The organism is Nonomuraea sp. NPDC048901 (assembly GCF_040649695.1).
GTDB lineage: Bacteria > Actinomycetota > Actinomycetes > Streptosporangiales > Streptosporangiaceae > Nonomuraea.
Window position 1 is genome coordinate 115,344 of the sequence record NZ_JBEZFW010000022.1, and the last position, 56,114, is coordinate 171,457.

The window sequence follows — 56,114 nt, forward strand, 5'->3', positions numbered from 1 at the left end:
TCGCCGACCGAGGTCTTCCCGACTCCGGTCGAGAACTGGAACGTCCGGCTGATCGGCCTCGACGAGAAGCACTCGGTGGCGCTGCAGCTGGAGTCCAACGGAAAGAACAGCGTCAGCCTCAACCGGCTGCAGCTGGCCACGATGCTGCCGTTCCCGACGGTGGTCGCGGTCGTGGCCTACGACGACTCGACGGAGCAGGTCGGCCAGTACGCGCCGTACACGCTCAAGGTCAACGGCGTCGTCCAGCCCGGCGGAAAGTGACCGCGTGATCTGAGAGCGCCCGCCGCGTCTCGCGGCGGGCGCTTTCGCGTTTCCCCTGCGGGTTAGGATCGCCGAACATGGTTCGGTCCTTGGTCCGGTGGAGATGAGGATGTGCTCATGACGACTCGACAGCATGCCATCGGTGACCTGCTGCGGCGCTCGGCCGCGCGGTTCCCCGCCAAGACCGCGATCGTGTACGGCCAGGAGCGGTGGACCTACGCCGAGCTGGACCGGGCGGTGAACCGCATGGCCAACGCGCTGGCCGCCCGGGGTGTGGGCACGGGCGACAGGTTCGCCCTGTTCAGCCATAACAACGACGTCTTCGTGGTGGCGTACTTCGCGCTGGCCCGGCTGGGCGCGATCTCCGTGCCGATCAACTTCATGCTGGGCGCCGATGAGGTCTCCTACATCCTGCGGCACGCGGGGGCGACAGGCCTGCTGGTGGAGGAGGCGCTGCTGCCCGTGGCCGAGCGGGCCGTCTCCGACGGGGTCGCGGTGCGCGGGGTGATCGGGCATGCCGAAGGGTGGGAGCCGGTCACAGACTGGCTGGCGCACGGCGACGACACCGAGCCGCGGGTGGAGATCGCCGACGACGACCCGATCCAGCTCATGTACACCAGCGGCACCGAATCCAGGCCCAAGGGCGCCACTCTGTCCAGCCGCGGTCTGATCGCCCAGTACACCTCGTGCGTGATCGACGGCGAGATGAGCCCCGCCGACGTGGAGGTGCACGCGCTGCCGCTCTACCACTGCGCGCAGCTGCACTGTTTCCTCACGCCCGGCCTCTATCTCGGCGCCACCAACGTGATCCTGCCCGGCGCCGATCCGGCGGCGATCCTGGCGGCGATCGAGGCGGAGGGCGCCACCAAGCTGTTCTGCCCGCCGACCGTCTGGATCGGCCTGCTGCGCCACCCCGACTTCGACCGCCGCGACCTGTCGTCGCTGCGCAAGGGCTACTACGGCGCGTCGATCATGCCGGTCGAGGTGCTGAAGGAGATCGCCGCGCGGCTGCCGGGGGTGCGGCTGTTCAACTTCTACGGCCAGACCGAGATGGCGCCCGTGGCCACCATCCTGGGCCCGGACGAACAGCTGACCAGGCTCGGCTCGGCGGGCCGGCCCGCCCTGAACGTCGAGACCAGGATCGTCGACGACAACGATGAGCCGGTGCCGCCCGGTGTGGTCGGCGAGATCGTGCACCGCGGCCCGCACGCCATGCTCGGCTACTGGAACGACCCGGACAAGACCGCCGAGGCGTTCCGCGGCGGCTGGTTCCACAGCGGCGACCTGGGCGTACTGGACGCCGACGGCTATCTGTCGGTCGTGGACCGCAAGAAGGACATGATCAAGTCCGGCGGCGAGAACGTGGCCAGCCGGGAGGTCGAGGAGGCGATCTACCAGCACCCGGCCGTCGCGGAGGCGGCGGTGTTCGGGGTGCCCGACGCTCGGTGGATCGAGGCGGTGACGGCCGCCGTCGTGCTGCGCGAGGGCGCCGGCCTGACCGCCGACGAGCTGATCTCCTTCCTGCGGGTACGGCTGGCCGCCTTCAAGACGCCGAAGACGGTGGTGTTCGTGGAGTCGCTGCCCAAGAACGCCAGCGGCAAGGTGCTGAAGAGGGAGCTTCGCGGGCTGTGGTGACAGTGCCCGGCTTGACTATTCGCCGAGCCGGTCGGCGGCGATCTGGCGGATGACCACGCGCTGGATCTTGCCGGTGGCGGTCTTGGGGAGCTCTTCCAGCACCAGCACCTCGCGCGGCCGTTTGAAGGAGGCCAGCCCGTCGCGGCAGAAGGCGATGAGCTCCGCCGCGTCCACCGTCTTCCCAGCGGCGGGCACCACGCAGGCGACCGGCTTCTCCAGCCCGTTCGCGTCGGTGAAGGCGACGACCGCGGCCTCGCCGACCGACTCGTGCTGCAGCAGCCGGGACTCGACCTCCATCGGCGACACCCAGATGCCACTCGCCTTGATCATGTCGTTGGAGCGGCCGAGGCACTGGTAGACGCCGTCGGCGTCGCGTACGTAGGTGTCGCCGGTGCGTAACCACTCCCCCTGGAACACCTGGCGGGTGGTGTCGGTCCGGCACCAGTAGCCGGTGGCGATGGAGTCGCCGCGTACGTACAGGTGGCCCGGCTGTCCGTCGGCCACCGGACTGCCGGAGTCGTCGAGCAGCTTGCATTCGTAGCCGGGGACGACGGTGCCCGAAGTGCCTGGCCTGACCTGGCCCGGACGGTTGGAGATGAAGATGTGCAGGGCCTCGGTCGAGCCGATGCCGTCGATGATGTCGACGCCGAACCTCTCGGTGAAACGCCGGTAGATCTCCGCCGGCAACGCCTCTCCCGCCGAGGCCGCCAGTCGTACCGAGGAGAAGGTGTCGTCGGGCGCGTCGGAGGCGAGCAGGCCCGCGTAGAACGTCGGCCCGGCGAAGAACAGCGTCGGCCGCTCGGCCACCACCCGCGCCACCACCCCCGGCGGCGTGGGTCTGAAGGGGTCGAGCACTGTCGTCGCGCCCACCGACAGCGGGAAGAACAGCGAGTTGCCGATGCCGTAGGCGAAGAACAGCCGGGCGACCGAGAAGCACCGGTCCTCCGGCGTGATGCCCAGGACCTGCCGGCCGTAGGTCTCGCAGACGTCCCTGATGGCGCCGTGCCGGTGCATGGCCGCCTTCGGCGCGCCGGTCGTGCCCGAAGTGTAGAGCCACAGCGCGGGGGAATCCGTCCAGGTCTGGTACGGCTCGCCCACCGTACGGCCGGCGTCCACCACGTCCGCCAGCGAGCACACCGGGACGCCGACGTCCGCGTCGGACGCCGGGACGACGTCGGCCGCCCGCTGGCCCACGTTGCCGGTCAGGACGAGCAGGGCGACCTCGGGCGCGTTGGCCAGCGCCACCCTGACCGCCGGCTCGTACTCGGGCGTCGCCACCACCACGCGGGCCCGCGAGTCGCGGATCAGGGCGCCGAGTTCCACGCCGTTGTACATGGTGGACAGCGGCACCGCGACGCCGCCCATGCGCATGACGGCCAGGATGGTGACGAGCGTCTCGGGCCGGTCGGACATGACGAGCGCCACGCGTTCCTCGGGCCGGACACCGACCACCCGCAGCCCGGAGGAGAGCTCACCGACACGGGCCGCGAGCTGGGCGTATGTGAGTGTGCCGGCCGAGCCGGCCACCGCGGTGTGCGCACCGCGACCGGCTTCGACCTGACGATCCACGAGATAGAGACTGGCGTTGAACGACTCCGATGACATGGTCGTCCTTACAGGGAGGGAGACACGCCGTACGAGAATCTTCTATACAGAATTGATGCATCGTCAACTACTTGTAGCATTGAATCAGACTCCCACCCCGAAAGGAGCATAAATGGCCAGGCTGCCCCGCCACCATCAGTCGAGCGCGAGGTCGATGCTGCTGACGGTGCTGGGCGAGCACGTGCTGCCTTCCGATGAGCCGGCGTGGACGTCGGCGCTGCTGCACGTGATGGGCGGGCTCGGGGTGGAGGAGAAGTCGGCCAGGCAGGCGCTGGCGCGGATGGCCGCCGACGGGTGGATCGTGTCGGCGCGGTCCGGGCGGCGGGTGCGGTGGTCGCTGACGCGGCGCGGCCGCGAACTGCTGACGGAGGGGGCCGAGCGGATCTACGCGTTCGGCCGCGACCGCGAGCCGTGGGACGGCCGCTGGGTGGTGCTGATCGCGAGCGTGCCGGAGTCCAGGCGCGAGCTACGCCACCGGCTGCGTACCGGTCTGACGTGGGCGGGCTTCGGCAGTCCCGTGCCCGGGGTGTGGGTCAGCCCGCACACCACCCGCGAGGCCGAGGCCAAGCAGGTGGTCGAGGGGCTGGGGCTGGACGCGGCGGTGTTCTCCTTCAACGGGCCCTACGCGGGGATCGGCTCCGAGCGGACGCTGGTGGAGCAGGCCTGGCATCTGGGGGAACTGGCGGCGCACTATCAGGAGTTCATCCAGGAGTTCGCCGGCATGCGGCCCGAGCCGGGCGATCCGGTGCTGCTGGCGCAGGTCCGGCTCGTACACGAGTGGCGGCGCTTCCCGATGCTCGACCCGCGCCTGCCCCTGGAGCTGTCGCCGCCGAACTGGATCGGGGTGCGCGCGGCCAACGTCTTCAATGACCTGCACGGCACCTGGCTGGCGGGCGCGCGGCGGCAGTGGGACGAGCTGCGGAACATGTGACACTTCCCTTGCGGGGCATCACGCCAGTGTCGACTCTTGGCAGACCAGCGACGCTCTCAACGCTCTGGAGTCCATCCGTACAGCGCGAACGGCTCCTTCTCCAGCACCCTGGCGATGGCCGCGGCCGGGTAGCCGATGGTGTCGTCGGGCAGCCGGCCGAGCGGCCGCCAGGCGAGCGCGGCGCACTTGTGCGGCTCGGCGTTGTAGGGCTCGCCGGTCCACTTCCTGGCGACGAAGAACAAACCGACGCGATCGGGGGCGCGGTGCATGACGTGGGCGAACTCCAGGTCCTCCGGCCGGATGGTGACGCCGACCTCCTCGCGGGCCTCCCTGACGGCCGCGCCGACCACCGACTCACCGGGCTCCAGGTGCCCCGAGGGCAGGTGCCATCGGCCGTCGCCGTAGCCGGTGCCGGCCCGTTTGCCGAGGAGCACCGTGCCGTCACGGACGAGCATCACGTGCACGTCGACGATGGCCCGGAACCGCTCGGGACGCGGCTCCCCGACGGCCTCACCGGCAGCGTCCGGACGGGGGCTCCCAACGGTTTTCGCATCCGCCTCACCGGCGGCCGCCACGGTTTTCGCATCCGCCTCCTCAACGGCCTTCGGGACCGTCTCGCCGGGGCCTGACGGTGGCTTGCCGGTGTCCTCGGGGCGGCGGTCGAGGGCCTGGGCCCATTTGACGGCGACCGCGGCCACCTGGATCAGCTCGGTGCGCAGCGCCTCGGGCTCCGATTCGGCGAACGCCTCCAGAACCTCCTCGCGCAGGATGTGCCGCCAGGTCAGCTCCCCGCGCCGGGCCGCCTCCTCCGTCTCCAGCCGCGCCCGGTCGGCCTCGGCCACCGCGCCCTCGGCCCCAGTGCCGTCGGGTACGGTCTGCATGCCCCACTTGGCGTCCTGCGCCGCCCGCTCGGCCGTCACGTCGCCGAGCACCCTGGCCAGCGACCCCGGCACACCCGCGTCGCCATCGTGCGCCGCCCCGTCGTCATCCCTCGTCATGGACGACGAGTCTGCCCGATCCCTCTGACAGAACCCACCGACGACACCACGGGGCGGCGGTCACACCGGGCGGTCGTCCTCCTCCTCGGCCGACAGGTCCACCCCCGGCAGGAGCCGCCGCCAGCTCGCCCCGGAATCCTGCTCCAGTACGGCCAGCAGATCGCAGAACGCCTTGAACGTCGCCCGGGGCATCCGGTAGTACCACTCCCCCACCCGCCCGAAGCAGTGGTGCATGAAGGCCACCAGCGCGTCGTCGTCCACGAGGTACCGACCGTCCTCGCCGGAGGCGTAGACGAACCGGATCTTGGCCAGCGCCACGTACAGCTCCTCCGCCGTCAGCGCCGCCAGCCGGAGCACCGGCCCACCGTTGTTCACCGGCCCGGCGTGATCCATCAGCCCGGGCTCGGCGAAGGCGCGCGCGCCCAGCCGCCGGCGCAGCGGCACATGACTGAAAAGCCCGCTGTGCCCGTCCATGAGGAACTCGGGAGTGCCGCCGAACACGAACCCCAGATGCGGCACTCCCCCGATGACGATGCTCAGGATCTGCTCGTAGTTGGCGTCGCGAGCCTGCGGAGAGGCGAGCCTGAACAGGTTGACCAGCTCGTCCAGGAAGACGAACACCCCGGCGTACCCGGCCAGCCGGACGAACCGGCTCATCAGCGCGAGATGATCGAGCACGGTCGAGTCGCCGATGATCGACCGCACGCCGAGCGCCGATCTGGCCTCCGCCGCGGTCGGGTACTCCGCGCGCAGCCAGCGCAGCGCGGCCGACTTGAGATGCTCGTCGCCCGTGTCGTGGCCGCGCCAGTACGCCCCGACGACCTCGGCGAAGTCGTGGCCGCCCGGACGCGCCTCCAGATGGGCCAGGCGTTCCCTGATCGCCTCGCCGGGGTCGGTGCCCGCCTGGCGGGCCTCGTCGAGCACGGTGGACAGGAAGCGTTCGACGACGGCGGCCAGCGCGCCGCCGGTGGGCCTGGCGCGGGTGGCCATGCTGCGGGCCAGCTCGGTGTAGAGGGCGCGGGCCTGGCCCTCCTCCGAGTGCAGCCGATAGTCGGCGGTGATGTCGGCGTGCAGGGTGACCAACCGCTTGTCCAACGCCACGGAGCGCGCCAGGTGCAGCAGGAACGTCTTGCCCGCCCCGTGCTCGCCGATGACGAGCCGGACGGCCGAGCCGCCCACCACGACCCGTTCGATGTCGCCGGTCAGAACCGCCAGCTCGGCGGTACGACCGGCCTGGATGTGGCGCTGCCCGATCAGCGGGACCACCCCTGCCCGCAGCGCCTTGAGGAGGGCGTCGCGTTCGCGGGCCCGAACGGTCACTTCAGCATCTCCCCCAGCAGTAGCCGGTCGATCAGGATCGGGTCGTCGCCGTCGAGCAGCGGATCGCCCGCGCTCTCGTAGGCGGCCTCGTTGACACGGTCCATCGCGCCCTCCGGCAGCAGTTTCCAGGCGTCCGCGAGCATCTCGAACTGACCCCGGGTGAGTTGCGGCTGATCGACGGCGGCCAGGGCGCGGACCAGGCCGGAGTGGCGGCTGTCCAGCCCCGCGACCGGGGGCACCGGAGGAGGCGGGGCGGCTGTGAGGAGCGGCTCATCACCGGCGAGCAGTGAATCGAGCAGCGTCCCCACCCTGGCCGTCTCGACCAGCCGGGCGACGGCGCGCCCGTTGGACACCGTCGGGGCGCTGAGGACGGGCACACCGAAGACGGGCACTCCCGGAACGAGCTGCCGTACAGGCATGTGGAACCCGGACGGGTAAGGCATGTCGGGGCCGGACAGATAGGGCATGTCGCCGCGTGGCGGAGGCACCTGCTGGGCGGGCGCGTGCGGGAAGTACGCCAGCTGGATCGGCGCATGCCGCACCGCGACGTACGGGGAGCCCCCCGCACGCCCGGCGGGCTCGGGATCCCGATCCAGTCCCAGCAGCCAGTGGATCCTGGTGAGCAGTTCGGCCTCGTCCGGCGTGAGGTGCCCGTTGGCGCCGGTCACGTCCCTCAGGAACTCCGCCACATAGCCACGCTCGGACCGGTCGATCTCCTGGACGCGAGCGGCCAGACCAGCCAGCGGCACATCCGCCGCGAGCACCCATTCCATATGCGCACGCAACCGGACCCGCTCACCGGGCGTGAGACTCAGCGCCCGCTCGAGATGCTCGCTCAGCCGACGATACGCGGCCTGACGTGCCTGGTCCCTCGCATGATCCGGCGGATTCAGCGCGTCCTCGCCCGGTGCTCTCGCGACGGCGGCCAGGTGCAGCAGTACGGTGGCCGCCCGGTACACCTCGGACGCCGCCGCCGTCGGGCCGTCCGGCGCCGCGAACAAGGCCATCACCCCCGCGCCCGGCACCGGACCCCCCAGACGCGGGTCCGGCTCGATCCCCACCCCGGCCCGCCCGAGGATCTGGGCCAGCGCGATGACGTCCTTCCTGGCGGGCTCGGGCGTGGACAGCAGGGCGACGAACTCCTCGGCGGGCACGAGCGCGGTCTCCCGCCCCGCGAGCCGGCCCAGCGCCCACCGCACCGCCCGCCCGGCACCGCCGGAGCCCAGGTCGAGCAATTCCGCGGGCAGCAGCGCCTGGGCCCGTACGCTCTGCTTCGCGCCGGGCAGCCGGCCCAGGAAGCGGCTGTACGCCTCCAGCTCGGAGCAGCACTCCTCGGCCAGCGCGAACAGCTGCCGGGTGGGCGCGGCGAGCGTCAGCACATCGGGTACGCCGGGCAGCACCGGCGGGGCCCCGGCGAACCCGGAGCTCGCGGGCCGATACTCGAAGGCCAGCTCCTTGGATCCGGGCCGGACGACAAGCCCTTCGCCGTGACGTGCCGCGTACCGCCGCTGGAACAGCGCCCCGAACTCCGCCGGGCACCGCGTCGCCGGCGCGCCCGGCCGGTAGGCCGGGTGGCCGCGCAGCCAGGCCAGCGCCCAGTCGGCGGGCACCGGTTCGCCCCGCGCGGCCAGCTCCCCCAGCCGGGCCCGCATCGCGAACGCCGCGCCGGTCACCTCGGGCTCGCACAGAGCGGCCAGCAGCTCCGCGAACGGCCCCGCGTGCCGCTGGAAGGCGTCGTGCCGGGAATAGACGCCGAGCAGGCGGCGCACCTCCTCGTGGATGACCGGCAACTCCTCCTGCGCCGTGGAGCGGTCCAGGTGCAGGTCGTGTAGCACGCGACGTTCGAGGCCGTAGAAATAGAGGAAAACGTAGCCGAGGGGTGTCCGCGAATAGCATCGCCCGTCGGCGAGCCAGCTCAGATAGGCGGCCCGCGAGGGCGGTGGGAGGGCGGCGTAGCTGGGCCAGCGGTCGAGCCCCTGACCGTCCCAGTCCGGCTGCGTCATGTCCACCGGCAGTTCAGGGTCGATCAGCGACGGCTCCACCGACATTCCGGACGCGGACGGCAGCTCGGAGCCCACGTAGAGCAGGCCGCCGATGATGTTCAGGCCGGCGAGATGGATGGCACTGCCGGCGGGCAGCCACGGCCCCTCCGGCGACGCGGGTGAGGCGGCTTTGGCCTGGCCGGATGACGCATGGCGGCCACGCGCGCGGTACACCACCGGCCCTCCTCCACCTCACCACGAAATAGACAGGGATTGCACCCTAACGCCCCCGCCATTGCCCGACATATCGCTCCAGGCCCTCGTTACAATCTTGAATCCCGGCCCCGCCGGCCATTTAGCGGACCGGCCGAAAAACCTTTTCTAACCGCCCTGATGACCGGGGTCCGCGGCCATTGGTAATGGAGCTTCCACGACCAGGCGCTTCCCCCGCCGAAACGGCTTACACGCCCGCAGCCGGAGGGGCCGCCGACGGTCCCGACGCCCCACCGAATCGCCGCTGACGCTCCCGACACGCGCCGAGGGGCGGCGCCGGCTCCTGCCGACCGGCCGCCTTTTATAGTGGCCGGGTGACCGACGACCAGCACGGGCTGGCGATGAGCGGCGCGGGCGGTGCCGCCGCCCGCCACTACGACCGGGCGATCGACGAGCTGCTGCACTTTCGCGCGGAGGTCGACGTCGAGGCCGCCGCCGCCCTGGCCGAGGCGCCCGACTTCCCGATGGGCCAGGTCCTGACCGCCTACCTCGGGCTGCTGACCACGGAGGTGGAGGACGCGCGCACCGCCAGGCAGCGCTTCGCCGCCTGGCGCGGCCGTAGCGACGCCGCCGCGCTCCTGCCCCGCGAACGCGCGCACGTCGAGGCCGTCCAGGCGCTGCTCGACGGCGACTTCCTGACCTGCGGCAGGCTCCTCGGCGCGATCACCGAGCAGTACCCCCGTGACGCCCTGGCGCTGGCGGCGGGGCACCAGGTCGACTTCTTCACCGGCGACGCCCGCTCGCTGCGCGACAGGATCGGCGGCGCGCTCAACGCCTGGCACGAGGACGACCGGCACTACGGCCACGTGCTCGGGATGTACGCGTTCGGGCTGGAGGAGGCCGGGCACTACGACCGGTCGGAGGATGTGGGGCTGCGGGCGGTCGAGCTGAACGCGCGCGACGTCTGGGGCATCCACGCGGTCGTGCACACCTACGAGATGCAGGGCCGGTTCGGCGACGGCATCCGCTACCTCGACGCCCGGCTCGGCGACTGGTCGACCGGCACGTTCTTCAACGTGCACACCTGGTGGCACTACGCCCTCTACGCGCTGGAGGCCGGCGACACCGGCCGGGCACTGGCCATCTACGACGCGGCGCTGGCCGACGGTCAGGGCTCGATGGAACTGCTCGACGCCGCCGCGCTGCTGTGGCGGCTGCTTCTGGAGGGCTCCGGCCAGCACGAACGCTGGCGGGCGCTGGCCGACGCGTGGCCCGCCAAGGTGGCCGAGCCGTTCTACGCCTTCAACGACATGCACGCCGTCATGTCGTACGTGGGCGCGGGCCGGGACGCGCAGGCCGAGAGACTCATCGCGAGCCGGGAGACCTACCTGTCCGAACCCCACCCGAACATCACCAACCACGCCATGACCGCCCGCGTCGGCCTGCCGGTCTGCCGGTCGCTGGTCGCCTTCGGCCGGGGCGACTACGACGCGGTCGTGGACCTGCTCTATCCGATCAGGCATCGGATCAACGAGTTCGGCGGCAGCCACGCGCAGCGGGACGCCGTACAGAAGACGCTCCTGGAGGCGGCGCTGCGCGGCGGGCGCCGGGATCTGGCGCGGGTGCTGGTCAGCGAGCGGATCAGCGTGCGGCCGTGCAGCCCGTTCAACTGGCTCAAGCAGGGCGCCCTCGCCGAGGCGCTCGGCGACCGCGCGGCGGCCGCGACGGCCCGCCTCCGAGCCGGCGAACTGACCCGCCGCACCTGACCCCTCGGGACGGCCCGCCTCCGCGCCCACCAGCCGGACCGGACCCATCGGGAGCAGCCGCTGTCCGCTCCGTCCGCAACTGTCGGTGCCGCCCAGTAGGGTCTGCATCATGGATCGGCAACTCACCCTGATGGCCGTGCACGCCCACCCCGACGACGAATGCCTGAGCACTGGCGGCGTCTTCGCTCGTTATGCCGACGAGGGCATCCGCACGGTCCTGGTCACCTGCACCAACGGCGAGCAGGGCGACGGGCCCGGCGGCGTCAAGCCCGGCGACCCCGGCCACGTCGCCGAAGAGGTGGCCGAGCGGCGGCTGGCGGAGCTGCGCGAGTCGGTGGAGCACCTGGGCATCGACCACCTGGAGCTGCTCGGCTACCGCGACTCCGGCATGGACGGGTGGGACACCAACGCTCACCCCGACGCCTTCGCCAACGTGCCCGTCGACCTGGCCGCCGGCCGGCTCGGCGAGCTGATAAAGCAATACCGCCCGCAGGTCGTGGTCACCTATGACGAGACCGGCGGCAGCGGCTACAACCACCCCGACCACGTCCAGGCCCATCGCATCACGGTCGCGGCCGTCGAGGCGACCGGTGTCGCCGACAAGCTCTACTACACGGCCCTCCCCCGCTCCGCGATGAAGCGCATGTTCGAGCTCGTCCGCAGCAGCGGCATCGACCTGGGCGACTTCGAGCCCTCCGACGACTTCGGCACCCCCGACGAGCTCGTGACCGCCGTCGTCGACGTCGCCCCCTACGTCGAGCGCAAGCTCAAGGCGCTGCGGTCGCACGCGAGCCAGGGCGACAACATCTTCCTGTTCCAGATGCCCGAAGAGGCCCAGCAGGCGGCGTTCTCCGCTGAGGCGTTCACCCGGATCGTCAATCGCGTGGCGGCGGCACCGGACCAGGAGGACGACCTGTTCGCGGGGCTGCGCTGACCTGAGCTGACATGGAAAGCCCAGGCCGACCTCTAGAGCCGACCTCTGGGAAGGTGCGCGGGGCCTTTCCCTTACAGAAACAGGATCGGCGCAGAAACAGGGTCCGGGCTCAGGAGAGCGCCGGCAGCTCCCCCGACCCCCGGACGATCAGCCGGGTGGGCACCAGTGGTCGCCGGGCGCGGGAGCGGTCGCCGTCCAGGCGCGACAGCACCAGCTCCGCCGCCACCTCCCCGATGGCCGCCGGATCCTGCGCCACGACGGTGAGCGGCGGGTCCAGGACCTCCGCCAGCGGCAGGTCGTCGAACCCCACCAGCGCCACGTCCCGCCGCCCCGCCCGGGCCAGCGCGACCACCGCCCCCATGGAGGCCAGGTTGTTGGCCGCGAACAGGGCCGTGGGCGGGCGGTCCAGGGCGAGCAGGCGCAGGGTGGCCGCGCGGGCCGCCTCCTGGTCGTGGCCCGTCTCCACCAGGGTGCGGTCGAACGGCAGGCCCGCCTGCTCCAGGGCGTCGCGGTAACCCTGGAAGCGTTCGCGGCGGGTGTAGAGGGTGGCGGGCAGGTCACCGATGAAGCCGATCCGGCGGTGGCCGTACCCGATCAGGTGCTCGATGCCGGCCTGCGCGCCGGCCCGGTTGCCGCTGACCACGCTGTCGGCCGTCAGGCCGACGGCCGGGCGGTCGAGGAAGACGATGGGCAGGCCGGCGACCCGCTCCGTACGCAGGTACCGGTGGTCGCTGCCGGCCGAGGGGACCACGATGAGGGCGCTGACCCGCCGGGCCAGGAAGGTGGCGATCAGGGACTGCTCCAGTTCGGCGGTCTCGCTGGAGGAGCCGACGATGAGGGTCAGGCCGCGGGCCCGGACGGCGTTCTCGATGCCGCCCGCCACCGTGCCGAAGAACGGGTTGCCCATCTCGGGGATGACCAGCCCGATCGCGGCGTCCCTGGCGCCGACCCGCATGTTGCGCGCCATCAGGTTGGGTTGGTAGCCCAGCTTGCGGACCGCGGCCATGACGCGTTCGCGCGTCTCGATGGCCACGGGTCCGTCGTCGTTGAGCACCCGTGAGACGGTCTTGGCGGTGACGCCCACCTCACGGGCCACGTCTGTCATGGTGGGACGCCGCATTTCGCCCATGCTAGAGGCCGATCGCCTCCGCCGCGTCCTTGTCCGTCACGACCGACTTGCCCTCCGACACCTGGAGTGCTCCGGTCATGATGGCGACGACCTCGGCCATGCTGTGGTCGCCCGGCTTGATCTGGGCGACGCGGCGGCCGAGCCGCTGGACGTGGATGCGGTCGGCGATCTCGAAGACGTGCGGCATGTTGTGGCTGATCAGGACGACGGGCATGCCGCGGTCGCGGACCCGCTTGATCATGTCCAGCACCTGCCCCGACTCCTTGACGCCGAGTGCGGCGGTCGGCTCGTCCATGACCACGACGTGGGAGGCCCACGCCACGGCCCTGGCCACGGCCACGCCCTGCCGCTGGCCGCCGGACAGCGACTCGACCGGCTGGGTGAGCGAGCGCAGGCCGATCTTCAGGTCGGCCATGTGCTTGGCCGACTCCTCGCGCATCCGCTTCTTGTCGAGCATCCGGAAGATCGTGCCGAGCGGTCCTGGCTTGCGGAGCTCGCGGCCGAGGAACATGTTCGTCGAGATGTCGAGCGAGGCCGCGACGGCGAGCTCCTGGTAGACGGTCTCGATGCCGAGCCGGCGCGCCTCCAGGGGGTCGCGGATGCGCACGGGCTTGCCGTCGAGCAGGATCTCGCCCTCGTCCGGCTGCAGCGCGCCGGTCAGCGCCTTGATCAGGCTGGTCTTGCCGGCGCCGTTGTCGCCGATGACGGCGAGCACCTCGCCGGGCATCAGGTCGAAGTCGGCGCCGTCGAGCGCCACCACGTGGCCGTATCGCTTGACCAGGCCTCGGGCCTGGAGCACGGGGGTCATCGGGTCCTCCTGCGGGAGAGCTGGTCGACGGCGACGGCGAGGATCACCAGGATGCCGGTGATGAGCGTCTGGTAAATCGACGGTACGCCCATGAGCTGCAGGCCGTTACGGAAGACCCCCACGATGAGCGCACCGATCAGCGTGCCGAGCACCAGGCCCCGGCCGCCGAACAGGCTGGTCCCGCCGAGGACGACCGCGGTGATGCTGTCGAGGTTGTCCGTCTGACCGGCCTGCGGGTCGCCCACGCCGGTCCTGGAGACGAGCAGCAGGGCGGCGATGCCGTACACGAGGCCCGCGACGGTGTAGACGCCGATCGTCAGCCGCTGCGTGCGAATGCCGGTCAGCCGCGCGACCTCCTGGCTGTTGCCGAGCGCGTACACGTGGCGGCCCCACGCGGTGTACCCCAGCAGGTACGCGAAGAGCAGGAACAGCAGGATCGTGAGCAGCGACCCGTAGGTGACGTTCGTGCCGCCGACCTTGAAGGTCTGCCCCAGGAAGGTCAGCGTGTTCGGGAGGTCGGTGACCGTCTGGTCCTCGGAGTAGATGTGGGTCAGCGCGAACACCACGTTCAGCATGCCCAGCGTCACGATGAACGGCGGCAGCGAGATCCGCGTCACCAGCAGCCCGTTAGCCAGCCCGAACGCGGCGCAGACGGCGAGTCCGGCGGCGACCGCGAGCAGCGGGGGCAGCCCGCTGCCGACGGCCAGCTTGGTCATCACGATGCCGCCGAACGCCATGATCGCGCCGTTGGACAGGTCGATGCCGGCGGTCAGGATGATGAGCGTCTGGCCGATGGCGAGCGTGCCGACGACCATCACCTGCTGGATGATCAGCGAGAAGTTGCCGCCGGTGAGGAACTGGTCGCTGTTGACCGCGAAGAACACGCAGGCCAGCACGAGCGCGGCCAGCGGTCCCGCCGTCGGTGTGGTGATGATGCGGCGCGGCAGCGTCGCTTCCATGACGGCCATGTCAGCCCCAGCAGTTGGCCAGGCCGAAGGTGGTGTCCTTGGACTCCACTCCCGGAACGGCCTTGTCGGTGATCAGGGTGACGCCGGTGTCGACGTAGCCCTTGGGCTTGGCCCCGCCCTTGGCGAAGTCGGCGACGGCCTTGACGCCGTCCTCGGCCATCTTCAGCGGGTACTGCTGCGAGGTCGCGGCGATCTGCCCGCTCTTGACGGCCTTGACGCCGGTGCAGCCGCCGTCCACCGAGACGATCAGCACGTCCTTCTCGCGGCCCTTGGCCTTGAGCGCGGTGTAGGCGCCGAGCGCGGCGGGCTCGTTGATGGTGTAGACGAGGTTGATGTCGGGCGCCTTCTGCAGGCAGTTCTCCATCGCCTCCTGGCCCTTGGACTGGTCACCGCGGGTGTCCTGGGAGCAGGCGATGGACGGGTCGCCGTTGGCGATGCCGAAGCCCTTCAGGAAGCCGTCGTGGCGCAGCTGGCCGACCGTGATGCCGGGCGCCAGGTCCAGCGTGGCGATCTTGGCGGTCTTGCCGGCCATGGCGCCCTTGGCGTACTGGCCGATCAGCTCGCCCGCCTTGAGGTTGTCGGTGGCGAACAGCGCGTCGGTGGCGTCCTGCGGGTCCGTCGGCGTGTCCAGCGCGATCACCACGACGCCGGCGTCCCTGGCCTTCTTGATCGCGGGCACGATCGCCTTGGTGTCGTTGGGCGTGATGAGGATGCCCTTCACCCCGGCCGCGACCATGTTCTCAATGGCAGTGAGCTGGGAGGCGTTGTCCCCGTCGAACTTGCCCGCCGCGGTCATCAGCTCCAGACCCGACGTCTTGGCGGCCTGCTGCGCGCCTTCCTTCATCTTGACGAAGAACGGGTTGGTCTCCGTCTTCGTGATCAGCCCGACCTTGTTGGTGCTGGTGGAGGCCTTCTGCTCGTTGCCGCCACAGCCGGTGACGAGGAGCGCGGCGGCCAGAAGTCCGGCCGAGAGCCTAGCAATCATGGTGGCTTCCTATCAGGGATGATTCAATGTCATCGTTGACATATGTCAACGTTGACATTCGCCGTGCTGCGATGATGGACTCCGTTTCTAGAAACGTCAATGCCCCCTGGGTGTAACAAATCTGCAAACATGGCTGAAAGGTTGGCCCTGATGATCGCTGTCCTGGGCGAATGCGTCGCGGACGCCTTCGCCGACCGGCGCCCCGGCGAGCTGGAGCTCCGGGTTCTGCCGGGCGGCGGCCCCGCGAACACGGCGGTGGCTCTGGCCCGGCTCGGCACCCCGACGCGGTTCCTGGGGCGGGTGTCGGCGGACGTGTTCGGCGAGCTGTTCCGCGAGCACCTCGCCTCCTCCGGGGTGGACCTGTCGGCCATCGTGCCGGCCGCCGAGCCGAGCACGCTGGCGGTGGCCTCACTCGACGAGCGGGGCCAGGCGGCCTACAGCTTCCACGCCGAAGGCACCGCCGACTGGCAGTGGACGGCCGAAGAGCTGGCCGCCGTCGACCCGAGCGGGTGGTCCTGCCTGCACACGGGGTCTCTGGCACTGGTCAGGCGGCCGGGCAGCGCCGCGGTGGAGTCGTTCGCGGCGGACGCCCGCGCGCACGCGACGGTCTCGATCGATCCGAACGTACGGCCCAGCCTGGCCGACCGGGACGCCTACCCGGTGGAGCGGTGGTGCGCGGCGGCCGACATCCTCAAGCTCAGCGACGACGACCTGTCCTTCCTGATGCCGGACCAGCCGTTGGAACGTGCCTGCGACACCTGGCACGCGGCCGGGGCCAGGCTCATCGTGATCACCCGGGGCGCGGACGGCGCGCTGGTGTCGCTGGACGGGGAGCGCGCGATGGTACGGGCGCCCCGGGTCGAGGTCGTCGACACCGTGGGGGCCGGTGACTCCTTCACCGCCGGGCTGCTGCACCGGCTGGGCGTGCGGGGGCTGCTCGGCGGCCGGCTGGACGGGCTGGACCTGGAGACGGCCGCCGACGCCGCCGCCTTCGCGGCCCGGGTGGCGGCGCTGACGTGCTCGGTCGCGGGGGCCAACCCACCGTGGGCGCACCAGCTCAACGAGACCGCCGGGCGGTGACGTCGTACAAGACCATCAGTTGGTTCAGGAACCGGCGGGCCAGGTGATCTGCCCGGAGTGGTAGTAGTTCACGCCCAGGACGCGCCAGCGCGGCCCCTGCGCGCCGAGGCGCTTCTTGAAGGCGGTCCAGTCGTGCTTGGCGTATGGGGACCAGCCCAGCTCGGCGATGGCGGGCAGGCGCGGGAAGGCCATGTACTCGATGTCGGCGGGAGTCCTGATCGTCTCGGTCCACAGCGGCGCCTCCACGCCCAGGACCTGCTGGGCCGGCAGGCCGGTCAGGTAGGCGCCCGGGTTCCAGCCGTAGGCGTCCTTGACCTCGATCAGCCCGGCCCAGTCCTGGCCGAGCTTGGTGCGCGAGTTGTACTTCATGTCCAGGTAGGCGCGGCTGGCCGGGGACATGATGACCTTCCGCCCGGCACCCGCGACGGCGCTGTCGTCCGGCGTGGTGCCCCAGTATTGAGCGACCGTGGAGGGCAGCGGCGTCGCCTTGACGATGTCGTGCCAGCCGATGACGGTCTTGCCGTGCGCGGCGGCGATGGCCTGCGCCCGGTTCATGAACGCGGCGTAGTCGGCCGGCTTGGTGGAGCTGGCCTCGTCGCCGCCGAGGTGCAGGTAGGGGCCGGGGGTGAGCGCGGCCAGCTCGCCGAGCACCTGGTCGATGAAGGTGTAGGTGAGCTCCTTCGACGTGCACAGCGAGCTGAAGCCGACGTCGGTGCCGGTGTAGAGGGGCGGCGCGACGCCGTCGCAGTTCAGCTCGGCGTAGGAGGCCAGGGCGGCGTTCGTGTGGCCGGGCAGGTCGATCTCGGGCACGACCGTGATGTTGCGGGCCGCGGCGTAGGCCACGAGCTCCTGGTACTGGGCCTTGGTGTAGTAGCCGCCCGGATCGCCGCCGACGGCGGTGCTGCCGCCGTAGGTGGCCAGTCTGGGCCAGGAGTCGACGACGATCCGCCAGCCCTGGTCGTCGGACAGGTGCAGGTGCAGGTAGTTGATCTTGTAGAGGGCGATCTGGTCGATGTACCGCTGGACGGCGGCCAGGGGGAAGAAGTGGCGGGCGACGTCGAGCATGGCGCCGCGGTAGGCGTAGCGCGGCGCGTCGGTGATCCGCCCGCCCTGCACGGGCCACGGTCCCGACTGGACGCTCGCGCTGTCGGCCGCGTACGGCAGCAGCTGCCGCAGCGTCTGTACCCCGTTGAACAGCCCGGCGGCCCCGTTGGCCAGCACGGTGATCCCGGTGGCGGTCACGTCGAGGCGGTAGGCCTCCTCGCCACCGCTCACGCTGCCCAGCCGCAGCGAGATCCCGCCGGCGGGCGGCGCGGCCACGATCGGCACGGGGTAGCCGGTCGAGCGCCGCAGCTGCCGGGCGAGCTGCTCGCCGACGGCGGGGACGTCGCTGTAGAGGCTGGTGGCCGAGGTGATCCGGTAGGTGACCCCGGCGGCGGGCGTCGCGCTGACCGGTGCGGGGACCACCCCGCCGAAGCTCAGGGGCGCGGCGGCGCGCGCGCTCGGGGAGGCGGAGACCGACGTGGCGACGAGCGCCGCCACCAGGATCAGCACTGTGCGCAGGCTCATGGCCTCACCATACGGACGTGATCCGCGCTAGTAAAGAAACTTTCCAAATAACGCTTGCACGCGCTCGGCCAGCGGCCTTCAAGAGCCTCGCAACCACCGCGCCCAACCATCGGAGAGTCACTAAGCGATATCCACTCGGCCGCCAGACGAGGACAGAGATATGCGACGCCTTCTCGGGGTCATCACCCCGTTAGTCATCGGCCTGCTCTCGGCGGGTCTGGTCACCGCCGAGCCCGCGACGGCACAGCCCGCGCGGACGGCCGACACACCGCCCAGCCTGAGCGCCTACTACGGCCAGCGGCTCGCCTGGACCCCCTGCAAGGGGGGTTTCCAGTGCGCGAAGCTCAAGGTGCCGCTCGACTACACCAAGCCGTCGGGCAAACGGATCGAGATCGCCGTGATCAAACTACCGGCGAAGGGCGCCAAGCGCCTGGGCTCCGTGGTGATCAACTTTGGCGGACCCGGCGGGTCGGGCGTCGACCTGCTGAGAGGTGCCGCGAAGGTGAAGTTCACCGCCGCCCTCCGCTCGCGCTTCGACCTGGTCAGCTTCGATCCGCGCGGCGTGGGCGCCTCCACCCCCGTGCGCTGCATGCCCACCCAGGTGGCCGACTGGTACCACTCCGTCGACGACACCCCGGACTCGAAGGCCGAGGTGAGGATGTACAACTACGCGCAGCTGCGGCTCGCGCAGGCGTGCCAGGCCAACTCCGGCGCGCTCCTGCCCTTCGTGGGCACGCCGAACGCCGCCCGCGACATGGACGTGCTGCGCGCCGGTCTCGGCGAGTCGCGCATGACCTACCTGGGCTTCTCGTACGGCACCCTGCTCGGCGCCACGTACGCGAACCTGTTCCCGGCCAGGGTGCGCGCGATGGTGCTCGACGGCGCCGAGGACCCCACCACGACGGCGACCGAGTTCGGCGCGGGCCAGCAGGACGGCTTCGGCGTGGCCTTCGAGTCCTTCGCGCGGGACTGCTTCAAGCACAAGGACTGCCCCTTCAAGAAGCACACGGTCACCGCGGTCACCAAGCAGATGCGCGCCCTGCACGACCGGACCGAGAAGGCGCCGCTCGTCAACACCTACGACGGCAGGCAGGCCACGCAGGCGATCGTGTACACCGGCCTCTACAGCCTCCTGTACGACCAGCGGTCGTGGCCGGCCCTGCGGCAGGCGCTCGGCTCGGCCTTCAAGGGCGACGGCACGCTGCTGCTGCAGTACGCCGACCAGTACAACGAGCGCGGCCCCGACGCCACCTACGCCAACATGATGGAGGCGCACGCGGCCATCGACTGCCTCGATCACCCGACCTGGCGGCGAGCGGTGCGCCAGGCCAAGGCGATCAGCTCCGGCAAGGCCGTGGCCAGTGCGTGCGACTTCTGGCCGGTCAGGAGCAAGACGGTCAACAGGGCCATCCACGCCAAGGGCGCGCCGCCTATCCTGGTGGTCGGCACCCTGCGCGACCCCGCCACGCCGTACAAGTGGGCCAAGGCACTGGCCTCTCAGCTGTCCTCGGGCGTGCTGCTGAGCTTCGACGGCGACGGCCACACCGCCTACGGCACCGGCTCGGCCTGCGTGAACACCTCCGTCGACCGCTACCTGATCACCCGGGTACCGCCGCGTGACGGGAAGATGTGCCCGAAGATCTGACCCGGCCCCGGTCGTGCGCGACCGGGGTCAGCTCGTGTCGTCGTCGCCCTTGGCCGAGCGGTCCATCGCCGGTTGCACGAACCAGGTCCACACGGCCAGCGCGGCGACGACGACGGCCGTGATCACCGCCACCGTGCTGTGGAACAGGTAGTCGACCACCAGCATGGTGGCCGCGGTCATCGAGACGGCCAGGGCCAGCGCCCCGGCGATGCCGTACAAGTTGGAGCGGCGGACCAGCATCTCCTTCAGCCCTTGGCGGAAGAGCACCCGGTGCTGGGCGGCCGGGGCGATGTAGCAGATCGAGGCGATCGCGGCACTGACCAGCGCCACGTAGAACAGCCGCCGATCGGCCAGGCTCAACTTGTCGAACCCCTGCGAGAACGGGACCGTCAGCAGGAACGCGAACAGCACCTGGACGCCGGTCACCGCCACCCGTGCGCTCTGCAGCAGCTCCACGAAATTGCGATCGGCCCGCTCCTTATGAGTTTCCCTGTCCGGTTCCATGTGCCTTCATCTACCTAGATCAGGAAATTTCATGCAAAAGCGCGATCAATTCGCGTAGGGCCAGCTTCACGTGAGCAGGCGGGCAGGGGTGATCGGCAGGTCGCGGACGCGGATGCCGGTCGCGTGATAGACCGCGTTGCCGATGGCGGCCGCGGTGCCGACGATGCCGATCTCACCGATGCCCTTGGTGCCCATGGGGTTGAGGTGCCGGTCGTCCTCCTCGATCCAGGCCGCGTCGATCCGTTCGATGTCCGCGCACACCGGCACGTGGTATTGAGCCAGGTCGTGGTTGCTGAACCCGCCGAACTCGTCGTCGATGACGCTCTCCTCCATCAACGCCATGCCCACGCCCATCGTCATGCCGCCGACGAACTGCGACATGGCCAGTTGCTCGTCGATGATCCGCCCGGCGGCGAAGATGCCCAGCAGGTGCGATACGCGGATCTCGCCGGTGTCCATGTCCACCCGTACCCGGGCGAACTGGGCGCCGAAGGCGTGTCTGGCCAGGTCCTGCTGCGCCTTGATGGCGTCGGTGGTGTCGGCGGCGCCGTGCTTGCCGTCGCGCAGCGCCTCCTCGCAGGCGGCCACCACGGCCGAGCCCCAGGAGGCGGTGCCCATAGAGCCGCCGGCCACCGGGGCCGGGGGCAGATCGCTGTCGCCCAGTTCGATCCGTACCTGGTCGGGCGGGGCGCCGAGCGCGGTCGCGGCGATCTTGGTCAGCGCGGTGCGGGCGCCGGTGCCGAGGTCGACGGCGGCCACGCGGACGACATAGCCGCCGTTCTCGACGGTGGCGGTGGCCTGGGACGGGCGCCGGAAGGCCGGGAAGGTGGAAGAGGCGACGCCGGTGCCGATGAGCCAGCGCCCCTGGCGGCGGACGCCCGGCGTCGGATCGCGCCCCTCCCAGCCGAACCGGCGGGCGCCCTCCAGCAGGCAGGCCACCAGGTTGCGGGAGCTGAACGGCAGGCCGCTCTCCGGCTCGGTCTCCGCGTCGTTGAGCACGCGCAGCTCGACGGGGTCCAGGCCGGTGGCGATGGCCAGCTCGTCCATGGCCGACTCCAGCGCGTACATGCCGGGGCATTCGCCCGGTGCGCGCATCCACGACGGGGTGGCCACGTCCAGCCGGACCAGCCGGTGGGCCGTGCGCAGCGCGGGCGTCTCGTACATGGTGCGGGCCGGGGTGGCGGTCTGCTCGGCGAACTCGACCAGCGTCGAGCTCTGCTCGGCGACCTCGTGCTCGACGGCGGTGAGGCGGCCGTCGGCGTCGGCGCCGAGCCGGACTCGCTGGATCGTCGGCGTCCGGTAGCCGGTGACGTCGAACAGTTGCTGCCGGGTCAGCGCCACCTTCACCGGCCGCCCGACGGCCCGCGCCGCCAGGACGGCGAGCATGGTGCCGGGGCGGATGGTGCCCTTGGATCCGAAGCCGCCGCCGATGTGGCGGCACACCACGCGCACCCGCTCGGCGGGCAGGCCGAGCGTCTTGGCGATCATGACGCGGGCCGTGGACACGCCCTGCGTCGAGTCGTAGACGGTCAGGTCGCCGTCACCGCTCCAGACGGCGAGCGTGGCGTGCGGCTCCATCGGGTTGTTGTGCACGGCCGGGGTCGTGTACGTCACGTCCACGGTGACGGCCGCCGCGGCCAGCCCGGCCGCCAGGTCGCCCTTCTCGGTGTCGGCCGGGTAGAACGGGTTCACCTTGTCCGGCCGGTAGAGCCCGGGGTGGTCGCCGCGCAGCCGTACGTCGTGCGGGTCCTCCTCGTAGGTGACCCGCACCTCCCGAGCGGCCGCGCGGGCGTTCTCGTAGGTGTCGGCGACGACGGCGGCGACGAACTGCCCCCGGTAGGCGACCTCGCGGCGCTGGAACAGCGCCAGCTCCGGGTCCGCGTCGGGGGCCAGCTCGGGCGGGTCCTCACTGGACAGTACGGCCAGCACGCCCGGCAGGACGAGCGCCCCCGTCGCGTCGATCGAGGTGATGCGGCCTCTGACGATCCCGGACTGAACCGGGTAGGCGTAGGTGACGCCCTCGATCGGGTATTCGGCCGAGTACGTCGCGCGGCCGGTGACCTTGTCGTGCCCCTCGATCCGGGTCATGGTGCCAGCTCCAGCAGGGTGCGGACGATGAGGTTGCGGGCCAGCGGCACCTTGTGCGCGTTGCGCGGCAGCGGGCGGGCCTGCTCCAGTTCGGCCTCGGCGGCCCGGGTGAAGCTCTCCTCACTCGCCGGGGCGCCGCGCAGCGCCCGCTCGGCGCGCTCGCACCGCCACGGCGCGTGCGCCACCGCGCCGAGCGCGATCCGGCAGTCGCGTACGCTCCCGTCGTCTGCGACGTCGAGGACGGCGGCGATCGAGACCAGCGCGAACGCGAACGAGGCGCGCTCGCGGACCTTGCGGTAGCGGGAGGCGCCCGGCGGCGGGGCGGGCAGGTGCACGGCGGTGACCAACTCGCCGGGCGCCAGCACGGTGTCGCGTTCGGGCTCGTCACCGGGCAGCCGGTGCAGCCCAGGCATCGGGATCACCCGGTCGCCGCCGGGTCCGGTGACCTGCACGCGGGCATCGAGCGCGGCCAGCGCTACCGCCATGTCGGACAGGTGGGTGGCCACGCATGCGGGGGAATGCCCGAGGATGGCGAGGTTGCTGTGGTCGCCGCCGATCGCCGGGCAGCCGGATCCGGGCCGCCGCTTGTTGCACGGCTTGGAGACGTCCTGGAAGTACGAGCAGCGGGTGCGTTGCAGCAGGTTGCCGCCCACGGTCGCCATGTTGCGGATCTGCCCGGACGCCCCGGCCAGCACCGCCCGCGCCAGCATCGGGTAGCGCTCGCGGACCAGCGGGTGGGCGCCGAGGTCGCTGTTGCGGACGGCGGCACCGACTCGCAGCCCGTCGCCGTCGGGCTCGATCCGGTCGAGCGGCAGCCGGCTCACGTCCACCAGGAACTCGGGCTCGGCCACGCCCAGACGCATGAGATCGACGAGGTTGGTGCCGCCGCCCAGGTACATCGCGCCGGGCCGGAACCTGGCCACGGCGTCGGCGGGGTCGCCGGCTCGCGCGTACTCGAAGGGTCTCATCGCGCCACCTCCGCGATCGCGGTGACGATGTTCGGGTAGGCGCCGCACCGGCACAGGTTGCCGCTCATCCGCTCGCGGATCTCCTCGGCCGTCAGCGCCGGGTCGGCGGCCAGGTCCTCGGTGACGGCGCTCGGACCGCCCTCGGCCAGCATCCCGGCGGCCGAGCAGAGCTGGCCGGGGGTGCAGTAGCCGCATTGGAAGGCGTCGTGCTCGATGAAGGCGGCTTGGAGCGGATGCGGCCGGTCGCCGTCCGCCAGGCCCTCGACGGTGGTGATGTCGGATCCGTCCTGCGCCACGGCCAGCGCCAGGCAGGCGTTGGCCCGCCGGCCGTCGATCAGCACGGTGCACGCGCCGCACTGGCCGTGATCGCAACCCTTCTTCGAGCCGGTCAGCCCGAGCCGCTCGCGCAGCAGATCCAGCAGCGAGACGCGCGGGTCCACCTCCACGGTCCACCGCGAACCGTTGACCTGCAGGGTGATCTCCATAGGCGCTCGCCTACCCGGTGCGCGGACGGCTCAACCCCACGTCGTCCTCGTTGCCTTGGTCGGCTTTGTTCGGAGAAATGCCCGGTGGGACACTGAAAGGTGACGAAGGGGGACGTCATGATCGAGGTCAAGAGCATCGACAAGCCCGACGAGCGCCGGGACTTCCCGATGGGCCACTTCGAGGTGTGCAACCTGACGGGCCTGAGCTTCGGTGTGGCCACGTTCGAACCCGGATGGCGCTGGTCGGCGTCCATCAAGCCGATCGTCGGCACCGATTCGTGCCAGGTCCATCACAACGGGTTCGTCGTCCGAGGCCGGCTCCGCATCCGGATGGACGACGGCGCCGAGGCCGAGATCGGCCCGGGGGAGGTCTTCGTCGCCCCGCCCGGACACGACGCCTGGGTGGTCGGGAACGAGCAGGTAGAGGTGTACGACTTCGCGGGCGGCGCCGCGGAGTACGCCAAGGCGCGGAGCGTCTGAGGCCTGCTTTTGCAGCGGGGGTCGCCGGCGGGCACGTAGCCGGCGGCCCTCGGCCCTTTCGTTCAGACCGTGATGACGACCTTCCCCACGACGTGACCCTCTTCCTGGTAGCGGACGGCCGCCGGGATCTCCTCGAACGGGTAACCGCGGTCGATGACCGGAGTGATCTCGCCGTCCTCGATGAGCCGGGTCAGCGTCAGCAGATTCTGCCGCTTCTGCGGGCAGTGGACCACGTCCGTCATGACGATCGTCTGGGACACGAACGGCCCGAGCGCCAGCGCCGCGAACACGTGAGCGGCGGGCTGGAACCATCGGCCGGGCGGTCCGCCGATGGCGACGTGGGCGCCCTTGGGGGTCAGCGCCCGGCGGCAGGCCGCTGCTGACTGGCTTCCCGCGATGTCCAGCAGCAGGTCGTAACGCTGTCCGTTCCGGGTGAAGTCCTCCGTGGTGTAGTCGATGACCTCGGTGGCGCCGAGCGACTTGACCAGGTCCACGTTCCGCGCGCCGCAGACGGCGGTGACCTCCGCGCCGAGCGCTCGGGCGATCTGCACGGCGAACGTCCCTACCCCGCCCGACGCCCCGTTGACGAGGACCTTCTGCCCGGACTGGACGCGGCCCTGGTCGCACAGGCCCATCAGGGCGGTGTTGGCCGCCATCGGCACCGCCGCCGCCTGCTCGAACGACAGGTTCTTCGGTTTCGGCGCCAGGTCGCTCGCCCGGACGCACGCGTATTCGGCGAAGCCGCCCTGGTTGGACTGCGCGAAGACCTCGTCGCCGGGGCTGAACTCCGTCACGTCCTTGCCGACCGCCTCGACCTGCCCCGCCAGGTCGGCGCCCAGGATGTGGATCTTCGGCCCGCGCAGCCCGAGGCTGCCGGGCATCAGGCGCGCGATGTACGGCTCGCCTCTCATGTGGTGCCAGTCGTAGGGCTGGATGGAGGTGGCACGGACCCGGACCAGTACCTCGTCGTCGCCGGGCAGGGGCTTGTCGATCTCGGTGATGGCCAGGTCGTCGGGTGAGCCGTACGTGCGTAAGACGATCGCCTTCATCGCAGGTGCCTCCGATTCGTACAACGTAAGTCGTACGTCGTAAGGTACTCTTACGGCGTAAGGCAGTCAAGGGCATGGCGAAGCGCCTTATGAGGCGAACGCGGAGGTCAGGCGGTCTCGCGCATCCTGTCGAGACCGTCGAGGATCAGATCCAGCCCGAACTCGAACTCGGTCTGGTCGTCGCACCACCCCAGCGTGGAGTCGGGGTCGTCGTGGGCGATCTCCCGCAGCATGCCGACGAGGTGGGGCAGCTGCTCGGCCATGGCGTCGAGCATGGCCGCGGATTCGTCACCGGTCCCGTCACCCGGATCGAACATCTCCTGGGTGAACCCCAGAGCCCGGCTCCCCAGGGCATGCAGCGCGTGGTGGGCCAGGTCGTTGGAGAAGCCACCGTCTCGCATGAGCCCGATCAGGGCATCGAAGTACTGTACGACGGCCGGACTCACGTCGGTACGGGTCTCGAAGACGCGCGGCGCCCAGGGGTGGCGGAGGAAGACCTGGCGGGCGGTCAGGATCCGCTGCCGCACGGCCGTCTTCCAGGCGGCACCCTTGGAGGGCACGTCGATCCGGCCGACCGCCTCGTTGATCTCGCCGGCGATGACGCCGACGATGCCGTCCAGGACGTCTTCCTTCTTGGCCACGTGGTAGTAGAGCGACATCGCCTCGGCGCCGAGCTCTTCCGCGAGACGGCGCATCGTGAGCGACTCGATGCCGCTTTCGTCGGCGACCTTGATCGCGGCCCGGAGCACCCGGTCTCTGCTCAACGGGGTGCGGGGCTCGGTCCTCGGTCCATTCCGCGTGGCCACCTAGATCAACCTCCGCGCCATATCGTACAAGTTGACCTGCTCCCCGCCTTGAAAGGGCGGGGATTCCCGTGCCGCTATGCGGCAGCTCGTGCCGCTTGCGCGGCCCGTGCTGTGGAACGGGGTGCTTGACGTTTCGCGGACCCGGGTGGGTCTCCACGCCCTGAGACGACCAGCCCGGCCGCCTGTCCTTTGCTCTTGATGTTCCTCGCCCCGACGATGTCGGCGTGCTCGGTGTGCCCGCAAGAAGTGCAGGAGAAGATCGCTTGGCTCTTGCGGCTCTTCTCGTCCACCTTCCCGCACGCAGGTTCCGGGCATGTCTGAGACGTGTACACAGGATTGATCTTATGGATGACACTGCCGGTGTAGCGGGCCTTCGAGCGAAGGGCGACTTCCAGGCCATACCAGCCCTTGTCGAGAATCGCCCTGTTGAGCCCGGATTTCGCCGCCGCGCCGTTGCGCAGGAACCTGCCCGGCCGGTCGGGGTCGGGCTTGGGCTTGACGGCCGTGCTCATGCCCTTGGTGTTCAGGTCTTCGATGACCACGTGCCCGTAGGCGCGGGTGAGCCGGTGCGCGGCTTGGGCGTTGAAGTCAGCGCGCCGCCACCGGATGCGCCGCATGATCTCACTCATCGCGGCCCTGACCGTCTTGCGGCGCTTCGATCCCTTCTGCGTGCGGGCGAGTCGGCGTTGCAGCCGTAGATACCGTTCCGCTTCGCCGGGCGTGACATACCCCAGGTCGTCCTGCCGGTCTTGTTTCGTCTCCCGTGGCAGCTGCAGGGAGGAGACACCGCTGGTTCCGGCGTGGCGGCGGTCGAAGAACTCCCCGTCCGAGGTCACGGCGGCCGTGACCACCCCCCGGTCCACGCCCACCCATCCAGGGCAGGCGTGTTCCTCACGCTCGGCGATCCCATCCTCGAGCAGGAAGCTGATGAACCAGTGCTTGCCGTCCCGGGACACGGTCGCGGACTTGACGCTCCCCCCGAGCGGACGCGACATCCGAAACCGCGCCCACCCGAACTTGGGCAGCAACACCCGCCCCCACCTGCGGCCGATCCGCTCCACCGGCAGGTGCTTGGCGGTGGGGAAGCGAAACGAGGGCCGCCACTTCGCCTTCGACTTCCAGCCCACCTTCCACGTGCCATGCGTGCGGCACGCCTGGTCCAGGTCCTTGAGGGTCTGCTGGATCACCTGGGCGGGGGCATCAGCGAGCCAGTCGCAGTACGGGTCCTTCTTCGCCTCGGCGAGTTGCCCGCACTGCTCGGCATAGTTGATCCACTGCCCGCGCCGCCGGTAATCCCGCCGCTGTTCGAGGCCGGTGTTCCACACCGCCCGGCAGATCCCGCCCAGCCTCTCGGCGAACGCCCGCTGCCCGAAGTCGAACTCCAGGCGATACTTCCGGCCCGCCAACATGCGCAACACCCCCTCTCCCAGGCGCCACTCTCGTCTCCCCGACTCGAAAACAATATCGTCTGGTCTATGAGCCAGGAAGTGGAATATCGACGAGGCAGACACGTGGTTTCCGCGATGCACGCCCATCTGGTCTTTATCACCAAATATCGTAGAAACGCCTTCGACAACGCGATACTGCGCCGCTGCGAAGACATCATGATCGAGGTATGCAACGGTTTCGAGGCCGAACTCCGCGAGTTCAACGGCGAACACGACCACGTCCACCTGCTCGTCCACTACCCGCCCAAGGTCGCGATCAGCAAACTCGTCAACTCGTTGAAGGGCGTCTCCTCGCACTACCTGCGCAAGGAGTTCACCGGCCGCGTCATCCACGCTCCACGCACCGGGATGCTCCGCCTGCGGCGGGCCATCTCCCACAGGCGGCTGCATTCGCCCCCGGCCTGAAAGCTGAGACTTTCTGCGAACCTTCTGTAGGTTTGAGCCCCGATCGCTGCCAGGTCAACGTTCGCCGGCGTACTGGCCGGCCAGCTCGGCGCCGATTCGCGCCAGCTCCGCCTGGACCGTCCGCGGCTCGACCACCTCGATCATCGCGCCCCAGCCGGCCAGGTTCCTGGCGATGTCCAGCGGGGTCGGCGCGGCGAGGCGGACTCGGACCCGGCCGTGGTCGAGCTCGCCGTCGGTGTGGCAGTGCCGCCCGAAGTGGGTGCGCAGCACCGGCACGAACCTGGCTTCGATGATCACGGTCGCCCACGTACGCGAACGCCGCCGCTCCACCTCCCCCACGACCTGCTCCCACGCGTCGGCGAGCGTGAAGTCGTCCGGCCGCTCGGCGGTCTGGTCCGTCGGCTCGGCCTCGATGATCCGGTCGATCCGGAAGGTTCGCTGTCCGCGTTCGGTCCCGGCGATCAGGTACCAGATGTCGTCCTTGTCGATCAGGCCCCACGGGTCGATCAGCCGTTCGCTCCGCTCCCGGGCGCTGCCGGCGTAGGTCAGTCGGACCTTCCTGCGCCGGACCACGGCGGCCTGGAGCAGGTCGACCAGCTCGGGGCGGCGGCGATCACGCTCGCCCCAGCGGGTGGGGTCGATCATCGTCGCGCCGGCGGCGGCCTCGGCGTCGGCCCGGAAGGTCTGCGGCAGCGCCCGTACGAGCTTGCGCAGCGCCGCCTTGGCCTCACCCGAGACGGCCGCGGCCGGTCCGACCAGCAGGAACAGCGCCTGCGCCTCGGTCGCCGACAAACCGCTGAGATCGGTACGGGCGCCGCCGACGAGCGACCAGCCGCCACCGCGTCCGGCCTGCGGATAGACCGGGATGCCCGCCGCGGACAGCGCCTCCAGATCGCGGCGGGCGGTGGCGACGGACACCTCGAGCTCGCCGGCCAGCTCGGCGGCGGTCACCCGGCCACGGCTCTGCATGAGCAGGAGGGTCGCGACGAGCCGGTCAGCGCGCATGTCCCCATCTTCTCCAAGAAAGTGGTCAATTGGTGAGCACTTTAGCTTGGAGGATGGTCATAGTCACCGACCGAAAGTAAGGAACACCCCATGTTGCGTGGACTCACCACCGTCAGCTTCTTCGCCGACGACGTCTCGGCCGCCCGGGACTGGTACACCGAACTGCTCGGCATCGAGCCGTACTTCTTGCGCCCGGTCGAGGGGCCGCCCGCGTACATCGAGTTCCGCCTCGGCGACTACCAGCACGAGTTCGGCATCGTCGACCGCCGATTCGCCCCGCACGGCCGGTCCGACCAGGCCGGCGGCGCGGTGATCTACTGGCACGTGGACGATGTCGAGGCCGCCTTCGAGCGGCTGCTGTCCCTGGGCGCCACCGTGCACGACAAGCCGGTCGAGCGGGGGCCGGGATTCGTCACCGCGTCCGTGGTCGACCCCTTCGGGAACATCCTCGGCGTGATGTACAACGAGCACTACCTGGAGATCTTCGGGACGCGGCCTACGGAGTCCATCTGATGCCGGGATTGATGCCGCCGGTCCAGTTGAAGGTGGCCATGTTGTCCCACTGGTCGCCGGTGCCGTTGATGTTGGCCGGGTCCCAGCCGTTGCCGGAGATGGCGTACCAGGTCGGTTCCCAGTAGAAGACGCCGATCGCGCCCGCGCCGCGCGCCGTGTTCTGGACCGCGGCGAACTCGTTCGCCTGCCCCGCCCAGGTGGCCGGGTAGCCCGAGCACGGCGCCGAGCCGGTCACCACGTTCCCCTCGCTGTCGGCGTTGGCCGCGGTGAACGGGTAGGCGGTCTCCGCCACGATGACCGGCTTGCCGTACCGGGACCTCGCGTCGTTGATCACCGTGGACAGGGTGGACAGCGGGCCGTGCCACATGCAGTAGTAGGACAGGGCGGTGATGTCCCACGGCACGCCCTTGGCCCTGATCCCGTCGTAGAACCAGCGGGCGTTGGCGAGGCTGTCGGCATCTGCGGTGTGGATGATCACCTGGGTTGCGCTGTTGCACGCCTTGGTCGCGTTGTATCCGGCCTTGAGCAGCAGGCTCAGGTTGGTGAAGTCGTTGTTGATGACCTTGCCGTCGTTCCAGAGCATCCCGACGTTGATCTCGTTGCCGATCTGCACGCTGTCGGGCGTGGTGCCCTGCGCCTTCAGGCTGTTGCAGACGTCGTAGGTGTAGTTGTAGAGGTCCGTCTGGAGCTGGCCGATGCCGTGACTCGCCCACGCCGCCGGCTTGAACTGCTTGCCCGGGTCGGCCCAGGTGTCCGAGTAGTGGAAGTCGATCATCAGGCCGAGACCCTTGGCCTTGACCGTCCTGGCGTAGGCGAGGACCTTCGCCTTGTTGTTGTAGCCGCTCGCCGGGTTGTTCCAGACGCGTAAGCGGACGTAGTTGACGCCGACGCCGGCGAGGATGTCCAGCGGGTCGGCGGCCGTCCCGGCGGCGTTGTAGTACTTGGCACCGAGGTCCAGGCTCCGCTGGAGCGACGAGACGTCGGCGCCGCGCATGGTCAGCGTGGCGGCCGAGGCGGGGGCGGGGTTCACGAGTGCGACGGCGAGCAGTGTCGCCAATGCGAGGAGGAGCGTGCCCCCGATCCTCCAGGGGCGGTTCAGGTGGTTGACGGCCATCCCGATCTCCTTGCTCAAGAAATGGGCGGGCTCCTCTGCGAACGTTCACAGAGGCTCTTGAGCGCTCCTCTGTGAACGTTCACAGACCCTCTTGAGCATGAGGATAAAGAAGGATCTCCCGCCGGGGAAGAGTGGTTCCCGGGAATTCAGCCCTCGAAGAAGGTCAGCTGGACCCCGGAGACCGTACGCCGGACGGAGGCGAACCCGTCCAGCTGGGCGCGCTCACTCCCGGCCTCGCTCAGCCGCTCATGTACGGCCTCGCTCAGATAGACGTGACCGGGCCTGCCGAGATCCTGCGCCATCTTGGAGGCGAGATTCACCGGCGCGCCCGCGACATCCCACCCACCACCCGGCGTCTCACCCGCCAGCACCGGCCCGGCGGCCACCCCGATCCGGCAGACGATCTCATGCTCGGCCAGGCCCGCGCGCAGGCCTTGCGCGAAGCGTACGGCCGGCGCGACCTCCTCGAACAGGTAGAGAGCCAGCGGTCCAGCGATCTTGATCTCCACGGCACCCCGCTCGGGCATGAGCCGGAGCCCCGTCTCCCTCAGCACGGCCGACAGGGCCAACCCTCTCAGCAGCCCGAGCTCAGGCGTCTCGGCCGCGGCGACGCTCCGCTCGACCAGAACCACCGTCCGGTCCTGAAGATGCTCGGCGGCCAGCCGCCGGGCCAACTCGACGTCCTCGGGACGACCCTCCAGCCTCAGCAGGTCGGCGTAGAAGGCCGCGGAGTAGGGAATCGGGTAACGCAGCTCCTCGGCGACCGGCCGCACATCGTCCGGACGGGGGCCGTCGAGCACCTGATAGACGGCGCCGACCAGGCTCTCGGGGCCGTCCTTGCGTCGCAGGACGAAGGCATGGTCAGGCGGCAGCCGGTCGACGACCGCCCCTGTCACCACGAGCTCCCCGCCTTCGGTGTGGTTCTCCGCGATGTCCTCGATCGCGTCCGCCTCCGGGCCGTACAGCCCACCGGCCAGGCCGTAGAAACTCCCGTAGTGCGTACCGATGCCGATCCGTACGCGGCAATGGCGTTCGATCTCGTCCTGGACCTTCAGCAGGGCCGACAGCAGCACCCCCGCCTCCGCCGATTCCGGATGGAACATCTGGGCGTTGTCCGCCGCCCACACACCCACCGCCTCGCCGCCGATGGCCCTGGCGTGGGTGTGCAGGATCCGCTTGGGCCGGTCGATGAGCGCCAGCACCTCCAGCAGACCCAGCCGCTGACTGAGCTTCGTCAGCCCGGCCGAATCGGACACCACGTTGTAACCGCGGACCGCGAATCGGCTCAGCAGCCGCCGCGCGTCCTCGTGGCTTTGACCGGTGTCACGCCACTGCTCGATCAGCGCCAGCGGCAGACCGGCCGCGGAGCGCGGCTCGGTGTCGAAGGTGCTCGGGATGTATGCGCCCGTGGGGGGTTCGGAAGCCACCCGACCACCGTATATCACTCAGCGCACTTGTATAAACGCTCTCTGTGATCGGCTCGCGCGGCCGAGGAGGCGCTGGCGCGAGCGGGCGCCAGGGACGACAGCCGCGCCGCCAACCAGCAGCGGCGGTCTCTGCAGGACGCCGCCGCACCCGTCTCAGCCTCCGACCAGCGGGACAAGCTTGACGAACGAGATCACCGGATCCGCGGTCAGGTCGATCGACTCGTCCAGATCCTCGATCTGACGATCACCGACCAGCAGGAGGAACCCGTTGCGCGCGAACGCCCGCTCGGCGATGTCCGCCTGACGCTCCCAGTCGATCCGCCGTGCCGCGCGCATCCGGTAGCCGTTCAGCTCGACCTCGGCGTCGTCAGGCTTGACCAGCCCGTTGAACCTGGGCGAGGGCGCCGCGTTGTACCGGGCGACCTCCTCGCGCACGCGCAGCCGCAGCAGCTCACGCGCGGTGATCCGGTCCGGCAGGCCGGGCAGCGTGAACTCCTCCAGCGGCCGGCCACTCGCGCTCTCGTCACGGAAGGTGACCTGGGCCATCGATGATCTCCTGTGGTAGTGGGATGACCCTTGACTATCAGCCGCCTCCGACAAGCCGGCCTCCGGCGAATTCTGTCGGACGGCTTCGGCATGATCCAGGCATGCGCGAACTCACCGTCGACGAGACGGTCACGGCCGCCTTCGCGTCCACGAGCTGGATCATGGAGGCGATCGTCCAGGAGCTTGAGCTGGAGGGACGGTCATACTCCTGGCTCTGGCCGGATGACCGGGACGAACGGCGTGACGAGAAGCTGCGGCGCCTGGCCCGGAATGTCCGGCAGGAGTGGGTGGGACGGCTGCGTCACACGGAAGGCGCCGACCGCCGGGCCGCCGTGATCTACCTGGCTCAACCCGGGCTGGACGAATACTACGAAGAGCTGGAGCCGGCCCTGTCCGGCTCCAGCGGCTGGACCGCCACCGACGTGGCCGCGCTGCTCTCGGTCGTGCGCAGCCGGAGGCTTCACTACTGGGACGCCACCTGGGTGTGCCAGGTCGTGGACCTGGTGCTGGAAATCGACGTCGCCGAGCGGCAACACCTGCGCGAGCCGTTCACCCGGCTGATCGAGGCCATGGCCCACGTCCCGCTGCCTGCGGACGACCGACGACGTCTGCACCGCCGGATCGCGCTGGCCCTGCCCGGCGGTCCGACGACATTGCCGCTGTCGGCACTCGTACGCGCCGACGCCTGGGCCTCGTCCGTACGCGATTACCTTGGGGACGCGCCCGCACCCCACCTGGTCAAGCTGGTCGAGCATCTGTGCGAGGTACATACGCCTCGGCCCACCCAGACGTGGCGCGCCCGCTGCCTGACCCTGCTGGAGCCCGCCGGTGCGCGGGAGTTCGTGCGGTTCGCGCTGACGGCCTTCATCCGCGAGGTGTCCGACGACGGCAACCGGCGGATGGTGTCCGAGGCGAACACGGATGTGGCCCGCGGGACCATCTGGGCGGCGACGCTGGCCCGGGTCGACGATCTGGCGGCCACTCTGACCTGGTTGGCCGTCCATCTGGGTGGTGACCGCGCCCGATTCACGCAGGATCTGGTGATCGCCGGGGCCGCGATCAACGCGCTCGGCGAGGGCGAAGACCCGCAGCCGCTCTGGCGGCTCCAGACCTCGATCAAGCACCGGGCGCTGCGCAAGCAGGTCGACACCGCGCTCGCCACGGCCGCCGGACACGCCGGGATCACACCGGCCCAGCTGCTGGAGCGGGGCGTGCCGACCCACGGACTCGCCACCGACGGGACCCGGTCGTGGCGCCTGGGCGACCACACCGTGGTGCTGACCGTCCGGGACGCGGTCACCGTACGACTCGGCTTCACCGCCGCCGACGGCACCGCGGTCCGTGCCCTTCCCGCGGCGGTGAAGGAAACCCATGCTGAGGAGCTCAAGGCCATCAAGGCCGTCCAGAAGGAGGTCCGCCAGACGCTGGCGGCCGAGCGCGCCCGCTTGGAGGGGCTGTTCACCGTCGACCGGACCTGGTCGCACGAGGAGTGGGCCCGTCACTACCTGAATCATCCGATTACCGGGGTGGTGGCGCGCGGGCTGATCTGGGAGGCGGATGGGACGGCCTTCCTGCCCGGCGACGCACCGCCCGGGGCCGAGGTCCGGCTGTGGCATCCCGCGCGCGCCGCGCCGGCGGAAGTGGCGGCCTGGCGGGAGACGGTGACCGGGCGACGGCTGCGCCAGCCGTACAAGCAGGCCTTCCGGGAGGTCTACGTGCTCACCCCCGCCGAGGAGAGCACAGGGGTCTACTCCCATCGGTTCGCCGCCCACATCGTCGACCACCCGCGGCTGTACGCGCTGCTCAAGGAGCGCGGCTGGCAGACGCTCTGGCTGCGCGCCTTCCACGGCGAGCAGGAAGCCGTGGCCAAGAAGGAACTGGCGGAGGGCGCCTGGCGGGTCCGCTTCCGCTACGAGACCGCCGCGGTGGCCGACCACGAGGTGACCCTTGCCGCCACCGACCAGGTCCGTTTCGACCGGCGCGACGGGCGCGCCTGGCGGGAGACGCCACTGGCGTGGGTTCCGCCGCTGGTGTTCAGCGAGGCGATGCGGGACGTGGACCTGTTCATCGCGATCACCTCGATCGCCGCCGACCCGGACTGGATCGACCGGGGCGAGGACGGTTTCAGCGGTGGAGAGCGATTCGGCGGTGGAGAGCGATTCGGCGGTGAGGAGCGTTTCGGCGGTGACGAGCGTTTCGGTGGGTACGTGCGAGAGGCCGCCTTCGGCACGCTGCCGCCGTCGGCCGAGGTCCGCCGCGACGCACTGGCCCGGATCCTCCCCCGTACGGCGATCGCCGACCGCTGCACGCTCACCGACCGCTACCTCGTCGTCCGCGGTGATCTGCGCACCTACCGGATCCACCTGGGCAGCGGCAACATCCTCATGAGCCCCAGCGACATCTACCTGTGCATCGTCACAGCCCGTAAGCGCGACGCCAAGCTATTCCTGCCCTTCGAGGAGGACGGCCGCCTGGCTCTCATCCTCAGCAAGGCCTTCCTCCTCGCCCACGACAGCAAGATCACCGACGAGACCATCCTCCAGCAGATCCGCCGGGCAGACGTCACCTGATGGCTGCGGACGACGAGCCGGCCGACCCCAAAAGCTATGGGGCAAAAATATATGAGCTCGTAATGTATGGCACCAAACAAAGTCGCTATCCTGACGAACATGACATCTGGCCATTCAGCGGAGTCCGACCTCCAGCAGGCGCCACTCCCCTATCTGGTGTCGATCGCGGGAAACGTGCTGAACAGCCGCTGGAACGCTCTGTTGAGCCAGGAGCACGGCGTGTCCGTCGCGGGGATGAACGTGTTGCTGGCCCTGAGCCGCGGGTCGGGCACCCACACCGAGATCGCCCGGCGCTGCCGGGTGCACGTCTCCACACTGACCGGGATCGTGGACACGCTCGCCCGCGATCACCTCGTGGACCGTCTGCGGGACACCGTGGACCGAAGAAAGGTCCTGCTGGTGCTCACGCCGCGCGGCAAGAAGATCACCGAGCGCGTGGGGCACGTCCTGAGCGAGGCGCCCCCGCTCACCCCCAGCCTGCCGGATCCCGAGCACGAGGCGATCATCCGCACGTTCCTCATCGGCACGATCGAATTCGACGAACGGGAGGCCACTCGTGCCCGGATCGCAGACACAGAGAGCGGCGAAGGTCGATGACTCCGCCGTCGCCATCGACGCCCTGGTCAAGAGATATCCCGGGGCTCCGGCGAACGCCGTAGACGAACTCTTTCTCGAGGTCCGCCCAGGAGAGATCTTCGGCCTGTTAGGCCCCAACGGCGCGGGCAAGAGCACCACGATCGGCATCCTCACCACCCGCGTCATCCCCACCGGCGGCACGGCCACCATCCTGGGCGTGGACGTCGTGGCCCGCCCCGTGGCGGCGCGCCGGCTCCTGGGCGTCGTGCCCCAGGTCAACAACCTCGACCGCTCCCTCAACGCCTGGCAGAACCTGGTCTTTCACGCCGCCTACCACGGCGTGCCGCGAGCGGTCCGCAAGGCCCGGGCCACCGAGCTCATGGAGTCCTTCGGGCTCATCGGGCGGGGCCGCGACAGCGTCAACACCTATTCGGGTGGCATGGCCCAGCGCCTGCTGATCGCCCGAGCCCTGATGCACGACCCTCGCGTACTGTTCCTCGACGAGCCGACGACCGGGCTCGACCCGCAGGCGCGGCTCTTCGTGTGGGACCGGATCCGCGAGCTGCGCGCCGCGGGGGTGACGGTCGTCCTGACCACGCATGACATGGACGAGGCCGCCGACCTGTCGGACCGGGTCGGCATCATCGACCACGGCAAGCTGCTCGCGCTCGGCACGGTCCACGCGCTCACGCGTGGCCTGGAGGGGAAGAGCCTGCTCGACATCACTCTCGGGCAGGTCCCCGGGCCTGCCGTCCAGGAGCTGCCGGACGTCCTGGCCGGTGTCGACGGCGTCGAAAGCGTGAAGTCCGCACCCGCCGGGCCTGCCTCGAGCGAGACGCGTTTCCGGCTCTACGTGAGCCGCGATCCCGCCGCCGTGCTCGGACCGGTGGCGCAGCTGCTGGCCAAGCGCGACTGCCCCATCACCAACGTCCAGATCGGCGAGCCGAGCCTGGAGGACGTCTTCATCACCCTCACGGGGAGGAGCCTGCGATGAGCGTGCCCGCCCAGACGGCCGTCCGCAGGGGTGTCAGCCCGCTGCGCGTGGTCCTCGCGATCCTGTGGCGCGATGCCGTCGTGACCTGGCGCGACCTCATCTCGGTACTCGCCCAGGTCGTGCTCCAGCCACTCGTCATGCTCTTCATCTTCGTCGGCGTGCTCGGCCGCCTGGCCTACGTCGACCCCTCCTACAACGACGTGCTGCTTCCCGGCGTGGTCGCGATGAGCGGCTTCGTGGCGGCGCTCCAGGCCGTCGCCCTGCCGCTGATGATGGAGTTCGGCTACACGAAGGAGATCGAGGACCGCCTGCTGGCGCCGGTCTCGATCTCCCTGGTCGGCCTGGAGAAGGTGCTGGCGGCGGCGCTGCGCGCGCTGTTCGCCGCCGCGGTCACCCTGCCCGCCGGCATGCTGATCATCCAGGACGCGTCGTTCCGGGTCGACGGCCTTCCGCTGCTCGTGCTGTCGGTCCTGCTCGGCGGCTGGGCGGCCGGGGCGATCGGGCTGATCATCGGTACGCTGCTGCCGCCCGGCAAGGTCGGCATCATGTTCGCCCTCATCATCGCGCCGATGCTGTTCACCGGCGGCACCCAATACCCGTGGCCCTCGCTCGGTGAGCTGCCCTGGTTCCAGGTCCTGACGGCGCTCAATCCGATGACGTACTCGAGCGAGGGAGTACGGGCGGCGCTGGAGCCGCAGGTGCCGCACATCGAGCCGTGGATCTCGATCGTCGTGCTCACCGGCTCCTGCGTGGTGCTGACCGCCATCGGGATGGTGAGCTTCCGCCGCCGGTCCCTGACCTGAGGACGCCGCCATGACCTCCACCCGCCTCGGGAAATCACCGCGAGACGGGATGACGTTTACGTCGTGAGCGGCGCGGGCACCGATGGCGAGGGTGATCAGATGCCTGGCAGGTACACACGCTCCACGGACGTGCGGGGCATTCTGCCGCGCGTGTGGCCGGCCGTGCTGGCGATCGCGCTGGCCTTCGGAAGGGGCTATCTCGACGCCTACGGCCCAGCGGGCTGGGTCGGGGTCGTCCTGGCGATCATCGGTTTCTTCGTCGCGGTGGCACCGATCGGCCTGGCGTTCTTCAGATGCACCCGGGTGTTACTGAGCCTCGCGATGGGCATGGCGCTGATCTACTGCATGAACCTGGCCGACGAGGCCGTGGCGCGGCAGGCGCTGGCCCAGCGCGGCCAGGTGAGCGACTGCCTGGTACGCCAGGAGACCCCGCAACAGCGCACCGTCACCGACACCCACTACCAGCCCGGCACCTCACCCGGCGACCCGGGCACCACGTGGACGTCCACGCGCAGCGAGACCTACTACGACTACCGCCTGGCCTGCTCGCAGGGCGGTCCGGACTCGATGACGACTCGCATCTCCGTGGCGCGGCCGGGCACCACCCTCGCGGTCCTCTGGGACCCCACCGGACGGATCGACCCACGCCCGGCCGCGCCCGGCGACACTCCGGCCGAGGACTTCCGCGCCGCCGGGTTGGCGGGAGGAGCAGGCGTCCTGCTGGCCCTCCTCGACGCCGTGCTCGACGCCACCGGCTTCCATCTCAGACTTCCCCGCTGGCTGACCGCGCGCCGCTTCCGGCGACGCCGCTGATCGACGCCGCTGATCGACGCCGGGAACCGCTCCACCCAGACGCAGGGGCGCTGCCTTCGTGACAGCCCATCCCCCGTTGTGTGATGAAACGATGACAACGCGGTTGACCTCCGGAATCGTCTGCTTGCCTGATGGTCATGCAAGCGACTCCCTATTTCTCCACTGGCCTCCGTCGTACCGGGGCATTCCTGGCCGTGGCCGTCGCGGTCGGGGCCACGCTCGCGGGTTGCGGCGCCTCCACCGCCTCCACCGCCTCCACCAGCGATGGACAGCAGACTGCGCAGGCCGCGGCCGGCGTCAGGGTGTTATGGATGGGTGACTCCATCGCGGGCGCGCAGGCCCCGGCTCTGGAAGCGGCGCTGAAAGCCGGCGGTGTGGCGTTCAAGAACGCCACGTCCGACGGCGGCGGCAACATCGTCGCCGGTGACCATCCGGTGACGGCCATGGCGGCCAAGGACACCTGGAAGACCCTGAAGGCGAACCTCGCCTCCTTCCGGCCGACGGTGATCGCCTACCAGATCACCAGCTACGACTGGGGCGCCGCCCGCCAGCAGCTGTCGGCCTACCAGAAGCTCGCCCGAACGGCCCAGGACGCCGGCGCCCGGCTCGTACTGGTGTCCGCCCCGCCGTTCAAGATCGACGAATTCTTCAAGCCGCACGAGAACGCGATCAAGAGCGCGCCCGCGATGGCCGCCAAGGCTGCTCACGCAAGCTACCTGGACGCCTCCGAGCTGTGGGGCAGCGACTACGCCGCCGGCAAGGCCCAGCGCGCCAAGGACGGCATCCACTCCTGCCAGCAGGGGTCGGCGGCCTTCGCCACCTGGTTCGCCAAGCGGCTCGGCGAGCTGGCCGGCTTCACCCCGGCCGCCCCCAGCGTCTGGGCCACCGGGCCGTGGACCGGCGACGAGCGCTACGCCAAACTCGGCTGCGGCTGATGGTGCCGGCTCCTCGGGGCGAGGGGTTGATGGTTTCAGCTCCGCGACGCGCGCACATCGGCGCGCTTGACGGGCTGCGCGGGCTCGCTGTCACCGCGGTCCTGCTGTTTCACGCCGGGCAGATGCGTGGCGGGTTCCTGGGCGTCGACCTGTTCTTCGTCCTGTCCGGCTTTCTGATCACCGGCCTGCTGCTGGAGGAGCTCGGCGGCGGCGGCCGGCTCAACCTGACGGCCTTCTGGGGGCGCCGGGCCCGCCGTCTCCTGCCCGCGCTGACCGTCATGGTCACGTCGACGCTGCCGCTGGCCTGGGCGTTCGCCAGGCCGGACATGCTGAGGTTCGCCCTCCAGGACGCGCCATGGGTGGCCGCCCAGAGCGTGAACTGGCACTATATCCACGAGCAGCTCGGATACTGGGATGCTGCCGGCACCCGCTTGTTCGCCCATCTGTGGAGCATCGGCGTCGAATGGCAGTTCTACCTGGCCTGGCCCCTGGTGGTGGCATTGGCCGGGAAGGGGCCCGGCGGGCAGCGGCGAGTGGCGCTCGTCGCGGTCGCCGGTGCGCTCATCTCGCTCCTGCTCATGATCAAGCTCGGGGCGGCCGTGGACACCACCCGCGCCTACGAGGGCACCGACACCCGGGCCTTCTCTCTCCTGCTCGGCGCGGCCGCCGCCACGGCGCCCGTCCGAGACGCCGTGGCCGGCCTGCCGCGCCTAGCCGTGGACGCGATCTGTGTCCCGCTGCTGTGCGGGCTGTCCGCCTCATGGCTGCTGACCGGCGGGGAAGAGGCCCCGGGTCTGTTCCAGGGCGGGATGTTCGCGCACTCCCTGGGCAGCGCCGTGCTGATCGCGCTCCTGGCCCGTACGCCGGACGGTCTGGTGGGCAGGGTGGTCGGCGGCGCCGTACCGCGGCGGCTGGGCGAGCTGTCCTACAGCCTGTACCTGTGGCACTGGCCGGTCTATCTGCTGCTGCCCCGGCCGGTGGCCGGGCTCGACGGCTGGGGCTGGACGATCGCCGCGGTCGGACTGTCGCTGCTGGTCGCGCTAGTCTCGAAGGCCGTGGTCGAGGATCCGGTACGACTGCGCGCCCGGTGGGCCACCGGGCGGCGCGGATGGGCGGCGCTGGCCGTCGCGGGAGTGACGGCGGTGGGGCTGTGGGCGGCGATACCGCGGCCGCGACCCGGCGCCGGGACGGTCGATGTGAGCATGCTGAACCAGCCGTAGCCGGAGAGACCATGCCGAAGAACGAGAGCGAACACATGCCGGGAGTGCTCTGGCGGGTGGCCACTGTCATGCCGCGGGCGCTGTGCCGTGTGACGACCGGCCTGCCGGGGATACTGTGCCGCGTGGCGGCCGGCCTGATCGCGGCGGCGGCGCTGGCGGGCTGCGGGATCACCGACACCGGCGCGCTCCCCGCCGGTCAGCCGGCCCAAGGTGGCCTGACCGAGAACAGCAGCCGCCTGCTGCGGGTGTACTTCGTCACGCCCCAGGGCACCTGGCCGGTCTCCCGGCCGGCATCGGACGGAGACCGGTTGCGACAGGCCATGGACGCGCTGCTCGCCGGCCCCACAGCGGCCGAGCGGGCCCGAGGGCTGATCACGCGGCTGCCGTCGGTGACCCAGCCGATCCGGGCCAGGACGACCAAGGGCCGGGTGCAGCTGCATTTACCGTGGCTGGTGCGCGACCTGCGGCCGGTGGCGGTGAGCCAGCTGGTGTGTACGGCCGCCGCGTCCCCAGGGATCGGTGCCGACCCCGTCGTCGAGGTGTTCGAGCCCGGCATGGCGGGCGACCCGTGGCCGGTCAGGTGCGATGAGAGCGGGTCCGCCATCCCGGCCAAACAGGGAACCCCCTCGTGACCCGCGTACTGCTGATCGAAGACGACCCGGCCGTGCGCCGGGGCGTGAGCCTCGGCCTGCGCCACCGAGGCCACGAAACCCTGCTGGTCGCGACCGGCGAGGACGGGCTGGCCGAACTCATCGCGAGCGCTCCCGAGATCGTACTGCTCGACCTGATGCTCCCCGGCATGAGCGGCCTGGAGACATGCCGCCGCATCCGCGCCTTCAGCCAGGTGCCCATCGTGATCCTTTCCGCGCGCGACGATGACGTGGACGTCGTCGTCGGTCTGGAAGCCGGCGCGGACGACTACGTGATCAAGCCTGCCAGCAGCGAGGTCATCGAAGCCCGCATGCGCGCGGTGCTGCGCCGTACCACCCAGCCCGCCTCCCCCGGCCAGGCCGCCCGCACCATCCACGGCGACCTGCTCGTCGACCGGGTCGCCTTGCGCGTGCTCAAGCACGGCGCGCAACTCGCGCTGGCGCCGACGGAGCTGAAGCTGCTGCTGTTCCTGTCAGGCGCGCCCGAACAGACCTTCAGCCGCCAGCAACTCCTGGAGCTGGTGTGGGAACACAGCTTCCACGGCGACTACCGGCTGGTCGACGCGTGCGTGATGCGGTTGCGCGCCAAGATCGAGGACGACCCGCGCGACCCCCGCTACATCCAGACCGTGCGCGGCTTCGGCTACCGGTTCGGGCCGCTGTGATCCGCCCGCCCCTCGCCCGAGGTCTGCGAGCCCAGCTGGTCCTGGTGTTCCTGCTGGTCTCGGCGCTCAGCGCGCTGACCGCCGCCGCGTTCACCTTCCGCCAGGGCCGTACCGCGATCGTGGAGCGCGTCCAGGCCGACGCACTGCAGGAGCTCCGCGCCCACCTCACCGCCCGGGCGCCCGACCTGCCCGCCGACCCCGCCGAGGCGGACCTGCGTACGCTGGCGCTGCAACTGGACCGGGCGGCGGGCACGCGCGGCTGGCGCACCGCCCTGTCCTATCGCGGCGGCCCGCTCATCACCGCCGGGGCGCCGGCGCCGCCGCTGCCCGCGCAACTGCGTACCCAGGCGGCCTCGGCGACCACCGCGCTGGCCCAGCGCTTCCACCACGCCCAGACGCCCTGGCTGGCCGTTGCCCTTCCCGTGGTCGCCACCGCACGCCCGCACGATCCCCCGCCGATCACCGTCTTCGCCTCCTTCTCCCTGGCCTCCCAGCAGCAGGACGTGGACACCCTGGCGGCAGCCGCTCGCTCCGGAGCCCTGCCCGTCGCCCTGGCCTCCATCGTCCTCGCGCTGCTGGCCGCGCGCAGACTGCTGCGACCGGTCCGGCAACTGCGGACGGCCGCCGAGCGGATGGCGGGCGGCAGTCTGGACACCCGCGTGTACGTCACCGGCGACGACGAACTCGCCGACCTCGGCCGTACCTTCAACACCATGGCGGCCACGCTCCAGGCCGACGCGGCCGCGCTGCGCGCCATGGAGGCGCGGGCGCGCCGGTTCGCCGCCGATGTCTCTCACGAGTTGCGTACGCCGCTGGCGGCCATGGCCGCCGTGACGGAAGTCCTCGACGCCGACGCCGCCTCCGGCCGCCTCGCGCCGCTCACCGCCGAAGCGCTGCACCTGGTCTCCGACGAGACGCGCAAGCTCACCCGCCTGGTCGAGGACCTGATCGAGGTATCCCGCTTCGACGCCGGGGCCGCCGTACTGAACCTCGACGAGGTCGATCTGGGCGAGTTCATCGCCAAGACGCTCGCGTTGCGGCACTGGCGGGACCGGGTCCGCACCGATGTTCCCCCGGGGCTGCGCGCCCGCCTCGACCCGCGCCGCGTCGATGTCATCCTCGCCAACCTCGTGGGCAACGCGCTGCGGCACGGCGGCGCGGCGGTGTCAGTGCTTATTCAGGTGCGGGCCGATTTCGAGCAGATCATCATCGCCGTCTCCGACGACGGGCCCGGCATCCCCGCCGACCTTCTGCCCCACGTCTTCGACCGCTTCACCAAAGCCGACGCCGCCCGTACCCGAACCGACGGCAGCGGCCTGGGCCTGGCCATCGCCACCGAGAACGCGCGCCTGCACGGCGGCACCCTCACCGCGGCCAACGCGCCTCACGGCGGAGCCATCCTGACCCTCACCCTGCCTCGCGACCCGCCATGAGCCGTCGGTCACCAAGCGTATGCTTGCGGAGCTTCTCCTCCCGGGCCAGGCCAGATGGCGTCGAGTTCGCGGAGTGTCTCGTCCGGGAGGGAGATCTCGAGCGCGCGTTGGCCGCGGCCGAGCTGCTCCGTGGTCCGTGGTCCGACGATCGTGGCGGTGACGACAGGATTGGCCAGAAGCCAGGCCAGTGCTACGTCGGCGGGTTGCTCACTAAGGTTCGCGCAGAGCGCCTCGTAGCTTTCGATCTGTGACCGGTGCTGCTCGATCTGCCGCCGCATGCCCTCGCCGGCGCGGCGGCCTTCGCTCGCCTTCCGCAAGACGCCTCCGAGAAGACCACCGGCGAGCGGACTCCAGGGAATGAGTCCGACGCCGTAGTAGCGAATCCTCCCACGGAGTCGACCGGTCGACATGGTGCATCTGGTAGAGGTCGATGTGATCGGTCTGGAGCCGGCGCAGGCTTTCGTCACAAGCCCTGCGGATGTGGTACGCCGAGAGCCGCTGATCGTTGGGGCCGGTGTCCATCGGCTGATAGACCTTGGTCGCCAGCACGATGCGGTCACCCCGGCCGCCGCCCTGAGCGAGCCAGCGACCGATGATCTCCTCCAAGACGCCGTAGCCCTTCTCCATGTCCGGGGATTGGGAGGCCGCCGTACACATCCGCCGTGTCGAAGAAGTTGATCCCCATGTCCACGGCCCGGTCCATGATCTTGAAGGCGGTGGGCTCATCGGTGGTCATGCCGAAGTTCATCGTGCCCAGGCCGAGCCGGCTGACCCGTAGGCCAGAACGGCCGAGATGCCGATAATCCATGTCGATCCTCCTTGACAGTGCTGGCCGGCCACCCCGACGGATCCGCCGGTCCGGGGCGCTGGCCGGTCGCGCTGCGCTTCAGCCGAGAGTGGCGGTGTCGAGCGGTAGCGGACGTCGGAGGCCAGGACTCGCTCGTAGGCCTCGTTGACCCGGTCGGCGGAGATCACCTCGACCTCGCTCCGATACCGTGCTCGGCGCAGAAGTCGAGCATCTCCTGGGTCAGGGCGATGCCACCGATCATCGAACCGGTGAGGACGCGCCGGGCGCTGCCGAGGAGGAACCTGTTGACGGTCAGCGGCCTAGGGGCGGCGCCGACGCGGACCAGGGCGCCGTCGACGGTCAGCAGGCTCAGGTAGGCGTTGATGTCGACGTCGGCGCTGACGGTGTTGATGATGAGGTCGAACCGGCCGCAGCGGGGCGTAGGTGGTGATGCCCGCGCAGAGCAACGGCTCGGCGGCGGCCGGGTCGAGGCTCTCGGGGACGGACAGGACGTAGTCGGCGTCCAGAGTCAGTTCGTACAGGATGAACCAGACGCCGGTCGGGGCGGTGGGCCTGGAGGGTGATCGATGGTTCAGCCGGTCGAGCACGCGTGTGCTTGATCGTCAGTCCCGGTTTTGAGACACCCGGACTCGGGGCCGGCGCAGCGGTCGCGGGTCCACGGTAAGCCGGTCCCGGGCGGTGACCCATTCCGGGTCTGCCTCGCCGGGCACGGGCGTCAGCATGTCGGGTTCTTGGGATCCGGTGACGGCCAAGTGCCCGGCCATGCCGTACGGGAGCCGCTCGACCTGCCAGCCCGGCCACGCTGCACGGAGCTGAGCCAGCAACCGGGACGGCACGAACTTACCGGTCCAGTATCGCAGCTCGCGACGTGCGAGATCGACCACCGCGCCTGAGAGGACGTTATCCTCCAGTGGCACAGGGAACGGATCCACTGTCCACAGCGAGTCGATGAGGTGCTGTCCGTGCACCAGCCAGGGTAGAAGAGTGTCCGTTCGTTCCCACGTACAGTCGATCCGGTAGTCGCGTACGGTGTAGTCCGTTCCGACGACGCTGATCAGGTGGTCTCCCTGCAGGTACCAGTCCGCGCTGGACTCATCGTGCAGTACCTCCAGCTCGAACCGGTCGGCGTCGAAGGTAACGAACCATCCCTTTCGGCTAGCAATCGGGACTCCCTCCAGCGGCGGGATGACCACGTCGTACGGCCAGACCAGGCGCTCGGCTTCGGGAACGACCTCCACCAACTCCTCGCGGCCGCCCCAAGCCAGTCCGGCGTCCCAGCCAGCCCACACCGGCGCGGTCCGCACCTCACGGTCGATCGCCTCGTTGCCGGGCACCGATGTGCGACACGGATAACACCGGTATCGACGGGTCGGGATGTTCAAGGCGACGCCGCCACAGCAAGCTTCGTTGAAGTAGCCCGGCGTCACGTTCTCCACCTGAATGCCGTCGCGGCGGATCGACGTGACGACCTCGGCCAACGCGCTGCTGTCGGTAATCTGCCAAACACCCCACTTCTGGACCGCATACCAGCACGTGCCGTCAGCGTCATGCAGCAGATATCCGGTCCAGCAGCCCATCTCATCCAAGCTACATCATCGGGCTAGAGGTCGCAGGATTGATGATCTTCAGGGGCGCCGTGTGGGCCGATTGTCCCAGCGGTGGGTGGTCCACGCCCGGCGGATCAGGCTACGTAGGGTGATGATGGCGTCGGCGAGGTCGAAGAAGGCGTCAATGACGTTCTCACGACGTTCGTAGCAACGCTGCAGCCGGTTGAAGGCGTTATGCCAGGCGTTGGTGCGCTCTACATGCCAGCGTTGACCGGCTTGGATCGGGGCCTTGTCGCCTTTGTGGGCGATCTCGCCGGTCATTTCGCGTGCGGTGAGTTCGTCGCGGGTTTTCGCTGAGTCGTAGCCGGCGTCCAGATGCACAATGATGTTCTCAGGCAGCGGGCCAAGGTCATCAAGCTTGTCCAAGGATAGAGGCCAGAAGCGGTGAATCATGCCGGTTGGCCCCGGCGAGCACGCGGCCGAGCGGGATCCCCTGCCCATCGACCAGCAAGGAGCGTTTCATGCCCTGTTTTCCTCGATCAACGGGGCTGCGACCTGCGACTGGCCATAGATAGATGGGGAACTCGCTCTGGGTTCAAGCGGGGAGTCTCCGCCGCCACGCTTACCAAAGGTGCCAACTTACGTTTGTCGTTATGTCGTTGACCCCCGACGCACACGAGCCGGTACTGCTCGACATCTTCGGCGTGGCCCACCGTGTACCGGCATCCGCCGCACACCACGCGGTCGGTTGAACTGCCCAACGCTTACCGCACCGGCAATCCAGTGACGGCGCGGCCGATGATCAACCGCTGAATCTCGGACGTACCCTCAAAAATGGTGTAAATCTTGGCATCCCGGTGGAAGCGTTCCACCGGATGTTCCCGCGTATACCCCGCCCCGCCCAGGATCTGGATCGCCTGCTCCGTCACCCACACCGCCGTCTCCCCCGCCACCAGTTTCGACATCGAGCCCTCCGCCTGCCCGAACTGCCGGCCCATCCGGGCCATCCAGGCCGCGCGCCAGGTGAGCAGGCGGGCCGTGTCCACGCGGGTCGCCATGTCGGCGAGGAGGAAGGCGATCGCCTGGTTCTCGCCGATCTTGCGGCCGAACTGCTCGCGTTCCCGCGCGTAGTCCCTGGCGTACTCGAAGGCGGCCCTGGCGATGCCGACGGCCATCGCGGCCACCGACGGGCGGGTGGTCTCGAAGGTACGCATCGCCGCCTGCTCGCCGGCGCGTCCGCCGTTGCGGACGCGGGCGAGGCGGGCGTCGAGTTTGTCCTTGCCGCCGAGGAGGCAGGAGCCGGGGACGCGGACGTCTTCCAGGACGACCTCGGCGGTGTGGGAGGCGCGGATGCCGTGTTTGCGGAACTTCTGCCCCATCGACAGGCCGGGGGTGCCGGGTGGGATGACGAAGGTGGCCTGGCCTCGGGTGCCCAGCGACGGTTCGACAGAGGCGACGACCACGTGGACGTTGGCGATGCCGCCATTGGTGGCCCAGGTCTTGACGCCGTTCAGGATCCAGTCGCCGCCGGAGTACACCGCACGGGTACGGATCGAGCCGACGTCAGAGCCCGCGTCCGGTTCGGAGGCGCAGAAGGCGCCCAGCTTGACGTCGTTCTCCGTGCCGAACATCTGCGGGAGCCACTCCCCCATCTGCTCCGGCGTGCCGTTCGCGGACAGGGCGGCGGCGGCCAGGCCGGTGCCGACGATGGACAGGCCGATGCCCGCGTCGCCCCAGAAGATCTCCTCGAACGCCACCGGCAGCGCCAGGCCGCTCTCCTCGAACCACTGGGTGGCGAAGAAGTCGAGCGAGTACAGGCCGATCTTGGCGGCCTCCTGGATGACGGGCCAGGGGGTCTCTTCGCGTTCGTCCCACTCCGCGCCTGCTGGGCGGATCACGTCGCGGGCGAACGTATGCACCCAGTCCCGCACCTCGGCGACATCGTCGCCTAACTCCGGACAGAAGCCGCCCATGCTGTTACTCCCTGAAAAATCCCGTTAAAGGCACCAGGCCATGCTCACGGTACGGCCACACACGGCCAGCCGTTACCACTGGTAACACCCTACCGGCCAGTAGCCCATCACCGGAAGCCCGCTCGTCAGCGGCCGCGGGACAGGGTCGAGGCCAGTACGGCCGCGGCGGCCAAGGCCATCGCGATCGCCAGGCCGTACATGAGCGGGCCGAACCCGCCGAACGCGGCGGCCACCTGCGGGCCGACGCTGCCCCCGACGGCCAGGGCGAAGGAGAACAGCGCCAGCGCCGTGCCACGCGCTCGTCCCGCCCGCGCGGAGACCGCTTCGTTGAGGCTCGGCAGGCCACCGGTGATCGAGGCGACATAGACGGCGAGCAGGCACACCAGCCCGAGTGCGGCGGCGGCCGTCCAGCCGATGACGGCCAGCGCGACGGCTCCCGCGAACAGCAGCGCCACGGCCCGCGTGGTCGCTGAGATCCGGCCCAGCCAGGGCATGAGCAGCGGTACGAGCACGATCGAGGGCAGGCCACCGGCGCGCAGGAGGAGCAGTTCGCTCGGAGATGTCATGCCGTAGATCTGCAATCCCGTATAGACGGCCACGAAGCCGACCATCAGCACGATCGTCGCGACGTACCGCAGCACCAACACCCGATCGAACAGCAACCCCGGCACCGACCGGTACACCGACAACAGCGACCCCGACCCCTCCCGCGGCAGGTCGGGCAGCATCACGGCGCGCAGCCCTAGCGCGGCCAGCACGAACCCGGCCGCCGACAGCCCGAACAGCCCCCGCCAACCGAGCACGCCCACCAGCAGTTGGGCGGCGACCTGCAGAAGTACGGCCGAGGCGAGGAACGCGCCGGTCACCGCGGCGATCGCCACGACCCTGCGCCTGGGCTCGACCCGCTCGGCCAGGTACGCCATGCCCGCCGGCGGGAACATCGCCACGGCCACCCCTTGCAGCGCCCGCAGCACGAAGGCCGCCTCCGGCGAAGGACTCAACGCCACCAGCGCGGTGGTGACGGCGGCCAGCGGCAGTCCCAGCAGGAGCAACCGCCTGCGCCCGAACCGGTCGGACAACGGACCGAACACCAGGAAGCCAACGCCATATCCGATGCCGAAGGCGGTGACCAACCAGGTCAAGGCGCCGGTGGACGCGCCCCAACCGGCCGCCATGTCGTGCAGGAGCGGGATCACGACGTACAGCTGGCCGCTGACCAGCACCGCGGTGAGCACGAAGGCCACCATCGTCCGCCCGAACCGCGCGACAGCCGGGGCGGGTTCGGCTCGCACGCGCTCACGAGCGATGACAGTCGAAAGGGAACCCGCAGCGTCGCGGGGGACCGACGTCGGCGCGGCTCGATCGCATGCGACCGGCGCCGGACGTGGGCTTGGGCGGGCGGCGCTCCGGCCGCGGATCACACGAGGAAAGGAGATAGCCATGGCCGGGACGGTAGCCAACCAACTAGTTGGATGTCAACCAAACAGTTGGATTGCAACCAACCAGTTGGTCATGGCAAGATGGACACCATGGCACCCAAGGTCTCGACCGCCGCCACCCGAGCCGCCCTGCTGGAGGCCGCGCGGGGGGAGTTCGCCGCGTACGGCGTCGCGGGCGCCCGCGTGGATCGCATCGCCGAGCGCGCGGGCGTCAACAAGGAGCGCATCTACGGCCATTTCGGCAGCAAGGAGAAGCTGTTCGACGCCGTCATCACCGAGGCGCTCGACGATCTGACCGCGCAGATCGCGCTGCCGGGCGCCGATCCGGGCGACTATGTGGCCAAGCTGACCGACTACTACCACGATCACCCCGACCTGGTGCGCCTGCTGATGTGGGAGGCGCTCAACTACCGCGGCCAGGACCTGCTGCCCGGCCAGGAGGCCCGCGTCGAGCGCTGCGCGCGCAAGACGGCCTCGCTCGCCGAGGGCCGGGGTGAGGAGCCGGACGCGGCGACGGCGCGCAGGTTGTTCCTGCTGACGGGGCTGGCGTTGTTCCAGTCGATGATGCCGCAGCTGGCGCGCATCATCCTGGGTGAGGACGCCGACTCCCCCGCTGGCCGCCGCGCCCTCCGCGACCAGGCCGCCGCCCTGGCCGCGCGCCCTTAAGGACCATTTCTCTTGTACGGCAAGCCCGGGAAGCCCCATCCGCCGACCAGGGCTGAGGGCCTCCAGGAATACGGCCGCTGAGCCCGCACAGGGCCGGGCGCCGCAACAAGACGGCGAAAAACCCCGCTAAGCCACGACGAACCGGAAGCAAACCCCCGGCCACTTCCGATCTTCGTTACCTGAAGCGCCGCAGCCGCAGACTGTTGCTCACCACGAAGACGCTCGAGAACGCCATCGCCGCACCCGCGATCATCGGGTTGAGCAGCCCGAGCGCCGCCAGCGGCAGGGCGGCCACGTTGTAGGCGAACGCCCAGAACAGGTTCATCTTGATCGTGCCGAGCGTCCTGCGGGACAGGCGCAGGGCGTCGGCCGCCACGCGCAGGTCGCCGCGGACCAGCGTCAGGTCGGCGGCCTCGATGGCCGCGTCGGTGCCGGTGCCCATGGCCAGCCCGAGATCGGCCTGGGCCAGCGCGGCGGCGTCGTTGACCCCGTCGCCGACCATGGCCACGACCTTGCCCTCGGCCTGCAACCGCTTGACCACGTCGACCTTGTCGGCGGGCAGCACCTCGGCGATCACCTCGTCGATGCCGACCTCGTCCGCGACCGACCCGGCCACCGCCCCGTTGTCGCCGGTCAGCAGCACCGGGGTCAGGCCCAGCCCGCGCAGCTGCCCGATGGCCTCCCGGCTGGTCGGCTTGACCACGTCGGCCACCACGAGCACCGCCCGGGCCTGACCGTCCCAGCCCACCGCCACCGCCGTACGGCCCGCCGCCTGCTCTTCGGCCGACCGGCGGGCCAGGTCCGCGGGCAGCTGCTGGGACCGCTCGGCCAGCAGCTTCGGGCGGCCGACCAGCACCGCGTGCCCGTCGACGGTGCCCCGCACGCCGAGCCCCTCGATGTTGGCGAAGTCCTCGACCGTGGCGTCGGATCCGGCCGCCCGCGCGATGGCCTGGGCGATCGGGTGCTCGGAGGCGTGTTCGAGCGCGCCGGCCAGCCGCAGGACCTGCTCGCGGTCCTCGCCGTCGGCCAGGTGCACGCCGGTGAGCGTCATCCTGCCTTCGGTGACCGTGCCGGTCTTGTCCAGCACGATCGTGTCGATCGCGCGGGTCGACTCCAGCACCTCGGGTCCCTTGATCAGGATGCCGAGCTGCGCGCCCCGGCCGGTGCCGACCAGCAGCGCGGTCGGTGTGGCCAGGCCGAGCGCGCACGGGCAGGCGATGATGAGGACGGCCACGGCCGCGGTGAACGCCGCTCCCGCCCCGCCGCCGGTGCCGAGCCAGAAGCCCAGGGTGGCGACCGCGAGGCCGATCACGATCGGCACGAAGATGCCGGAGACGCGGTCGGCCAGCCGCTGGACCCGCGCCTTGCCGGTCTGCGCCGCCTCCACCAGCTTGGCCATCTGGGCGAGCCGGGTGTCGGCACCGACCCTCGTCGCGCGGACCACGAGACGGCCGCCCGCGTTGACGGTGGCGCCGGTGACCGCGTCGCCGGGCCGCACCTCCACGGGGATGGACTCGCCGGTCAGCATCGAGGCGTCGACGGCCGAGGAACCCTCCTCGATCACGCCGTCGGTGGCGATCTTCTCGCCCGGCCGTACGACGAAGGTGTCGCCCACCTCGAGCCGGTCGGCGGGAACGCGGGTCTCGACGCCGTCGCGCAGCACCGAGACCTCCTTGGCGCCCAGCTCCATCAGCGCCCGCAGGGCGGCTCCGGCGCGGCGCTTCGAACGCGCCTCGAAGTAGCGGCCGGCCAGGATGAACGCCGTCACCCCGGCCGCCGCCTCCAGGTAGATGTTCCCGGAGCCGTCGGTGCGCTGGATCGTGAACTCGAACGGGTGCGTCATGCCGGGCGTGCCCGCCGTACCGAAGAACAGCGCCCACAGCGACCAGCCGAGCGCGGCCAGCGTGCCGACCGAGACGAGCGTGTCCATCGTCGCCGCGCCGTGCCGTAGGTTGGTCCAGGCGGCCTGGTGGAAGGGCCGGCCCGCGTAGATCACCACCGGCGCGGCCAGGGTCAGCGACAACCACTGCCAGTTCGTGAACTGCAGCGCCGGGATCATCGCCATCGCGATCACCGGCACCGACAGCACGACCGAGGTGATCAGCCGGTCGCGCAGCGGACGCAGCTCGTCGTCCGGCCCGTGCTCCTCCCCCGCCACGACGGCGGGCGGGGCGGGCAGCGCGGCGCTGTAGCCCGCCTTCTCCACCTCGCTGATCAGCACCCGCGGGTCGATGCCCTCGGGGAAGGTGACCTTCGCCTTCTCCGTCGCGTAGTTGACCGTGGCGGTCACGCCGTCGAGCTTGTTGAGCTTGCGCTCGATCCGATTGGCGCAGGACGCGCAGGTCATGCCGCCGATCGAGAGCTCGACGGCGTTGCCGTCGGCGAGGGAGGTCATCACCACCCCTTTCTCGCGTCAGTGATCGCCGTGCGTCACTGGTTCGCCACTTCGTAGCCGGCCTCCTTGACGGCGGCGACGATCTTCGCCTCGTCGATCAGGCCCTCGCTGTCCACGGTCAGCAGTCCGCTGGCCAGGTCCACCTCCACGGAGGTGACTCCGGCGACCTCGCCGACCTCTTCCTTGACCGAGCTCACGCAGTGGCCGCAGGTCATGCCCTTGACGGTGTAGGTGGCAGTGCTCATATCGATCAACCTTCCAGGTCAGGAACGAACAAGTCGGGCGATGGCGTCACTGGCCTCTTTGACCTTGGCCTGGGCCTCGGGACCGCCCTGGAGGGTGGCTTCGGCGACGCAGTGACTCAGGTGCTCTTCGAGCAGGGACAGGGCGAACGACTGCAAGGCGCTGGTGGCCGCCGAGACCTGCGTGAGGATGTCGATGCAGTATTTGTCGTCCTCGACCATCCGCTGCAGGCCACGCACCTGGCCTTCGACCCGGCGCAACCGCCGCTGGTGGTCCTGCTTGTTGTCGGTGTAGCCGGCCATTCGCCGCTCCTCTCCCGCACTCTGTCGCTCACATTACTATACCCCCCTACCCTATGCGCGCCGGACGCTATCGCCAGTTCGCGGATGGGCCGGCCGGGGTACGCTTCGCGGCCGGCCACAGCACCGCCAGCGTGTACGCGCACAGCACGGCGAAGCCGGCCCATCCGGGCAGCGGGTAGTATCCGGCGGACGGCGCGTAGTGCGCGGTCACCTGCGGATACTCCACCGCCGTCTGCTGGACGGCGAAGCCCGCGGCCGGGGTGAGCCGCAGCAGCCATTGCGCCACGGTGTCGGGCAGCAGCGGCAGCGCGGCCACCGTGTAGGGCACGGCGACGAGCGCCAGCGCGAGCAGGATCGCCGCCCAGCCGCGCCGCAGCAGGACCCCGAGCCCGTACGCCAGCACACCGCACAGCGCGAGCACCGCCGCGAGGCCGATGACGACCCGGGCGCCGGTCACCGGTGACAGCGGCTGCAGGTTGACGCCCTTACCGGTCAGGATCGCCAAGCCGAGCGTCACCGCCACGCCGACGGCGACCAGACCGGCCACGAAGATCGCGCCGCCGGCCACCACGGCCCGTGCGGCCAGGGCCGGGCGGGAGGCCGGCGTGCCGGACCGGGCGCCGAACCGGGCGGCCACGACCAGGACGATGATCAGTGCGATCACCAGGCCGAACAGCGCGGTCGTGACGGTCATGCCGCCCTCGCTCGGGCCGATGTCGCCGGTCCCGCTCACGGTGATGACGCCGTCCTTCTCGACCGCGCCGGAGGCGGTGTGGTACTTCTCCCAGTCGGTGTGGTTCATCTCGCCGACGGACTCGCTGCGCCACTTTCCGCCGGACGCGCCCGCCGCGTTCTCGCCGCCGGCCGCGTCCGCCGCGTTCTTGCCGTCGGCCGCGCCCCTCACGTCGACATGGTCGAAGACCCCGGTGGCCTGCGTGAACCGGACCTCCTCGATGGCACCGCCGAGTCCGACCTCCCGTAACGTGAGGTCACCGGGTGAGGCGGCGAACAGGCCGGCCTGCACCGTCTCCGGCAGGCCCGCCAGGCGTACCGTCCCGACCGTCTGCCAACTCCGGCCGTCGGCGGACTCCGCGCCGGTGACGGTGTCCCCGGACCGCGCCAGCCGCAGCCAGCGCGGGGATCCTGGTGACAGGCCGCCCGAGCTCCCGGCGATGTCCTGCCGGTAGTCGGCCTGCATCCGCACGCCGTGGTGGCCGGTCATCATGAGCGCCGCGTACGAGGAGCCCCGCCGGACGCCGTCCTTGATGATGATCCCGGCCTTGGCCCACGGCACCAGGCCGGAGACGATCTGGTCGTGGTTCGGCGGGGGGTAGGTGATCGTGCCGGTCATCGAGGTCATCCGTACGGTGATGACGCCGTTCGGGCCGAGGTCGCGGTGGTGGAACCAGAACTGGTCGTTGACGATCGAGCCGTCCGCGGCGGTCGGAGCGACCGGGCAGGGATCGCCGCAGTCGACCGTGGAGGTGAAGACCAGGCCGATGGCGATCACGATGAGGGCCGCCACCGCCAGGGCGATCAGGCGGCCGGGACGGCGGAAGGCCGTCCATTCCTGGTGGAGCAGTTGAGTGCTCAGCATGCGCTCGTTCTATGGGCGCGGGCCTAACATCACCCGAACCGGGCCTGTCATACCGTTGTTAGGTCCGTTCGGGCATGCTGGGGGCGTGATCAGGCTGCGTAAGGGCACGGTGGGGGCCCGGTTCACGATCTTGTACGCCGGGGTGTTCCTGCTGTCCGGCATCGTGCTGCTGGCCCTGACCTTCGTGTTGTCCGACACCGAGGTCGCCTCCGTGGGACCGCCCCCGCCGGGCGGCGACGGCATGACCGGGGCGCAGCGGCACATTCTCCAGTTGCAGCGGCAACTGGGCGACGCGGAGGCGAACCAGTCCCGGCAGCTGCTGGTCGGCTCCCTGCTCGCGCTGGTGGTGATGGCGATCGTGTCCCTGCTGGTCGGCCGGGCGCTGGCCCGCCGGGTGCTGCGCCCGCTGCGGCTGATCACCGCGGCGACCCGGCACATCTCCGCCGACAACCTGGACCGGCGGCTGGCCGTCAGCGGCCCGGCCGATGAGGTGAAGGACCTCGCCGACACCATCGACGGCCTGCTGGAACGGCTGGAGGCGTCGTTCGCCGCCCAGCGCCGGTTCGTCGCCAACGCCTCGCACGAGCTGCGGACCCCGCTGGCGACCATGCGGGCCTCGCTGGACGTCGCGGTCGCCAAGCCCGGCGTGCCGGCGCAGACGCTCGTCGTGGGGGATCGGCTGCGTACCCAGCTGGACCAGGTGGATCAGCTGCTCGACGGCTTCCTGGTGCTGGCGCGGGCCCAGCACGGCGCCCTGGCCGAGGCCGCCGGCGTCGACCTGGACGATCTGGTCACGCGGGCGCTGTGCGACCATTCCGCCGGGATCGCGGCGAAACGGCTGACCGTGACCACACAACTGCGGGCGGCGGGCACCCGGGGCGATCCCGCGCTGCTCTCCCGGATGGTGCAGAACGTGATCGACAACGCCGTGGCGTACAACGAGGAGGACGGCTGGATCCACGCCGAGACCGTCCGAGAGGGCGCCGAGGTCCGGTTCGTCGTGCAGACCGGCGGACGCGTCCTCGCCCAGGGGGACGTGGATCGGCTCGCGCGGCCCTTCGAACGGCTCGGCGCCGACCGCACCGGCTCCGAGAACGGCTCCGGCCTCGGATTGTCCATCGTGGCGGCGATCACGGCGGCGCACGGCGGACGGCTCGACCTGCTCGCCCGGCCGCAGGGCGGCCTGGGGGTCTCGATCGCGCTGCCGGCCGGGGCGACGGCATGAGGATCATGGTGGTCGAGGACGCGCGGCCGCTCGCCGAGGTCGTCGCCGAAGGGCTGCGCGATCAGGGGATGGCGGTCGACATCACCTACGACGGGCTGAGCGCCGCCGCCAAGCTGGAGCTCACGGAGTACGACGTCGTGGTTCTGGACCGCGACCTGCCCGGCCTGCACGGCGACACGCTGTGCCAGATGATCAGCGAGCGGCCGGACCGCCCGATGGTGCTGATGCTGACCGCGGCCGGGGCGCCCGGCGACCGGGTCAGCGGTCTGACCCTGGGCGCCGACGACTACCTCGCCAAGCCGTTCCACTTCCCGGAGCTGGTCCTGCGCGTCCAGGCGCTGGCCCGCCGCAGGCCGGACGCGCGCCCGCGGACCCTACGCGCCGCCGGGATCGAGCTGGACCCGATCCACCGGACCGCCGTGCGCGACGGGAGGCAGCTGAACCTTTCGGTGAAGGAGTTCGCCCTGCTGCAGGCGTTGCTGCGGGCGAGTCCCGGCTTCCTCAGCGCCGAGGAGCTGCTGGAGCGGGTCTGGGACGAGAACGCCGACCCGTTCACCAACACTGTGACCGTGACCATCGGCCGGCTGCGCCGC

52 protein-coding genes and 2 pseudogenes (2 of these 54 cut by a window edge) are annotated in these 56,114 nt (G+C 70.4%); 23 read left to right on the forward strand and 31 right to left on the reverse strand.

The annotated features are described in order from the left end of the window. Both AB0C30_RS48740 and AB0C30_RS48745 read left to right on the forward strand, forming a co-directional pair. Positions 1-261: the 3' end of a choice-of-anchor J domain-containing protein gene (locus tag AB0C30_RS48740; protein WP_357957286.1), read on the forward strand. The gene continues 1,866 nt to the left of window position 1, outside the view; only the last 261 of its 2,127 coding nucleotides appear in the window; its start codon lies beyond the left edge, outside the window; its stop codon occupies positions 259-261. Positions 262-378: 117 nt separating this feature from the next. Then, on the forward strand, positions 379-1,896 hold the full coding sequence (locus tag AB0C30_RS48745) for an acyl-CoA synthetase (RefSeq protein WP_357957288.1): 1,518 nt from the start codon (positions 379-381) through the stop codon (positions 1,894-1,896). A gap of 15 nt (positions 1,897-1,911) precedes the next feature. Here AB0C30_RS48745 and AB0C30_RS48750 read toward each other — a convergent pair whose 3' ends face one another. Further along, entirely contained in the window at positions 1,912-3,501 is a 1,590-nt protein-coding gene (locus tag AB0C30_RS48750) for a benzoate-CoA ligase family protein (protein ID WP_357957290.1), read from the reverse strand. 112 nt (positions 3,502-3,613) lie between these two features. Between AB0C30_RS48750 and AB0C30_RS48755 the strand changes: the two genes are divergently transcribed. Continuing rightward, positions 3,614-4,432, forward strand: a complete 819-nt coding sequence (locus AB0C30_RS48755; protein WP_357957292.1) for a PaaX family transcriptional regulator C-terminal domain-containing protein — start codon at positions 3,614-3,616, stop codon at positions 4,430-4,432. Between the two features lie 56 nt (positions 4,433-4,488). Here the strand turns inward: AB0C30_RS48755 and AB0C30_RS48760 are convergent, their stop codons facing one another. From AB0C30_RS48760 to AB0C30_RS48770, 3 genes are read right to left on the reverse strand one after another with little or no spacing between them, the layout of a single operon-like run. Beyond that, positions 4,489-5,430, reverse strand: a complete 942-nt coding sequence (locus tag AB0C30_RS48760) for an NUDIX domain-containing protein (protein ID WP_357957294.1) — start codon at positions 5,428-5,430, stop codon at positions 4,489-4,491. A 60-nt stretch (positions 5,431-5,490) separates the two neighbouring features. Beyond that, on the reverse strand, positions 5,491-6,750 hold the full coding sequence (locus AB0C30_RS48765; RefSeq protein ID WP_357957296.1) for an ATP-binding protein: 1,260 nt from the start codon (positions 6,748-6,750) through the stop codon (positions 5,491-5,493). After that, positions 6,747-8,969, reverse strand: a complete 2,223-nt coding sequence (locus tag AB0C30_RS48770; RefSeq protein ID WP_357957298.1) for a TerB N-terminal domain-containing protein — start codon at positions 8,967-8,969, stop codon at positions 6,747-6,749. Before AB0C30_RS48770 ends, AB0C30_RS48765 begins: the two co-directional genes overlap by 4 nt. 350 nt (positions 8,970-9,319) lie before the next feature. On the opposite strand from AB0C30_RS48770, the gene AB0C30_RS48775 reads away from it, so the two are divergent. Together AB0C30_RS48775 and AB0C30_RS48780 are read left to right on the forward strand one after the other, a co-directional pair. Continuing rightward, positions 9,320-10,711 (forward strand): tetratricopeptide repeat protein, encoded by a 1,392-nt coding sequence (locus AB0C30_RS48775; protein WP_357957300.1) that lies wholly within the window; start codon positions 9,320-9,322, stop codon positions 10,709-10,711. Between the two features lie 109 nt (positions 10,712-10,820). Then, the gene (locus tag AB0C30_RS48780; protein WP_357957301.1) at positions 10,821-11,645 is read left to right on the forward strand and encodes a PIG-L family deacetylase; all 825 of its coding nucleotides are present in this window, start codon (positions 10,821-10,823) and stop codon (positions 11,643-11,645) included. 109 nt (positions 11,646-11,754) lie between these two features. On the opposite strand, the gene AB0C30_RS48785 is transcribed toward AB0C30_RS48780, so the two are convergent. From AB0C30_RS48785 to AB0C30_RS48800, 4 genes are read right to left on the reverse strand one after another with little or no spacing between them, the layout of a single operon-like run. After that, on the reverse strand, positions 11,755-12,765 hold the full coding sequence (locus AB0C30_RS48785) for a LacI family DNA-binding transcriptional regulator (protein ID WP_357957303.1): 1,011 nt from the start codon (positions 12,763-12,765) through the stop codon (positions 11,755-11,757). 10 nt (positions 12,766-12,775) lie between these two features. Then, positions 12,776-13,582, reverse strand: a complete 807-nt coding sequence (locus tag AB0C30_RS48790; protein ID WP_357957305.1) for an ATP-binding cassette domain-containing protein — start codon at positions 13,580-13,582, stop codon at positions 12,776-12,778. Beyond that, on the reverse strand, positions 13,579-14,541 hold the full coding sequence (locus AB0C30_RS48795) for an ABC transporter permease (protein ID WP_357957307.1): 963 nt from the start codon (positions 14,539-14,541) through the stop codon (positions 13,579-13,581). Before AB0C30_RS48795 ends, AB0C30_RS48790 begins: the two co-directional genes overlap by 4 nt. A gap of 10 nt (positions 14,542-14,551) precedes the next feature. Continuing rightward, a complete protein-coding gene (locus tag AB0C30_RS48800; RefSeq protein WP_357957309.1) occupies positions 14,552-15,535 on the reverse strand; it encodes a sugar ABC transporter substrate-binding protein in 984 nt (327 codons plus the stop codon). 150 nt (positions 15,536-15,685) lie between these two features. Here AB0C30_RS48800 and AB0C30_RS48805 point away from each other — a divergent pair, with 150 nt between their 5' ends. After that, positions 15,686-16,615, forward strand: a complete 930-nt coding sequence (locus tag AB0C30_RS48805; protein WP_357957311.1) for a carbohydrate kinase — start codon at positions 15,686-15,688, stop codon at positions 16,613-16,615. A gap of 24 nt (positions 16,616-16,639) precedes the next feature. On the opposite strand, the gene AB0C30_RS48810 is transcribed toward AB0C30_RS48805, so the two are convergent. After that, positions 16,640-18,184, reverse strand: coding sequence for a beta-N-acetylhexosaminidase (locus AB0C30_RS48810; RefSeq protein ID WP_357957312.1), 1,545 nt, complete (start codon positions 18,182-18,184; stop codon positions 16,640-16,642). A gap of 160 nt (positions 18,185-18,344) precedes the next feature. Here AB0C30_RS48810 and AB0C30_RS48815 point away from each other — a divergent pair, with 160 nt between their 5' ends. Beyond that, the gene (locus AB0C30_RS48815; protein ID WP_357957314.1) at positions 18,345-19,829 is read left to right on the forward strand and encodes an alpha/beta hydrolase; all 1,485 of its coding nucleotides are present in this window, start codon (positions 18,345-18,347) and stop codon (positions 19,827-19,829) included. Positions 19,830-19,856: 27 nt separating this feature from the next. Here the strand turns inward: AB0C30_RS48815 and AB0C30_RS48820 are convergent, their stop codons facing one another. The 4 genes from AB0C30_RS48820 to AB0C30_RS48835 all read right to left on the reverse strand — a co-directional run bounded on the left by AB0C30_RS48820 (position 19,857) and on the right by AB0C30_RS48835 (position 23,874). Next, positions 19,857-20,333: a DUF6328 family protein gene (locus AB0C30_RS48820; protein ID WP_357957316.1), complete on the reverse strand. Its 477-nt coding sequence runs from the start codon at positions 20,331-20,333 to the stop codon at positions 19,857-19,859. Between the two features lie 66 nt (positions 20,334-20,399). Then, on the reverse strand, positions 20,400-22,421 hold the full coding sequence (locus AB0C30_RS48825) for a xanthine dehydrogenase family protein molybdopterin-binding subunit (protein ID WP_357957318.1): 2,022 nt from the start codon (positions 22,419-22,421) through the stop codon (positions 20,400-20,402). Next, a complete protein-coding gene (locus tag AB0C30_RS48830) occupies positions 22,418-23,389 on the reverse strand; it encodes a xanthine dehydrogenase family protein subunit M (protein WP_357957320.1) in 972 nt (323 codons plus the stop codon). Before AB0C30_RS48830 ends, AB0C30_RS48825 begins: the two co-directional genes overlap by 4 nt. After that, positions 23,386-23,874, reverse strand: coding sequence for a 2Fe-2S iron-sulfur cluster-binding protein (locus tag AB0C30_RS48835; RefSeq protein ID WP_357957322.1), 489 nt, complete (start codon positions 23,872-23,874; stop codon positions 23,386-23,388). Before AB0C30_RS48835 ends, AB0C30_RS48830 begins: the two co-directional genes overlap by 4 nt. Positions 23,875-23,991: 117 nt before the next feature. On the opposite strand from AB0C30_RS48835, the gene AB0C30_RS48840 reads away from it, so the two are divergent. Then, positions 23,992-24,354: a cupin domain-containing protein gene (locus AB0C30_RS48840; protein WP_357957324.1), complete on the forward strand. Its 363-nt coding sequence runs from the start codon at positions 23,992-23,994 to the stop codon at positions 24,352-24,354. Positions 24,355-24,416: 62 nt separating this feature from the next. Here AB0C30_RS48840 and AB0C30_RS48845 read toward each other — a convergent pair whose 3' ends face one another. The 3 genes from AB0C30_RS48845 to AB0C30_RS48855 form a co-directional block, all read right to left on the reverse strand. Then, entirely contained in the window at positions 24,417-25,403 is a 987-nt protein-coding gene (locus AB0C30_RS48845) for an NAD(P)-dependent alcohol dehydrogenase (protein WP_357957326.1), read from the reverse strand. Between the two features lie 107 nt (positions 25,404-25,510). After that, positions 25,511-26,209, reverse strand: a complete 699-nt coding sequence (locus tag AB0C30_RS48850) for a TetR/AcrR family transcriptional regulator C-terminal domain-containing protein (RefSeq protein WP_357957327.1) — start codon at positions 26,207-26,209, stop codon at positions 25,511-25,513. Between the two features lie 74 nt (positions 26,210-26,283). Then, positions 26,284-27,618: a transposase gene (locus AB0C30_RS48855; protein ID WP_357957383.1), complete on the reverse strand. Its 1,335-nt coding sequence runs from the start codon at positions 27,616-27,618 to the stop codon at positions 26,284-26,286. A 66-nt stretch (positions 27,619-27,684) separates the two neighbouring features. On the opposite strand from AB0C30_RS48855, the pseudogene tnpA reads away from it, so the two are divergent. After that, positions 27,685-27,972, forward strand: a pseudogene (tnpA, locus tag AB0C30_RS48860) (IS200/IS605 family transposase); the annotation flags it as partial. Between the two features lie 144 nt (positions 27,973-28,116). Here the strand turns inward: tnpA and AB0C30_RS48865 are convergent. After that, positions 28,117-29,067: a WYL domain-containing protein gene (locus tag AB0C30_RS48865; RefSeq protein ID WP_357957329.1), complete on the reverse strand. Its 951-nt coding sequence runs from the start codon at positions 29,065-29,067 to the stop codon at positions 28,117-28,119. A 90-nt stretch (positions 29,068-29,157) separates the two neighbouring features. On the opposite strand from AB0C30_RS48865, the gene AB0C30_RS48870 reads away from it, so the two are divergent. Next, positions 29,158-29,580 (forward strand): VOC family protein, encoded by a 423-nt coding sequence (locus tag AB0C30_RS48870; RefSeq protein WP_357957331.1) that lies wholly within the window; start codon positions 29,158-29,160, stop codon positions 29,578-29,580. On the opposite strand, the gene AB0C30_RS48875 is transcribed toward AB0C30_RS48870, so the two are convergent. The 3 genes from AB0C30_RS48875 to AB0C30_RS48885 form a co-directional block, all read right to left on the reverse strand. Further along, positions 29,564-30,712 (reverse strand): glycosyl hydrolase 53 family protein, encoded by a 1,149-nt coding sequence (locus tag AB0C30_RS48875; protein ID WP_357957333.1) that lies wholly within the window; start codon positions 30,710-30,712, stop codon positions 29,564-29,566. The two genes, AB0C30_RS48870 and AB0C30_RS48875, sit on opposite strands and share 17 nt — an antisense overlap. A 128-nt stretch (positions 30,713-30,840) precedes the next feature. After that, positions 30,841-32,121, reverse strand: coding sequence for an adenylate/guanylate cyclase domain-containing protein (locus AB0C30_RS48880; protein WP_357957335.1), 1,281 nt, complete (start codon positions 32,119-32,121; stop codon positions 30,841-30,843). A 153-nt stretch (positions 32,122-32,274) separates the two neighbouring features. Then, the gene (locus AB0C30_RS48885) at positions 32,275-32,667 is read right to left on the reverse strand and encodes a hypothetical protein (protein ID WP_357957337.1); all 393 of its coding nucleotides are present in this window, start codon (positions 32,665-32,667) and stop codon (positions 32,275-32,277) included. Between the two features lie 101 nt (positions 32,668-32,768). Between AB0C30_RS48885 and AB0C30_RS48890 the strand changes: the two genes are divergently transcribed. The 10 genes from AB0C30_RS48890 (at position 32,769) to AB0C30_RS48935 (ending at position 43,326) form a co-directional block, all read left to right on the forward strand. Beyond that, positions 32,769-35,237: a DUF4132 domain-containing protein gene (locus AB0C30_RS48890; protein ID WP_357957339.1), complete on the forward strand. Its 2,469-nt coding sequence runs from the start codon at positions 32,769-32,771 to the stop codon at positions 35,235-35,237. A gap of 99 nt (positions 35,238-35,336) precedes the next feature. Further along, complete coding sequence (locus AB0C30_RS48895; protein ID WP_357957341.1) at positions 35,337-35,834, forward strand: MarR family winged helix-turn-helix transcriptional regulator; 498 nt, start codon at positions 35,337-35,339, stop codon at positions 35,832-35,834. Then, positions 35,794-36,807 carry an ABC transporter ATP-binding protein gene (locus AB0C30_RS48900; RefSeq protein ID WP_357957343.1) on the forward strand — a complete coding sequence of 338 codons (1,014 nt, stop codon included), beginning with the start codon at positions 35,794-35,796 and terminating at the stop codon, positions 36,805-36,807. The genes AB0C30_RS48895 and AB0C30_RS48900 overlap by 41 nt, the downstream gene beginning before the upstream one ends. Then, positions 36,804-37,610, forward strand: a complete 807-nt coding sequence (locus AB0C30_RS48905) for an ABC transporter permease (protein WP_357957345.1) — start codon at positions 36,804-36,806, stop codon at positions 37,608-37,610. Before AB0C30_RS48900 ends, AB0C30_RS48905 begins: the two co-directional genes overlap by 4 nt. Positions 37,611-37,739: 129 nt before the next feature. Continuing rightward, entirely contained in the window at positions 37,740-38,423 is a 684-nt protein-coding gene (locus AB0C30_RS48910; protein ID WP_357957347.1) for a hypothetical protein, read from the forward strand. A gap of 131 nt (positions 38,424-38,554) precedes the next feature. Next, the gene (locus AB0C30_RS48915) at positions 38,555-39,358 is read left to right on the forward strand and encodes an SGNH hydrolase domain-containing protein (protein ID WP_357957349.1); all 804 of its coding nucleotides are present in this window, start codon (positions 38,555-38,557) and stop codon (positions 39,356-39,358) included. Positions 39,359-39,387: 29 nt separating this feature from the next. After that, the gene (locus AB0C30_RS48920; RefSeq protein ID WP_357957351.1) at positions 39,388-40,578 is read left to right on the forward strand and encodes an acyltransferase; all 1,191 of its coding nucleotides are present in this window, start codon (positions 39,388-39,390) and stop codon (positions 40,576-40,578) included. An 11-nt stretch (positions 40,579-40,589) separates the two neighbouring features. Beyond that, positions 40,590-41,210 (forward strand): GerMN domain-containing protein, encoded by a 621-nt coding sequence (locus AB0C30_RS48925; protein WP_357957353.1) that lies wholly within the window; start codon positions 40,590-40,592, stop codon positions 41,208-41,210. Next, on the forward strand, positions 41,207-41,893 hold the full coding sequence (locus AB0C30_RS48930; RefSeq protein ID WP_357957355.1) for a response regulator transcription factor: 687 nt from the start codon (positions 41,207-41,209) through the stop codon (positions 41,891-41,893). Before AB0C30_RS48925 ends, AB0C30_RS48930 begins: the two co-directional genes overlap by 4 nt. Continuing rightward, a complete protein-coding gene (locus AB0C30_RS48935; protein ID WP_357957356.1) occupies positions 41,890-43,326 on the forward strand; it encodes a HAMP domain-containing sensor histidine kinase in 1,437 nt (478 codons plus the stop codon). The genes AB0C30_RS48930 and AB0C30_RS48935 overlap by 4 nt, the downstream gene beginning before the upstream one ends. Before the next feature lie 8 nt (positions 43,327-43,334). On the opposite strand, the gene AB0C30_RS48940 is transcribed toward AB0C30_RS48935, so the two are convergent. From AB0C30_RS48940 to AB0C30_RS48970, 7 genes and pseudogenes are all read right to left on the reverse strand, one after another. Beyond that, positions 43,335-43,643, reverse strand: a complete 309-nt coding sequence (locus tag AB0C30_RS48940; RefSeq protein WP_357957358.1) for an aldo/keto reductase — start codon at positions 43,641-43,643, stop codon at positions 43,335-43,337. Beyond that, entirely contained in the window at positions 43,537-43,983 is a 447-nt protein-coding gene (locus tag AB0C30_RS48945) for an aldo/keto reductase (protein WP_357957360.1), read from the reverse strand. The genes AB0C30_RS48940 and AB0C30_RS48945 overlap by 107 nt, the downstream gene beginning before the upstream one ends. Further along, positions 43,883-44,134 (reverse strand): aldo/keto reductase, encoded by a 252-nt coding sequence (locus AB0C30_RS48950; RefSeq protein ID WP_357957362.1) that lies wholly within the window; start codon positions 44,132-44,134, stop codon positions 43,883-43,885. Before AB0C30_RS48950 ends, AB0C30_RS48945 begins: the two co-directional genes overlap by 101 nt. Positions 44,135-44,736: 602 nt before the next feature. After that, a complete protein-coding gene (locus AB0C30_RS48955; protein WP_357957364.1) occupies positions 44,737-45,720 on the reverse strand; it encodes a hypothetical protein in 984 nt (327 codons plus the stop codon). 39 nt (positions 45,721-45,759) lie between these two features. After that, positions 45,760-46,240, reverse strand: a pseudogene (locus AB0C30_RS48960) (transposase); the annotation flags it as partial. A gap of 205 nt (positions 46,241-46,445) precedes the next feature. Then, on the reverse strand, positions 46,446-47,654 hold the full coding sequence (locus tag AB0C30_RS48965; protein ID WP_357957366.1) for an acyl-CoA dehydrogenase family protein: 1,209 nt from the start codon (positions 47,652-47,654) through the stop codon (positions 46,446-46,448). A 125-nt stretch (positions 47,655-47,779) separates the two neighbouring features. After that, on the reverse strand, positions 47,780-48,946 hold the full coding sequence (locus AB0C30_RS48970) for an MFS transporter (protein WP_357957368.1): 1,167 nt from the start codon (positions 48,944-48,946) through the stop codon (positions 47,780-47,782). A gap of 237 nt (positions 48,947-49,183) precedes the next feature. On the opposite strand from AB0C30_RS48970, the gene AB0C30_RS48975 reads away from it, so the two are divergent. Then, positions 49,184-49,759, forward strand: coding sequence for a TetR family transcriptional regulator (locus AB0C30_RS48975; RefSeq protein ID WP_357957369.1), 576 nt, complete (start codon positions 49,184-49,186; stop codon positions 49,757-49,759). Between the two features lie 175 nt (positions 49,760-49,934). Here AB0C30_RS48975 and AB0C30_RS48980 read toward each other — a convergent pair whose 3' ends face one another. The 4 genes from AB0C30_RS48980 to AB0C30_RS48995 all read right to left on the reverse strand — a co-directional run bounded on the left by AB0C30_RS48980 (position 49,935) and on the right by AB0C30_RS48995 (position 54,296). Next, a complete protein-coding gene (locus AB0C30_RS48980; RefSeq protein WP_357957371.1) occupies positions 49,935-52,154 on the reverse strand; it encodes a heavy metal translocating P-type ATPase in 2,220 nt (739 codons plus the stop codon). Positions 52,155-52,189: 35 nt separating this feature from the next. Further along, complete coding sequence (locus tag AB0C30_RS48985) at positions 52,190-52,399, reverse strand: cation transporter (protein ID WP_225297698.1); 210 nt, start codon at positions 52,397-52,399, stop codon at positions 52,190-52,192. 18 nt (positions 52,400-52,417) lie between these two features. Continuing rightward, positions 52,418-52,699 (reverse strand): metal-sensitive transcriptional regulator, encoded by a 282-nt coding sequence (locus tag AB0C30_RS48990; protein WP_357957372.1) that lies wholly within the window; start codon positions 52,697-52,699, stop codon positions 52,418-52,420. Positions 52,700-52,766: 67 nt separating this feature from the next. Continuing rightward, entirely contained in the window at positions 52,767-54,296 is a 1,530-nt protein-coding gene (locus tag AB0C30_RS48995) for a hypothetical protein (RefSeq protein WP_357957374.1), read from the reverse strand. 85 nt (positions 54,297-54,381) lie between these two features. On the opposite strand from AB0C30_RS48995, the gene AB0C30_RS49000 reads away from it, so the two are divergent. Continuing rightward, on the forward strand, positions 54,382-55,521 hold the full coding sequence (locus tag AB0C30_RS49000; protein ID WP_357957376.1) for a HAMP domain-containing sensor histidine kinase: 1,140 nt from the start codon (positions 54,382-54,384) through the stop codon (positions 55,519-55,521). Next, on the forward strand, positions 55,518-56,114 hold the 5' portion of the coding sequence (locus AB0C30_RS49005) for a response regulator transcription factor (RefSeq protein ID WP_357957377.1). 60 nt of this gene lie beyond the right edge of the window; only the first 597 of its 657 coding nucleotides appear in the window; it begins with the start codon at positions 55,518-55,520; the stop codon falls past the right edge of the window. The genes AB0C30_RS49000 and AB0C30_RS49005 overlap by 4 nt, the downstream gene beginning before the upstream one ends.

Coding starts and splice junctions, on each gene's coding strand:
- AB0C30_RS48745 (WP_357957288.1), top strand. CDS start 379: ATGACGACTCGACAGCATGCCATCGGTGACCTGCTGCGGCGCTCGGCC.
- AB0C30_RS48750 (WP_357957290.1), bottom strand. CDS start 3,501: ATGTCATCGGAGTCGTTCAACGCCAGTCTCTATCTCGTGGATCGTCAG.
- AB0C30_RS48755 (WP_357957292.1), top strand. CDS start 3,614: ATGGCCAGGCTGCCCCGCCACCATCAGTCGAGCGCGAGGTCGATGCTG.
- AB0C30_RS48760 (WP_357957294.1), bottom strand. CDS start 5,430: ATGACGAGGGATGACGACGGGGCGGCGCACGATGGCGACGCGGGTGTG.
- AB0C30_RS48780 (WP_357957301.1), top strand. CDS start 10,821: ATGGATCGGCAACTCACCCTGATGGCCGTGCACGCCCACCCCGACGAC.
- AB0C30_RS48785 (WP_357957303.1), bottom strand. CDS start 12,765: ATGCGGCGTCCCACCATGACAGACGTGGCCCGTGAGGTGGGCGTCACC.
- AB0C30_RS48790 (WP_357957305.1), bottom strand. CDS start 13,582: ATGACCCCCGTGCTCCAGGCCCGAGGCCTGGTCAAGCGATACGGCCAC.
- AB0C30_RS48795 (WP_357957307.1), bottom strand. CDS start 14,541: ATGGAAGCGACGCTGCCGCGCCGCATCATCACCACACCGACGGCGGGA.
- AB0C30_RS48800 (WP_357957309.1), bottom strand. CDS start 15,535: ATGATTGCTAGGCTCTCGGCCGGACTTCTGGCCGCCGCGCTCCTCGTC.
- AB0C30_RS48805 (WP_357957311.1), top strand. CDS start 15,686: ATGATCGCTGTCCTGGGCGAATGCGTCGCGGACGCCTTCGCCGACCGG.
- AB0C30_RS48810 (WP_357957312.1), bottom strand. CDS start 18,184: ATGAGCCTGCGCACAGTGCTGATCCTGGTGGCGGCGCTCGTCGCCACG.
- AB0C30_RS48815 (WP_357957314.1), top strand. CDS start 18,345: ATGCGACGCCTTCTCGGGGTCATCACCCCGTTAGTCATCGGCCTGCTC.
- AB0C30_RS48820 (WP_357957316.1), bottom strand. CDS start 20,333: ATGGAACCGGACAGGGAAACTCATAAGGAGCGGGCCGATCGCAATTTC.
- AB0C30_RS48825 (WP_357957318.1), bottom strand. CDS start 22,421: ATGACCCGGATCGAGGGGCACGACAAGGTCACCGGCCGCGCGACGTAC.
- AB0C30_RS48830 (WP_357957320.1), bottom strand. CDS start 23,389: ATGAGACCCTTCGAGTACGCGCGAGCCGGCGACCCCGCCGACGCCGTG.
- AB0C30_RS48835 (WP_357957322.1), bottom strand. CDS start 23,874: ATGGAGATCACCCTGCAGGTCAACGGTTCGCGGTGGACCGTGGAGGTG.
- AB0C30_RS48840 (WP_357957324.1), top strand. CDS start 23,992: ATGATCGAGGTCAAGAGCATCGACAAGCCCGACGAGCGCCGGGACTTC.
- AB0C30_RS48845 (WP_357957326.1), bottom strand. CDS start 25,403: ATGAAGGCGATCGTCTTACGCACGTACGGCTCACCCGACGACCTGGCC.
- AB0C30_RS48855 (WP_357957383.1), bottom strand. CDS start 27,618: ATGTTGGCGGGCCGGAAGTATCGCCTGGAGTTCGACTTCGGGCAGCGG.
- AB0C30_RS48865 (WP_357957329.1), bottom strand. CDS start 29,067: ATGCGCGCTGACCGGCTCGTCGCGACCCTCCTGCTCATGCAGAGCCGT.
- AB0C30_RS48870 (WP_357957331.1), top strand. CDS start 29,158: ATGTTGCGTGGACTCACCACCGTCAGCTTCTTCGCCGACGACGTCTCG.
- AB0C30_RS48885 (WP_357957337.1), bottom strand. CDS start 32,667: ATGGCCCAGGTCACCTTCCGTGACGAGAGCGCGAGTGGCCGGCCGCTG.
- AB0C30_RS48890 (WP_357957339.1), top strand. CDS start 32,769: ATGCGCGAACTCACCGTCGACGAGACGGTCACGGCCGCCTTCGCGTCC.
- AB0C30_RS48895 (WP_357957341.1), top strand. CDS start 35,337: ATGACATCTGGCCATTCAGCGGAGTCCGACCTCCAGCAGGCGCCACTC.
- AB0C30_RS48905 (WP_357957345.1), top strand. CDS start 36,804: ATGAGCGTGCCCGCCCAGACGGCCGTCCGCAGGGGTGTCAGCCCGCTG.
- AB0C30_RS48915 (WP_357957349.1), top strand. CDS start 38,555: ATGGTCATGCAAGCGACTCCCTATTTCTCCACTGGCCTCCGTCGTACC.
- AB0C30_RS48920 (WP_357957351.1), top strand. CDS start 39,388: ATGGTTTCAGCTCCGCGACGCGCGCACATCGGCGCGCTTGACGGGCTG.
- AB0C30_RS48925 (WP_357957353.1), top strand. CDS start 40,590: ATGCCGAAGAACGAGAGCGAACACATGCCGGGAGTGCTCTGGCGGGTG.
- AB0C30_RS48945 (WP_357957360.1), bottom strand. CDS start 43,983: ATGTGTACGGCGGCCTCCCAATCCCCGGACATGGAGAAGGGCTACGGC.
- AB0C30_RS48950 (WP_357957362.1), bottom strand. CDS start 44,134: ATGGATTATCGGCATCTCGGCCGTTCTGGCCTACGGGTCAGCCGGCTC.
- AB0C30_RS48965 (WP_357957366.1), bottom strand. CDS start 47,654: ATGGGCGGCTTCTGTCCGGAGTTAGGCGACGATGTCGCCGAGGTGCGG.
- AB0C30_RS48975 (WP_357957369.1), top strand. CDS start 49,184: ATGGCACCCAAGGTCTCGACCGCCGCCACCCGAGCCGCCCTGCTGGAG.
- AB0C30_RS48980 (WP_357957371.1), bottom strand. CDS start 52,154: ATGACCTCCCTCGCCGACGGCAACGCCGTCGAGCTCTCGATCGGCGGC.
- AB0C30_RS48985 (WP_225297698.1), bottom strand. CDS start 52,399: ATGAGCACTGCCACCTACACCGTCAAGGGCATGACCTGCGGCCACTGC.
- AB0C30_RS48990 (WP_357957372.1), bottom strand. CDS start 52,699: ATGGCCGGCTACACCGACAACAAGCAGGACCACCAGCGGCGGTTGCGC.
- AB0C30_RS48995 (WP_357957374.1), bottom strand. CDS start 54,296: ATGCTGAGCACTCAACTGCTCCACCAGGAATGGACGGCCTTCCGCCGT.